The sequence below is a fragment of the Spirillospora sp. CA-128828 genome (genome assembly GCF_050945415.1).
Classification (GTDB): Bacteria; Actinomycetota; Actinomycetes; order Streptosporangiales; family Streptosporangiaceae; genus Spirillospora.
The window spans coordinates 602,962-659,388 of record NZ_CP191986.1 but is presented as its reverse complement, the minus strand read 5'-3'; the positions used below and the strand labels follow the sequence as shown (position 1 = coordinate 659,388).

The window sequence follows — 56,427 nt, the reverse complement described above, 5'->3', positions numbered from 1 at the left end:
ATCACGACGTGGACGCCGCGCAGCCGCTCGTCGGCGGCGATCAGCCGGGTCGCCTCGATGCCGTCCATGACGGGCATCTGGATGTCGACGAGGGCGACGTCGGGCCGGTGTTCGCGGACGAGCGCGACGCCCTGCTCGCCGTTCGCGGCCTCCGCCACCACCTCGATGTCGTCCTCGATCTCCAGCAGGGCCCGGAAGCCGCCGCGGATGAGTGCCTGGTCGTCCACGAGCAGGACGCGGATCACGATGGTCCTCCCAGGGGAAGTTCGGCGCGGACGGTGAAGCCGCCCTCGGGGCGGGGCTCGGCGCGCAGCCGGCCGCCGAGCGCCGCGACGCGCTCGCGCATGCCGAGCAGGCCCGTGCCGGGCACGGGCGGCGCGTCCGGGTCGGCCTTGCCGTCGTCGTCGACCTGCACGACCAGCTCCCCGTCCGCATAGGCGATGCACACCGTCGCGGCGGCCCCGCCGGCGTGCCTGGAGACGTTGGTGAGCGCTTCCTGGACGATCCGGTACGCGGCCCGGTCGACGTCGGCCGGCAGCTCCCGCCGCGTGCCGGAGATCGTCACCGTGGCCGGCAGCCCGGTGGAGCGGGCCCGCTCCACCAGGTCGTCGAGCCGGTCGAGGCCGCTGGCCTGGGCCTCGCCGTCGGAGCCGTCGGCGCCGTCGGTGTCGCGCAGCACTTCCAGGGTGGCGCGCAGCTCGCGTATCGCGTCGCCGCTGGCCTCCTGGATGGCCAGCAGCGCGGGGGGCACGTCCTCGCCGCGCTTGCGCGCCACATGGACGGCCACCCCGGCCTGGACCTTGATGATCGAGATGCTGTGCGTGAGGGAGTCGTGCAGTTCCCTGGCGATGCGCAGCCGCTCTTCACCCGCGCGGCGCAGGGCCGCCTCCTCGCGGGTGCGCTCGGCCTCGGCGGCCCGCTGCTCGACCTCCTCCAGGTACGCCTGCCGGTGCCGGGTCACCGTCGCGACCACGCCGGCCGCCACGAACCAGCCGACCAGCAGTCCGGTGTCCTGAATGCTCTGAAAGGTCCCGTCGTCGCCGGGCAGGTTCGCCGCGAGGTCGCCGCTCAGGAAGACCACGACGGCCAGCGCCGCGGCCAGCCGGTGCCCGACCCTGACCGCGGCGAACACCGCCACCATCACGGGATAGGCGGCCACCGGGCCCGGCTGGACGTGCGCGGCGACCGCGAGCATGCAGGCCGTGCTGACGAGCAGCGACACCAGGGGCGCCCGCCGCCAGGCGACGAGCGCGAGCGACCCGGCGAGGACGGCCACGAGGTCCAGCGCGCCCGCGCTGGGCGTGGTGAACACGATCACCGACACCAGAACCGCCATCACGACGGCGAGCAGGCCGTCCTGGGCGAGCGGTCGCAGCCGGTCCAAAGAGCTCATTTGTGCAGATTAGAGCCTTCCCGGCCGCCGGGTCCTCCGCCGCATGTCGCAATAAATCACTACTTCCCGCGGAGTAGTCCGGCCGATCGTACTTCCCCGGTGCCGGACGAATGAGTCTCCCGGTGCACGACGACCGCCGACCTGTCCGAATATCACCATGTCCGGCATGCACACGATCAGAGAGTCGGCAGACAGACGATCGCCCATCGCATCAGCGGCCAAGCCGGGGATCACCCTCGCCGCGGTGGCGGTCGTGCAGTTCATGGTGTCGCTGGACCTGTCGGTGGTGAACGTCGGGCTCCCGCAGATCGGCGCCGGGCTCGGCTTCAGCGCGGTGGGCCTGACCTGGGTGATCCACGCCTACGCCCTCACCTTCGGCGGGCTGCTCCTGCTGGGCGGCAAGGCCGCCGACCGGTACGGCCGCAAGCGGGTCCTGCTGCTCGGGCTCGGCCTATTCGGGCTCGCCTCGCTCCTCGGCGGCCTCGCCCAGGAACCCGCCCATCTCGTCGCGGCCCGGGCCGCGCAGGGCGTCGGGGCCGCCGCACTGGCCCCGGCCGCGCTCGCGCTGCTGACCGCGGCCTTCCCGTCCGGCAAGGCCCGAATCCGGGCCTTCGGCGTGTGGAGCGCGACGAACGCCGCCGGAGGCGCCCTCGGCGTCCTGATCGGCGGACTGCTCACTGAGTACGCCGGCTGGCGCTGGGTGATGTTCGTCAACGTCCCGATGGCCGCCGGCGCGCTGGCCCTGGCCTGGCGAGGCGTCGCCGCGGGCCCGCCTCCGGCTCGCGGCGGGCGCCCGGACGTGCTCGGCGCCGTCCTGGCCACGGCGGGCATGACCCTGCTGGTGTTCGGCATCGTCCGCATCGACCAGGATTCGTGGACGTCCCCGGCGACGCTGCTGGCCGCCGCGGTGCTGCTGGCCGCGTTCGTCCACGTCGAGCGGACCACCACCCGCGAGCCGCTGATCCGGCTGGGCCTGTTCGCCAACCGCTCGGTCGCCGGCGCGAACGGCTTCAACCTCCTGACGGGTGCGGCCATGGCCTCGTCCTTCTACTTCATGTCCCTCTACCTCCAGCACGTCCTCGGGATCGGCCCGGCGCGGGCCGGGCTGATGTTCATGCCCTTCGCGTTCGCCGTGATCGTCGGCTCCGTGCTCGCCGTCAAGCTCGGCTACCGGCTCGCTCCCCGGACGCTCCTGGTCGGCGGAGGGCTGGTGACCGCCACCGGGTTCACCTGGTTCGGCCTGATCAGCTCCGACGGCGCCTTCGCCACCGACGTCCTCGGCCCCTCGGTCGTCGCCGGGATCGGTTTCGGGCTCTGCCTCGGACCGCTCGTCTCCATCGCCACCGCCGGCGTTGCGGACCACGAGACGGGTACCGCCTCCGGTCTGCTCAACAGCTCGCGCCAGATCGGAGCCTCACTCGGGCTCGCCGTCCTCGGCACCCTCGCGTCCAACCGCACGGGGCAGACCGTCACACCCCAGACCCTCAACGACGGTTACGCGCTCGGATTGTCCCTCGGCGCCGCGCTCCTGCTCGCCGCCGCACTCCTCGCCCTCACCGTCCTGCGCGGAGCCGGCTCACCGTCACGAGCCGACCAGGCCGATGACCGCGATCTGCTCGCCGTCCGGGATTGAACGGCGATCCCACTTCCGCATCAGCCGACGAAAAGGTCACTCCAGGAAGGGTGCCTCGGCATGACCGTTACCCCGATCGATCTCTTCGCGTCCTTCATCCGCCTTCACCAGGGCGGTCAGGTGCACGCCGAGCCGCAAGCGTCCGACGCTGAGCGGGACGGCTGGCAGCTGATGGCCTTCCATGCGAAGACCGCCGCCGACGTCCACGCCGACCACTGGGAGGTCCATCCGGAGGCCGAGGAGATCGTGTCCTGCCTCATCGGGAAGATACGCCTCTACCTGCGCCCGGAGCGGCCGGGGCAGGACGAGGAAGAGATCAGGCTGCCGGCCGGAACCGCGGCCATCGTCCCGCGCGGGCGATGGCACCGCATCGAGCTGGACGTCCCCAGCAACATCATGGCGGTCACCCTCCCCCGCGGCAGCCGGCGGGAGAAGCGATGACCGCCACCGGCCTGGCCGAGGTGAGGGAGACGGCCGCCCCGCCTCCGGATGCCGAATCCGCGGCGGGACCGAGCCTGGCGGGTCTGCTGCGCCCGCACGGACGGAGTTTCGCCGCCGTCGTGATCCTGCAGGTGATCGGCGCGGTCGCGGGTCTGGCGCCGCTGCTGGCGGTCGTCGGGCTGGGTCGCGCCCTGCTGTCGCCCGGCCCGGTCGACCACGGGCATGTCCGGACCGTCGTGAGCGCGGTGCACCCGTTCATCGCCCACAGCCCCGGCGAGCTCGTCTCCGCGTTCGTGGTGCCGCTTGCGTCGCTGATCTATCTGTTCACCGTCGACTGGCGGCTCACACTGATCACGCTGATACCGGTGGCGCTGGCGGTGGCGCTGGTCCCGCTGATGATGACGCCGGCCCGGCTGCGCGAGCAGACGGACTTCGACGCGGCCATGGGACGGATCGCGAACTCGGTCGTCGAGTTCGTCCAGGGGATCTCCGTGGTCAAGACGTTCGGCGGATCCGAGCGCGCCCACCACGAGTTCCGCGAGGCCGCGGACGACTTCACCCGCGGCCTCCAGCATGGAGACCCCGGCCTCCAGAGCGGGGAGAAAGTGCGGCACAGTGCTCTGCGGGTTTTGTCGGTGGCGGCCGATAGCTTACCGAGCATGTCCCGTTACCGTCTGCAGCCGACCCCCGTGCAAGAACAGGCGCTGCTGCAGCATTGCGGACATGCCCGGTTCGTGTGGAACCTGGCGGTCGAGCAGGACGCATGCTGGCGGCCGGGGCGCAGGTCGGCGCCGGGGTTCGCCAAGCAGTGCCGTCAACTCACCCAGGCCCGGGCTGAGCACGCCTGGCTGCGGGCCGGGTCGGTGACGGTGCAGCAGCAGGCGCTCAAGGATTTCCACCAAGCCATGGGCAACTTCTTCGCCGGTACCCACCGGCGTCCCACCTGGCGTAAGGCCGGACGACACGAAGGGTTCCGGATCGTGGCGGTCAAACCCGCCGACGTGCGGCGCGTGTCCCGCCGGGTGGGGCAGGTGAAGGTGCCGAAGGTGGGGTGGGTGCGGTTCCGCTGGTCCCGGGCCGTCCCCGACGGCGTCAAATCCTTTCGGGTCACCGGTGACCGGGCAGGCCGGTGGCATGTCGCGTTCGCCGCGATCCCCAATCCGATCCCCGCACCCGGCAGCGGCGAGGTTGTGGGGGTAGACCGGGGGGTGACCGTGGCCGCGGCGTTGTCGACCGGTGACCTTCTGCACGCCCCCGGGCTGCGTGAGACCGAGCGGGAACGACTGGCGCGGCTGTTGCGGAGACTCGCCCGCGCCCAGCACGGGTCCAAGCGCCGCGCCCGGGTCAAGGCCGCGGTCGCCCGGCTGAAGGCGCGCGAGACCGACCGCCGCAAGGATTGGATCGAGAAGACCTCCACCAGCCTGGCCCGCCGGTTCGACGTGATCGCCGTTGAGGAACTCAACATCAAGGGCATGACCCGCTCGGCGAAGGGCACGGTGGAGGCACCAGGCCGCAAAGTGCGGCAGAAGGCCGGACTGAACCGGGGCATCCTGGCCGCAGGCTGGGGCGCTCTGGTGACCCGGATGGAGCACAAGGCGCCCGGACGCGTCATCAAGATCGATCCGCGTAACACCTCACGGACCTGCAACGCCTGCGGGCATATCGCCGGGGAGAGCCGCAAGAGCCAAGCGGTCTTCTCGTGCGTCGCCTGCGGGTATCGGGTCAACGCCGACGTGAACGCGGCCTGCAACATTCGTGATACGGCCGCGGGGCATGCGGTCGCTGCACGGGAAGGCCCGCCATTAGGCAGGCCCGCGAACCGTGAACCTCAACACGACCTGCCCCTCACTGGGTAGCGATCGCTGTTGGAATCCCGCTGGTTCAGTTCACAAAGCGGGAGGATGTCAACCGCGTCTTCTACCGGACGATGCACCCTGCTGCAACTGCTCGCACGGTTCCACGAAGTGAACCCGAGTGCGGTGCGCATCGGAGACGTGGACGTCCGGGACATCGATACCGAGATGCTGATGGCGCGGATCGCCATCGTCTTCCAGGACGTCTATCTCTTCAACGACACGATCAAGGAGAACGTGCGGCTCGGCCGTCCCGACGCCGGCGAGGCCGAGGTGCGGGCGGCGGCGACCGCGGCACGGCTGGACGAGGTGACCTCCGCGCTGGACCCGGTGAACGAGGCGGCCGTCCACGACGGCATCGAACGCCTGATGGCGGGACGGACGGTCGTGATGGTCGCGCACCGGCTCCGGACCATCCAACGCGCCGACCGCATCGCCTTCCTGGACGGCGGCCGGATCGTGGAGGAAGGCAGCCATGACGAACTGCTACGCCGCAACGGCCGTTACGCCGACTACTGGAACATCTCCCTGACGGGCGCCGCGATGCATGCTCCCGGAGCCGACATCCCGCGTGACATTTGAGAAGTACGCTTGGCCGGTGTTCTCGCCTCAAGGTCCGTCGCTGCGTGAACTGGCGATCCAGGCGCTGTCCTCGGTCGAGCGCGGCTACGACCTGCTCGCTCCGAAGTTCGACCACACGCCCTTCCGCACCTCCGACGCGATTCTCGACGCGACCGCGGACGCGCTGCGTCCGCTCGGGCCGTTCGGCCGGGGGCTGGACGTGTGCTGCGGCACCGGCGCGGGCATGCGGACCCTCGAACCCCTGTGCCAGGAAGGGGTCACGGGCGTCGACTTCAGCACCGGCATGCTCGCGCAGGCGCGCGCAGCACACCCGGACGCCGAGTGGGTGGAGGCCGATGCCCGGGCGCTGCCCTTCACCGAGGACTTCGACCTCGCGGTCACCTTCGGAGCGCTCGGACACCTGCTGCCCGCCGAACGGCCCGCGGTCTTCGCCGGGGTGCACCGCGCGCTGCGCCCCGGCGGGCTCTTCGCCTTCCCGATCGGCGCACCGCCGCCCCTCACATCGGCCTGGTACTGGGCGCTGCTCGGCTTCGACACGGCCATGCGGGTCCGGAACGCCGTGTGGCGTCCCCCGTTCGTCATGTACTACCGCACCTGTCAGTTGCACGCGCTCCGCGACGACCTTGCTGGAGCCGGTTTCACCGTGACAACGGTTCCCTTGACGACGCTGGGCCGACGCGAGGACGGCAGCCCACGCTGCGGGCTCGTCCTCGCACGAAAGGGCGGGAGCACGGCGGGCGCCGCGCGGGACCGGTAGCGGGACGCGCTCAGGCGGCGGCGCGTTCGTCGGCGGCCTGATGTCCGGATCGGCGGTCCGGTAGGTCGCGGTGGTGGCGGAGCGGGCCGATCAGCAGGATCGGGCCGGTCAGGGCCAGGGCGCTGGTGATGATCCACATTGCCGGGCGGACGCCCAGCGCGTCACCGAGCGTCCCGCCGAGCAGTGCGCCGAGCGGAATGGTCCCGTAGCCGACCAGCTGCATGCTCACCGTGACCCGGCCGAGCAGGGCGGGCGGGCTGTAGGTCTGCCGGAAACTTCCCTTGAGGACGTTGCCCACCGCGGCCCCGGCGGCGACGGCGAACCCGCCGGCGACCGTCAGCGCCAACCCCGCCCCCGGCGTGGTGAGCGGGATCAGCAACCCGAAGGGGGCCGCGCCGATCTCGGCGGCGAGCAGGCTGCGGGACGATCCGAAGCGGCGGGCCCAGAAGGTGGCCGAGGCGGCGCCGAGCACGCCGCCCAGGCTCGCCGCGGCCGCGAGGGCGCCGACCATGCCCGGGCTCACGCCGACCTCGCGGATCAGGAAGACGACCAGGATCGACTGATAGCCGATCAGCCCGATGTTGCTCGCCGCCGAGAACAGGGCCAGCACCCGCAGATAGGGGTCGCGGCCGACGAAGCGGAGGCCCTCGCCGATCTCCCGGAGCAGCGTGCCGTGCCGGCGGGCGTCACCATCGCGCGGTTCGCGGGCCCGGATTCCGAGCAGGCAGAACGCTGAGACGAGGAAGCTCGCCGCGTCGAGGAGCAGCGCGTTCACCGCACCGGCGAACTGAACGATCAGGCCGGCCGCGCCCGGACCGCCGACCTGGGCCGCGGCCTCGGTCGACTGGAGCTTCGCGTTGCCCTCGGCCACCTCCTCGCGGTCCAGCAGGGACGGCAGGTAGGCCTGGTACGCCGTCTGGAAGAAGACGCTCGCGGTGCCCGCGCCCAGCGCGACGCCCAGCAGATGGACGACGGTCAGCCGGTCCAGCCAGGCGGCGACCGGCACGCTGAGGAAGAGCAGCAGGGCGGCCAAGTCGCCGGCGAGCATCACCGGCCTGCGCGGCAGGCGGTCCACCCAGGCGCCGGCGGGCAGGCCGATGAGCAGCCAGGGCAGCCAGGCCGCCGCGGACAGCAGCGCCACCTGGAAGGTGCTCGCGTCGAGCGTGGCGACCGCGACCAGCGGCAGGGCCACGCTGGTCACGCTGCTGCCGAGCTTGCTGGTGGCCTGGCCGATCCAGAGCAGCCGGAAGTCCCGGTGCCGGAGCAGACCGCCGGGCCGGCGCGAAGCGCGCGGCGGCGAGAGTGCGGTCACGGCCGCGCCGGCACGCCATGGGTGAAGAGGAAGACGGGTTCGCGGTCCTGCCCGTCGTCGGGGACGTCCCGCCGCTCCCACCGGTCGAGCAGCGCGAGGATCTCCCGCTCCAGCTCGTTGAGTTCGGCTGGCGTCAGGTGCAGCCACTTGTCGACGGAGAAGGCCGCTCCGTTCCACTCCGGGCGCCCCTCCCTGGCGGCGTACCAGGCACGGACCAGGCCGACCTGCCGGTCCAGGTTGAGCGAGGCCGCCGCCTCGGCCACCACACGCCGGGCCGGGTCGTCGTCGAAGTCGCCGGTCACCCAGCGGTACGCGGGCGCGACCGGCCGCCACCAGCGCTCGCGGCGGTCCTTGGCGAGTTCCGGGGCCTCCACGATCAGGCCCGCCGCACCGAGCGCCCTCAGGTGATGGCTGATATTGGCCACCGCTTGCCCGGTCCGGTCGGCGAGGACGCTCGCGGTGGCCGGGCCGTACACGTTGAGGGCGTCCAGAAGACGCCGGCGGAGCGGGTGCGACATCGCGGCCAGCACCCGGGAGTCGGTCACCTTGGGCAGGTCAGCGTCCGTCATGGGACCCATGGTGATACCTGCAACAGTCATTGCACAACATTTATTGTGCAACTTCCCTCACCCAGACCATGCGACCGAAGCGCGGGTTCCACCTTGGTGATCAGCAGGGGTCTCGCTGGCGGACGTGATGTCAGACTGAAGTGGCGAGAGTTGGGGGCCTGTCATGGGTGTTCGGGTCGGCGGGATCGAGCTTTATGCGGGGCCCACGGTTCTGGGTGGGCCCGATGATCTGGACGAGGTGATCCGGGGGTTCGTCGCGGGGGCACGGCACACGCTCCGGGTCGCGGTGCAGGAACTGGACTCCCGTCCGATCGCCCAGGCGGTCCTGGCGGCTCGCGCGGCCGGGGTGCGGGTGCAGATCATCCTGGAGGGCGACTACCTGCGGGAGAACCGGCCCGCGGCGGATCCGTGGACGGCGGCCGGGGCCAACGAGGAGAACCGGCTCATCTACGCCGCGCTGCTGCGCGCCGGTGTGGATCTCATCACGGACCTGAACCCGGCGATCTTCCATCAGAAGTTCATCGTCCGGGACGCCGGGGAGTCGACGGCCGCGGTGCTGACCGGATCGGCGAACTTCACGCTGACCGATACCGGGATCAATCCGGCGGGCGGTGCGGCCGGGAAGACGGGCAACAACCTCAATCACGTGCTGATCCTGCGAGGGCAGCGCGCCGCCGCCCTCTATCTGGAGGAGTTCCTCCGGATGCGTTCCGGGACGTTCGGGGCCATGCACGAGCGCGTCGAGCCGCGCCCCGCGGAGTTCCGGCTGGGGCAGGTCCGGGTCAAGCCGCTGTTCGCGCCCCGGCACGGGCCGGAGATGGAGATCATGAAGCAGATGCTCAAGGCCGCGGCGACCGTGGACTTCGCGATGTTCACGTTCGCCCGGTCGTCGGGCATCGACGACACCATGATCCGGCTCGCGCCGTCGCTGCGGCGCGTCCGCGGCGTGCTGGACCACGGGCAGGGCGCGCAGGCGTGGTCGGCCACCGAGCCGCTGAAGGCGGCCGGAGTGGAGCTGTTCGCGAACAAACCGGGCACCGGCGTCCGGAAGGTGCACCACAAGCTGATGGTCATCGACGAGAGGCTGGTGATCGCCGGTAGCTTCAACTACACGGCGCCCGCCACGACGCTGAACGACGAGAACATCATCGTGCTGGGCGACCTGGAGGAGAAGCGCGCGGACGCCGAAGCCGCCCAGCGGACGATCGCCTCCTTCGCGCTTGAGGAGATCGTCCGCATCATCACCGAACTCAGCCGACCTGTCTAGGACGGGCGACGGCTGTGGGCGACGTCTGGTCCGCTGGAGACGCGTACGAGGGCTACATCGGCCGATGGAGCCGGCCTGTGGCGGAGGCGTTCGTGCGGTGGCTGGACGTGCCGGCAGGCCGGCGCTGGCTGGACGTGGGCTGCGGAACCGGCGCTCTGACGGAGACCGTGCTGACCACGGCGGACCCCGAGCGGGTGGTCGGCGTTGATCCCTCCGAGGGGTTCCTGGCCCATACCCGGGAACGGATCGGCGGCGACGCGCGAGCAACCTTCCAGGTCGGCGACGCGCGGTCGTTGCCGGTTCCCGATCGGGGCTTCGACGCCGTGGTCAGCGGGCTGGCGCTCAACTTCATGCCCGGACCGCGGCCCGCCGTGGCCGAGTTCATGCGTGTGACCGCCCCGGGTGGCGTCGTCGCCGCCTACGTCTGGGACTACGCCGAAGGCATGGCCATACTGCGGTGCTTCTGGGACGCGGCCACCGCGTTGGATCGGGCCGCGGCCGAACTGGACGAGGGCCACCGCTTCACCGGCTGCCGACCGGAGCCGCTCGCCCGCCTCTGGACGGACGCAGGGCTGGGAGACGTCGCCGTCCAGGCGATCGAGGTTCCGACGGTGTTCTCCGGCTTCGACGACTATTGGCGGCCGTTCCTCGGCGGTCAGGGCCCGGCACCGGGATACGTCATGTCGCTGGACGAGGAACACCGCCGCGCGCTGCGCGAACTGCTCCGCGCCCGGTTGCCCTTCAGGACGGACGGTTCGATCTCGCTCACCGCCAGGGCCTGGGCGGTGCGCGGACGCTCAGATGCGCAGTAGTTCGTGCAGGCGGCCGCCCGGCCGGCTCGCCGATCATGACCGACTGTGGCCTGGAGCCGGATGTCCGGAGCGCGGAGACGGCGGCTAGGTTCGGACGGGTGCTGGTCGGGACGCGGGTCACGGTTCGGCCGGTGGCGGCCGAGGACGGGGCGGCGTTCGTCGTGCTGGCCAGGCAGAGCCTGCGGCTGCACCGGCATCTGATCTACGCGCCCACCACCGCGACCGAGTTCGGCCGGTATCTGGCGCGGTTCGACGGGGTCGCCGCGGTCGGGTTCGTCGTGCGGCTGAACGGATCCGGCGAGCTGGCCGGGCTGGTGAACATCAACGACATCTCGTGGACGCCCGAACGGAGGGGTTTCCTCGGATTCGGCGGGTTCGCGGCGACCTCGGGTCACGGTTACGTCGGCGAGGCGGTCCGGCTGGTGGTGCGGTACGCGTTCGAGGACCTGGGACTGGACCGGCTGGAGGCCGACGTCCAGCCCGTGAACGCGGCATCCAGGAAGGTCGTCGAACGGGCCGGGTTCCGTCTGGTGGCGTCGCCGCCGAAGGCCATCCGCATCGACGGGGAGTGGCGGGATCACGAGCGGTGGGTGCTGACGGCCGAGCCTGGTAGGCGGCGCGGCGGAGGAGGATGATGGGTCGCGGAGGTTCGGGTCATGCCGGAGACCGTGCTCGTGCGCTACATCGTCCACGACGTGGACGCGGCGATCGAGTTCTATGCGGGGCTGCTCGGGTTCGAGGTCGTGATGCACCCGGCGGAGACCTTCGCGATGCTCGGCCGGGGAGCGCTGCGGCTGGCGCTGTCGGCGCCCTCGGGGATCGGGGGCGGCGGGCAGGCCATGCCGGACGGCCGGGTGCCCGAGCCCGGCGGCTGGAACCGCATCTCACTCCAGGTCGACGACATCGAGGCCGAGGTCGCCCGCCTGGACGAGGCCGGCGTCCCGTTCCGGAACACGATCGTGACCGGAGTAGGCGGCAAGCAGGTCCTGGTGGACGACCCGTCCGGGAACCCGGTCGAGCTGTTCCAGTTCACCTGACCTGGCACGTTCACTGATCGGGCATGGCACATACACGCTCGGTGGCCGGGCACTAGTGGTTGGTGACATCGGCGCGGCCCGGGCGGCCGTGGGGGCGGGTGGGCACGGCACTTGTCGACCGGCTCGGCGGGAGCCGCCGGGCCCGCGTCGTGGTGCTGCTGGCCTGCGCGCTCGCGCTCAACGCGGCCGACACCGGGGTGATCGGGGCGATCGTCCACGAGCTGCGCCGTTCACTGCACATCACCAACACGCAGATCGGGGTCCTGACGGCGGTGCCGGCGGCGGTCGGCGCGGTCGCGACCGTCCCGGTAGGGCAGCTGACCGACCGGGTACCGAGGGTGCCGCTGCTGGCGGGCAGCGTGGTGCTGTGGAGCCTGGCGATGGTCGTCGGAGGGCTGGCCCAGTCGTACGAGTGGCTGCTGGCGTCCAGGGTGGCGCTCGGCGCGGTCACGGCGACGGCCGGGCCCACGGTCGCGTCGCTGATCGGCGACTACGTCCCGCCCGAGGAACGGGCCGGGACCTACGGCCGGATCCTGGCCGGCGAGCTCGTCGGGGTGGGGTTCGGGCTGCTCGCGGGCGGGAACATCGCGGCGTTCGTCAGCTGGCGGGTCGCGTTCTGGTTCGTCGCCCTGCTGGGGCTCGGGCTGGCGGTGCTGCTGTGGCGGATGCTGGCGGAGCCGGAGCGGGGGGCGCAGGGGTCCGGCACCGGCCGGGGCGGGCGGGAGCTCGCGCAGCGGCAGGTGGACATGGCCGGCGTGACAGCGGATCCGCGCAACGTCCTCGGCATGGATCCCGAGCGGATGACGCTGCTCCAGGCGGCCCGGCACGTGCTCGGGATCCGGACGAACGTGATCATCATCGTGGCGTCCGCGGTCGGCTACTTCTTCTTCGCCGGGCTGCGCACGTTCGCGATCGTCTTCGTGCAGGAGCGGTACGCGGTCGGCCGGGGCGAGCTGTCGGCGTTCCTGCCGGTCATCGGGCTGGCCGCGCTCGCGGGGGTGCTCCTCGGCGGGCGGCTGGCCGACCGGCTGGTCCGCGCCGGGGCGATCACCGCGCGGGTCACCGTGCCGGGGGTGGCGTTCGCCGTGTCGGCGCTGCTGTTCCTGCCCGGTCTCCTCACCGGCGAGGCGCTGATCGCGCTGCCGCTGTTCACGCTCGCCGCGGCCGCGCTCGCCGCCGCGAACCCGCCGCTGGACGCGGTCCGGCTGGACGTCGTCCACTTCCGGCTGTGGGGCCGCGCGGAGTCGATCCGGACGATCGTCCGGATGGCCGGGGAGGCGGCGGCGCCCGTGCTCTTCGGATGGCTGTCGGGCCTGCTGGACTCCGGCCGGGGATCGGCGACCGGCCTCGACCGGGTGTTCCTGCTGGCCTTGCTGCCGCTGGCGCTCAATGGCCTGCTGCTGCTCAGGGGGCGGCGCACCTACCCGCAGGACGTGGCGTCCGCCCTGGAGTCCGAACGCCGCTACGCCGACGGCCCCGCCTGATCCCGGGCGCTCCGTACGACCTCAGTCGTCCGGCGGCGGCTCGTTCAGGATGCGGTAGCGGTCCAGGAGGCGTTCGAGCTCGCGGCGGTCGCGCTTGGTGGGGCGGCCCGCCCCGCGCTCGCGGCGGCCGACCGGGATGAGCGCCTCGCGCGGCGGCGGGGGCGGGCTCTTGTCGATCAGGCACTTCTGGGCGTCGGGCGCGCCGACCCGCTTACGGATGATCTTCTGCACCACGACGATCCGCTCCCGCCCGTCGTGGCGGAGCCGGATCTCGTCGCCGGGCTTCACCGCGGTGGACGGCTTGGCGCGCTCGTCGTTCACGCGGACATGGCCCGCCCGGCACGCGGTCGTCGCCATCGAACGGGTCTTCAGCAGCCGCACGGACCAGATCCACAGGTCGACCCGCACGGACCCCTCGTCGCCCATGCGTCCATGATGTCACTTCGGCGCGGGTGCCCGGTTGGCGCTGATCCACGCGTCGGCGCGTTCCCACTGCCCGTAGAGCCAGCGGACGCGGGCGTCCCGGTCGCCGGGGACGTCCGCGGCGGCGATGCGCCACCAGCGGGCGCGGACGACGCCGGTCAGCGGGACGCGCCGCCAGATGTCGCCCGGCGTGGCCATGTGGTCGAGCCCGCAGTGCGCGACGAACACCACGTCGGCGGACGGGGCCGAGTCGAGCGCGGCCAGCACGCCGCCGGGGCGCGGCGGCATCAGGTTGCGCATCGCGGCGGCGCGGGCCGCCTCGTGCCGCCGCCGCAGCCGGGCCAGCCGGCGGATCGCGCGGCGGCGCCGCTCCGGGGAGAAGTTGCCGCCCTCGGGAAAGATCAGCAATGCGTCGCGGGGGCCGAGGTCGCGGGCGAGCCGGCCGATGTCCCCGGTCGCGCCGCCGCCGGGCGTGACGAACACGTTCGGCATGCGGTTCGCGGCGATGTCGACGCACGGGTCGAGCTGGAGCTGCGCCTTCATGACCACGCGGGGCCGGCGCCCGTAGTCGGTCAGCAGGTGGTGGACGAGCAGGAGCGCGTCGCCGGGCCCCGCGTGCCGGCTGAGGATGATCAGCGGACGGCCGGGGCCGGACCCGTCCCCGCTGCCGTCGACCTCCACGCGCAGGCCCAGCCGTCGCTGCGCCGTCGCGTAGAGGGCGGCGACATAGCGGCGGATGACGTCGTAGTGCTGCTCGTCGTGGGTGCGGCCTCGGAGCCACAGCCATCCGCACTCAAGGACGGCGGCCGACTCGCGCGTCCCCCACACCAGCGTGAACCACAGCAGTCGCAGTGCCCGCTTCCGCTCGCGTCCGGCCAGCGACGTCACCACGTAGGTGACCGGGAACAGCGCGACGACCAGCAGGGTCAGCAGGAACAGCAGCGGTGTGAACACCAGGCGGCGGACGAAACGGGGCGGCACCATCTCACGCTCGCTCCTTCAGGTACGTCAACGATGCCTGATAGGCGCGCTCGATGTGAGCCTGGATTCCGGAGACGTTCCGGTAGCGCATCTGGGCGAGGTCGACGCCGGCCTTCTGCGGCCTGCCGCCGGCGGGCAGGACGTGCACGGTCAGGCCGTCCGCGAGGGTGGACATCTCCTCGAAGAACCGGTGCCGGCGCGCGATCTCGAACGCGACCAGGCCGACCTCCCACGGCCGGCGCGGCGGTGCCAGGTCGCGTTCGATCCGCCCGACGTGCAGGACGTAGATGGTGGTGGCGCCCAGCATGACGGCCCGGCCGACCGGGATGCTGTGGACGAGCCCGCCGTCGAAGTAGTGCCGGTCCCCCACCCGGACGGGCGGCAGCAGCCCCGGCGCGGCCGACGACGCGAGCACCGCGGGGATGACCGGACCTCCCGTGAACCAGTGCGCCATCGCCGTCTCGATTCCGGCGGCGACGCACTGGAACGGGACCTCGAGGTCTTCGAACTCCGAGACGGGGAGGAGTTCGTCCAGCATGCGGCGCAGCGGCTCGTTCGAGTGCAGGTGCGTGCCGGACCGGGCGAGCGTCAGCAGCCGCGCCCAGACGCGGGAGCCGAACACGTCGCGGACGGAGTCGTCCGACCACAGGCTGGTGAGCCGCTCGACCGCGGTGGCCGGTTCCGCCGCGACGAACACGCCGTTCAGCGCCCCGATGGACGTCCCCACGACGAGGTCGGGCCGGACGCCGGTCTCCTCCAGCGCCCGCAGCATGCCGACCTCGTGCGCGCCGAGCACCCCGCCGCCCCCGAGCACGAACGCCACCCGCGGCTCCCGTCCCACCCGGGCCTCCCTTCAACGCGCTGGGGGCAACCTCACCCGTGGGAACCGGGATAAACAGGACCGACCGCCCAGGGTGCTGGACGGCCGGTCCTTCGTGCGGCGATGCCGGTCGGTGTCAGGGTCAGGGTCAGTGGCTGCGCGTCTTCAGGCCGTAGCCGTAGGGGAACAGGGGGTTGTAGTTCCGGTCGCCGACGTTGATCGGCTCCTGGTTCTCACTGCGCGGCCATGTCACCGACAGCTTCCCGGTGAACGGGCGCTTGCCGAACAGGACGTCCGCGACGCCCGCGCCCTCGCTGCCGGGCAGCCAGGACATGACGAACGCGTCCATCTTGGACAACTGGTCGGTGACGATCTGCGGGCGTCCCGCGACGTCCAGGACGACGCAGGTCTTGATCGCACCGCAGACCTTGTCGATGTTCGCCTTGTCGGCGTCGGACAGGTTCAGCGTGTGGCCGTTGCCGACGTCGCCCACGCCCTCGGCGTACGGCTTCTCGCCGACCACCACGATGCCGACGTCGCTGCCGGACGTCGGCGCCGACGCGTCCGCGCTGTAGGTGACGTTGGACGAGTTCTGCTTGATGCCGTCCAGGATGGTCGTGCCGGGGATGATGCGGCCGGACGACCCCTGCCACGTGACGGTCCAGCCGCCGGCCTGGTTGCCGATGTCGTCGGCGTTGGCCCCGGCCACGTAGATCCGCCCGTTCTTCCTGAGCGGCAGCGCGTTCCTGGAGTTCTTCAGCAGGACCTGCGACTTGGCGACGGCCTCGCGGGCGACCGCCCGGTGCTCCGGCGACCCGATCGTCTTGGCGTTGCTCCGGTCGGTGTAGGGGTGCTCGAACAGCCCGAGCTCGAACTTCGCCTTCAGGATGCGGCTGACGGCGTCGTCGATCCGCGACATCTTCACGCGTCCCGCCTGCACCTCCGCGAGCAGGGTCTGCTCGAACTGCGGGGCGCTGTAGGGCTCCATGAACATGTCCATGCCGGCGTTGACGGACGTCCGGACCTGCGTGGCGTAGTCGCCCGGGATCTGGTGGATGGCCTCCCAGTCGCTGATCAGGAAGCCGTCGAACCCGATCTTCTGCTTGAGGACGTCGGTGAGCAGCTCCTTGCTCGCGCTCATCTTGATCGGGTTGCCGGCGCCGTCCTCCTTCCAGTCCACGCTGGAGAACGACGGCATGATGCTGCCGACGCCGTACTTCTTCACGGCGACGACGTACGGCGCCAGGTCGACCTTGGCGAAGTGCTTGCGGTCGGTGAGGGTGACGCCCTGGTCGATCGTGTACGTCCCGCTGGTGGACGAGCCGAACACGGTGTCGCCGTCACCGGCGTAGTGCTTGGCCGTCGCGAGGACGTGCTTGTTCGTCGCCAGGTCGCCCTTGTTGCGGCCCTGGAAGCCCTCCAGGCCGGTCTCCATCTTGATGACGAGCCCCGGGTCCTCGCCGAAGCTCTCGTAGGCGCGCCCCCAGCGCAGGTCACGGGTGACGCAGACGCAGGGCGCGAACACCCACTGGGGTCCGGTCGCCTTCGTCTCCATGGCCGTGATCTGCTCTTCCTTGCGGACGAGGCCCGGATCGCGGGTCGCACCCATCGCGATGTTGTGCGGGAAGACGGTGGCGCCGACGAGGTTGTTGTGCCCGTGCACGGAGTCGATCCCGTACAGCAGCGGGATCTTCAGCCGGGTCGCGAGCGCCTTCGACTGGTAGGCGTCGACCATGTCGGCCCAGCCCGCGGGGGTGTTGTCGGCGGGCACCGAGCCGCCGCCGGAGAGCACCGATCCGAGGGCCAGTGTCGTGATCTGGTCCCGGTCACCGTCGATGGCGCCGCGCTCGGCCTGCGTCATCTGGCCGATCTTCTCTTGCAGGGTCATGCGGCCGAGCAGGTAGCTCACCCGCTGCGCGACGGGCAGCCGCGGGTTCAGATAGGCGGCCTTCTGGGGGGCGGCGGCCAGCGCGGGCTGCGCCGCGATGGCCGACGGGAGGGCGGCGATGGTCGCGACCGCGACCAGTGATCGCCCGATCCGGGAAGCGATGACACGTCTGTGGGGGTATGGCAAGTCGTCCCTCCTGGGTCGCTCCGAGGACGCCGCGCGGCCCGGCGGACCGCGCGCACGACCGGACGCCGGGGTCATGGCTCGCCCGGACGGCCATGACCCCGACGCCGGTGACGTCGTCACCCAGGAACCTCCCCCACCTCCCCGCTATCTGTCAACAAACCTGCCTATTGGAGACCGGCCCCTGACGGAAACTGTGAAAGACGGGTTGACGGCCACGCGTCGAATCAGAACAAAGCCGGTCGGACCGCCCGTCCGGCTTCGGCCGCGCGCCGGCCACCGGCACACCCGGCATGGCCGTCCGGCCCCACTGGCCACACCCGGTCACCGGCGTCCCCGCGGCCGACGCCGCCGCGGAGACACCGGGACGGGCGCCCGGCCGGCCGGCGGGTGAGGAACAGCCGGCCGGGCGCGCCGCCATCCGGGGTGGTGCGGGATCGGGGCTAGGCGGACGGGCGGTCCCGGTCGGTCCGGCGCTCGGCGCGGGCGGCGTCCTCGCGGGTGACCTCGATGCGCTCCTTGCGGAGTTCGCCGCGGACCGTCTGCTCGTCCTGGACCTGCTCGGTGCGGAGCCGGACGCGCTCGACCGGGACGGTCTCCTTGGCGATGACCGGGCGCTCCTCGTAGAGGATGATCTCCTGGTCCTCCTCGGAAATGGTGATCTTCGGGTCCGGCCGGCCGCCGGTGATCGGCTCACGGTCGACCTTGAGCTCCTCGTGCGAGACCGGGATCGTCCGCTCCACCATCTCGGTCTCGACCCACTTGTGCACCCGGACGCGGCCGGCCTCGTGCCGCTCGGTGTCGATGCGCATCTGCTCCTCGGACCGGGTGATCTCGGTCATCGGAGCCTCCGCGCCCTCGCGCGCCGACTGCGGCGGCATCGTCCGGCCGGTCGCCTGGCCGGAGGTCCCCGCCGGGCTATCGCTCGCCCGGCCACCGCTCGCCTCGCCGGCCTTCGCCTGGCCGCCGCCCGCCTGGCCGGACGCCGCCTGGCCACCGGTCGTCCCGCGCTTGTCCCGCTCGGGGTGGACGGCCATGCCCGCGGGGCCCGCCATGCCGGCGGTCCCGGCGGCGCCCGGCGTCCCCGGCGCGCCGGGTTCCCCGGCGGTGTCGGCCGATCCGGCGGTGCCGGCGGCGCCGGCCTTGTCGGTCATGTCCTCGGCGTCCGCGGTGCGGCGGTCATCGGCCGTGTCGGAGGGGTCCGCTTCATCGCCCGTGCGGCGACCGCCCGGGGGACGGACGCCGTAGTGCCGGTACAGGTCCACGATCTGCGCGTGCGAGAGGTGTTCGTCGGCGTCGACGTTCGGAGCGCCCTTGATGGTCTCCTTGTCGTACGGGACCTGGAGGGCGTCCTGGGCCTTCCTCGCACCGGACAGGGGGACAAAGCTCTCCCGCATCCCGAACCATCCGGTGTGCACGGTCACCCACTCCGGGGCGCCGGAGTCGTCGTTGAGGTAGACCTGCTTGATCGTGCCGACCTTCGCGCCATTGGTGTCGGTCACGCTCATCCCCATGAGCTCCCGCACCTGTGTCTGCGTCTGCACGTGAACACCTCCGCTTCCGTGAACGCTCCCGGACGGCAGGGGGCGGGGGGATGGTGATACCCGCCACTCGGTAGCGGTGTTCTGTTGATCCCGAGTTGCCGGATTACCTCCTGCTTTTCCGTGCCAGGACGCACTAAACGCGTTTACGCGATTATGGCAAACGATTTACCGAATACTTACAGCGGTCGCGCGAGGGATGCCGCATCACTTATCCGGCAAATGCGGGCAGACTTCTTATTCGGGAATGGCATCCTGCGCAAAATAGTGATCATTTTAGTTTGCGGCGGTTTCGTTTCTCCGGTTCCGCGCAAAGACTGCGAAAGGACGTTCCCCACACATCGGAGAACCGAAATGCGCGACTTCTCACCGGCGGCCCGGCGGGCGGGGGCCGTGTCCGCCGTGGTGACCGCCGCCCTCGCCTGCACGGCGTTCGCGGGGTCCGCCGCCCCGTCCCCGCGTCCGCCGACCTGGTGCAAGCCCGGCGGGACGCTCGCCGCCCGCACGATGCCGCAGAAGGTCAGGATCGCCGACTGCGACCTGCGCGGCCGGACGGTGCGCGGTACGAACGGGCTCGCCGCGACCGTCCCGTCCGACGGCACCTCGCTCGTGGCGCACGCGCTGCGCACCGACGGGGCGGCCGAACTGCGCATCCAGGTGAACTCGCGGGCAGGCGAGATCACCATCGGCTCGGCCGGCTCGCGGGTGCCGCAGGGCAGGCCGCGTGCGTTCCGGGCACCGCAGAACGCGTGCCAGGACGGTGCGCACAGTCCCGAGCCCAGCAGATGGCCGAGAGGCACCGCCGTCCAGTGGCACTACTACGCGGGGACGGCCGGACTGCCGAGAGATCCCATCAGCAAGGGCATCGCCAACATGGTCGGCGGCACCACCGACTGCACGGGCGGGGGCCGGTTCACGCCGCTGCCGGCCGTGGGCGAGAACTACGCCGGGGCGAGCAACCAGGCCCCGGACCTGACGACCGCGGCGGCCTGCGGGACCCGGGACCGGGTCAACACGTTCGGCTGGCTCGCCATGCCGGCCGCCGACGCCCCGGTCCTCGCGGCGACCTGCACGTGGTTCAACGGCCCGACGACGGTCGAGGCGGACGTGGCACTGCAGACGCAGGGGAAGCGGTGGTGGACGGGCGGTGCGTGCCCGGCGGGAACCTACTCCGCGGAGGCCGTCGCGACGCACGAGTCGGGCCACGTCCTCGGCCTCGCCCATGTCGAGGGGAGCGAGCACGCGAACCTCACGATGGCGCCGTCCCTCAGGTCCTGCGACGACGGGCCCGCCACGCTCGGGAAGGGCGACCACGACGGGCTGATCGCCATCTACGGCGGACGCTGAGCGGCGGCGAGCCGCGCGCGCCGTCAGCGTCCGGTGCGAGGATCAGCGTTTCGTGAGGAGCTTGCCGACGACGACGAGGCGGCGCCGGTCCGAGCCCTTCGGCGTACAGGTGATGAGCGTGACGTACGCGCCGTTGGGCGCGCTGGCCCGCTTGAACGGCACCGGTTCCAGCACGTGCCGGTCACTGGGCCTGATGACGCGCTTGGTCCGTACCGTGTACGGGTAGGTCCTGCGTCCGACGCGCAGGGTGATCCGGTCGCCGCGCCGCATCCGGTCGAGTCTGTTGAACGGGTGCAGCCAGGTCGTCCGGTGGGCGAGCAGCACCGTGTTGCCCTCGCGCCCCGGGAACGCCGTCCCCGGGTAGTGGCCGACGCCGCGCCGCAGGACCTCCTGCCCGACGCCCTGCCTGACCACCATCTTCAGGCCCATCCGCTTGATCCGGATGTGCGCGATCACCGAGCCCTTCGCCGGCCGCGCCGCGGCCTCGACCGCCGCCGGCGCGGCCCGCGCCTGCGGGACGGTGAGGGCGGGCACGGCGAGGACGGGCACGGCGCAGAAGACGGCCATGGCCGCCGCGCGGCGTAACCTCCGGTCGAGCATGGTTCCCTCTCCATCGATGTGGGGTCTGCCGGCATGGGGAAGGGGCGGCACGTCTGCCGCCCCCTCTCCGCTGTTCATCGGCCGGGGATCGTCATCCAGGCCGACTCATCGTCAGGTCAGGGCCGGCCCGCCGAGCGTGACGGGCATGTCCTCGCCCAAGGGCGCCTGCGGGCCGACCTGCCCCGGCTTGACGTCCACCCCGGGCACCTTGACGGCGCGCCGGAGCTTGTTCACGAACCCCTTCAGGACGGGCAGGGCGTTCGCGGCGCGCTGGTCGACGGCCGGGGTCGCGATACGGGAGCCGTCCGCCCGCGTCGTCGAGGGCAGCTTCGTGTGCTTGACGGCCGGACGGTGCTTGGACGGCTTGTACGGCTTGTGCTTCGGCGGCGTCGGCCACTTGTGCGGCTTCTTGTGCGGCTTCTTGTGTCCGTGCCCGTGCCCGTCCCCGACGGACGCGCCGCCCTTGCACTGCGCCTGCGCGAGTCCGAACGCCGCGGCGGAGTTGCCGCACACATTGATCGGAATCCTGATCGGCACGAACGCCTGGTTGCCGTTCAGAATCCCGAAGTTGCCGGTGCTCGTCGCCTTCACGTCGTCGTCACCGGCCCGCTTGACGGACGCGCCGCCCTTGCACCGCGCCTGCGCGGCGCCGATGAACGCGACGGCGTTGCCGCACACGTCGATCGGGACGCTGATCGGCATGTAGAGCTGGTTGCCGTTCAGCAGGCCGAAGTTGCCGGCGGTCTGCATGTCCACCTTGTGGCCGCGGTCCCAGCCGCCGTCGTCCCAGCCACCGCCGCCGCCGCCGAAGCCGCTGCCGCCGAAGCCGCTGCCGAAGCCGTCGGCCATCCGGTAGCCGGACTCGGTGGCGCGGCGCTCGCGCGACCGGTGGTTCGAGACGCTGGCACCGCCCTTGCACTGGGCCCTGCTGAGCCCGGCGATCGCGATGGCGTTGCCGCACACGTCGATCGGGATGCTGATCGGCGCGTACACCTGGTTGCCGTTCAGCGCCCCGAAGTTGCCGGCCGACGTCAGGCGGACCTTGCCGTCGTGGCCGCCGCCCCCGTACATGGTTTCGGCGTTGGCCGCGACTCCGGAGCCGAAGGCGGCTCCGACGGCGAGGGCGCCCGCGGCCACCAGGGCGGCGCGGGAGGTGTTCCTTGCCCGAATACGCATGATCTCTTGCTCCTGTCCATTGCTTCGATTCGGTGAATCGTGGTGATCGCCGCGCGGCACCGTCACGGTGCGCGCAGCCCGGCAGCGGCCGGACTCGGCCGTTGCCGATCGAGGAAGGTCCAATGAGCGGGGCGGGCGGCGTACCTCAGGCACGCGGCCGCCGGGAACCGGCCGCGTTCGGCCGGAAGGATGTCCCTAGTCGGGGACGACGGACGGGCCGCCGGGCGCGGCCACGTCGGTCAGCGCCGTGCGGTGGAACGTCCCACGGTGCAAGGCGGGCGGAGCCGCCGGGTACCGGCGGTTCAGCAGGTCGGCGAGCGGGGCGAACGGGTGTCCGCCCGCGGAGCCGCCGCCGCGCGGGCCGTCCTGGCCGGTCGGCAGCACGGGGCCGGGCGCCGGGACGCGATGGTCGCCGTGGCAGCCCGGGCAGGGGCCGGAGTGCCGGTCCGCCGGGTCCCCCGCGGTCATCGCGGGGGCGGCGGCGGTGGCGTGACGGGTGTGCACGGCGACGGACACCGTCTCCTGCCGCAGGTGGACGCCGTCGTCCGGCGTCGCCGGCTTCACGCCGGCGTCCGGCGGCAGGCCGTCGCGCAGGGCGGGACGCGAGCCCGTCACCCGGTGGACGAGGCCACCGAGGTCGGGGCCGGCGGGACGGACCTCCGGTACCCGCACCTGCGGGACACCGGCGGCATCGGCCACCTCCCGCACGTGCCTGACGGCCCGGTCCTTGTCGTCGAACACGTCCTGCTGCCGGGACCGGAGGTACCGCATCGGCTGGTAGCCGATCTCCCGCACGTCGCCGAAGAGGACGTCCGCCGGGTCGCCGGTGCGCCAGTCGCGGCCTATGGAGAAGTGCCCGAGCGTGGACGAGCCGGTGAAGCCCTGGTCGGCCAGGCCGGCCGCGGGCTCCGGCGGCCGCTCCGCCGCGAAGGCGGAGTCGGTCAGCGCCGAGAGCGCGATCCAGCCGGCGAAAAGGAATCCCGCGATGGCGACGAGACGCACGAGAACCGGGACGAGGGCATGCCGCCGACCCCGCGGGCGAATCGCCCCGCGCTGGATCGGTTCGGACTCCACTGCCGGTTCTCCTTGTCGACGTAGCCGCGTTCAGGTGCGGTTTCTGATTCCGGTCGGCATGAACGTAGCACCATGGCCTACCCGATCAAGGAGCCATTCATTTCTCTTCCGGCGTGTCCCCGGATCATTTACCTGGACGTGAATTCCGCTTTTACCGCAGCCGGTTTTCCGGTATCCAGGCATCCGTTTTGCCGGGCTTCGACCTTTGGTCGGTTCTGGGGGTCTTCTCCACCCCGCGGGCGGCGCCGCTTCATCGGCGGTTCATCCGGAGGCCGGGAGAAGCATGGCGGACGGTATCGAGTGCGCTACATTCGGTGAACGAGCGGCCGCGCAGGCCGCCCGAGCGAGGAGCTTCCGATGCCCGATCCCTCGTCCACGATGGTGCGCCTGCTCCCCGCGCGCCGTCACCACCCCCGCCGCGAGACCCGCCGCTTCGCCACCCGCGCCGAACTCGACCTGATCGCGCTCGCCGGCGTTTCCGCCGGTCAGGACGCACGCCCCAAGCGGAAATGGTCCTCCGCGTGGACGCTGTACTCGCGCTGGGAATGGGCCATGGCCACTGCCAGGGCCGAGCGCGCACGCCGCAGGGCGCGTCCGCCCTGGGGGTAGGCCGGGCCCCGCGGCAGGAACGGGCCAGCCGGCGGGCCCCGTGGTGGAGCTCCGCCGGCTGGAGGAGAATTCTTCGCCTAAGCGCCTTTCGCCCGCGCCGGGGGAAAGGACCTCACCGCTGGGAGGCGTCCGGCTTCAGGACGCTCGCGGGCCGTCCCGCCGGCACCCGCACCGGCGGCGTCCGCCGGACGATGTGGTGCGCGATCCGCCGCGCCGCGAAGTCGGCGCCGTGCACGAACCGCATGACGGGCCCGAACGTGGAGGCGGCGGCGAGGCCCGCGAAGTAGAGCCCGGGCACCGACGCCTCGAAGTCCCGGCTGAGCACCGGCGCGCCGAGCCGGGTCGCGATGCGGCCGCGCAGCTCGGGTGCGAGCAGGCCGAGCCGCTCGATGTCCACGACGTACCCGGTGGCGGCGATGACGTGCTCGGCCTCCGTGACGAGGCGCCGCCCGGTGCGGTCGGTGGTGGTGACGGCGATGCCGTCGCCCTGCTCGACCGCCTTCGCCAGGAGCCGGCCCGTCGAGACGCGGATCCGGTCGTCCAGCCGGTCGCGCAGCCACCACGCGCCCGCCGGTGGGAGCGTCTCGCGGACGATCCGCTGCCGTGTCCGCTCCGGCAGGTACCGCACGAGGCCGGGCCGCTCGGCCCAGAGCCACGTCCGGTAGCCGGTGCCGAGCCCGGACCGGGGCCCGGCCAGCGCCGCGGTGCGCACCGGCCGGTGCTCGGCGGGCACGGTGTTCCAGTCGAGCACGCGCCTGCGGGCGAGGAGGTGCGGGCGCGCGCCCGCGTCGGCCAGCAGCACCGCCGTCTCCAGCGCGGACTGCCCCGCGCCGACGACCGCGACCTCCTTCCCCGAGAACAGGCCGAGGTCGCTGTGCGCGCTGCTGTGCGAGACGAGCCAGGACGGCAGGCCCGCCAGCTCGTCCGGGACGTGCGCGAACGGCCCGACGCCCACGGCGACGACGACGGCCCGCGTCGTGATCGTCTCGCCGGTGGACAGCGTGACGCGGTACCCGTCCCGCCCGCCCCGCTCGACGGTGACGACCTGCGCGTCCTCGGTGCCGCCGACGGCCTCGGCGGCGAACCACCGGCCGTACTCGACGAAGGTGTCCAGGGGGATCGGACGCCCGAGCCGGAAGTCCGGATGGCGGTCGGTGAACCGCATGCCCTTCTGCGGTGCCCCGAGGTTGGACGCGAACGGCTCGGACTTCAGGTACATGCCCTCCGGCATGTTCGCGTCCCAGAACTTCATCGGCTCACCGATGACCCGGACCCCGAGCCCGAGGTTCCGCAGGTGGGCGGCCGTCGACAGGCCGTAGGGCCCGGCACCGGCGATGACGACGTCGCTGGACGGGTCGCTCATGTTCCATTCCCCCGTGTGTTGTGGTGTTACCTGGTGCGGAGCCGCCCGATCGCGTGGAGCGCGCTCTGCCGCCCCATCGCGAGGAAGGGCGGCAGATCGTCCCCGGCGAACCAGGCGAACTCGTCCGCCTCCCGCAACGGGCGGAGGGTCTCCCGCAGCGGGCGGAGACCGGCGCGCGGCGCACGCCGGGCCGATCCCCGGAGGTAGTGGTTCTCGACCAGCAGGGTGCGGCCGGGAGCCGGAAGCGCGTCCGGGACGGGGCGGCCCGACTGGTCGAGGTGCAGCACGCGCGCGAGGTCGAGGCCGTCGCGGTCGGTGAACAACCGGAACTGCGCGCCGATCCGGGGGTTGAAGTCCAGCAGGTGGTGGACGCCGCCGTCCGCGTCGAACCGGAAGTCGAGGTCGACGAGGCCGCGGCAGCCGAACAGCCGGACGATCCGGATCGCGAGGCGTTCCAGCTCGGGATCCGAGACCCACTCCCCCTCGACCGTGTGCCCGGCCTGCGGCGGATGCGCGAGGTGCTTGCGGCCGACCGCACCGAACAGGCAGTCGAGGTTCGCGTCGAAGTAGCCCTGGAAGAACCAGTCGCCGCCGGCCGGCGGGATGCGCCGCTGCAGGATCAGCGGCCCGGGGTCGCCGTCCGGGGACCGGTCGCGGGTGGCGGCGAACAGCCGGTGCAGCGCGCCGAGGGTGCGGACGACCGTGGTGCTGCGCATCCCCGGTCCGAGCCGCCACGGCCGCGCCCACTTGGCGATCAGCGGCAGCCCGAGCGCGGCCGCCGCCTCGTCCACGTCGGCGGCCGACGCCGGCGTGCGGCTCGGCGGGCACCGGACATCGTGGCGCTCGCAGGTCTCCATCAGCAGCGCCTTGTCGGCGACGCTCCGCGGGACGCCGGGATCCTGGCGGGGGAAGACGAAGTGGGGCGCGAGACCGTCCGCGTGCTCGGCGACGAAGATCGCTCCGGCGTCGTCCATCGGGACGAGCAGCGCCGGACGGCCGATCCGCTCGCCGACCTCGCGCAGGTGGCCCAGCAGCTCGGCGGGACGTTCGGCGGGCGGCGCCCAGGGATGCCCGCGGTACAGGTAGCGGGAGCGGGACGAGGGGTTGCCGCGCCCCTCCAGGATGGCGTGCACGGGAACCCCGGCGCGGCCGAGGCTGCGGATCACCGCGAGCGTCCCGTGGTGGAAGACGTTGCGGTCGGTGCGCAGCAGCAGGGCGGGAAGGCCGGGGTCGAGGCGCGTCCTCGGCTGGGCCCGTGAGTCGAAGAACATTCGTTCAGGCCCATTCCCTCATATTACGGCGCACGACATCCCTTCCCCACGGTAAATTTTGCCATCGTCCACTCGTCCGGCTTTTTCGGGGTGGACCTCCAAGGGCATACGATACGCATGCGAGCTGCCGATATACATCCAGCTGGGAGGCCTTTTAGGCATCGCTGGAAAAGGCCGCAACCCTTCTGTCCGCTCCCTGCCGTTCTGGCCGCGTGCGTCTTCCTGCTCGTGCTGTCGGCATCGGCTCTCGTCACCTGGCCGCAGCAGCCCCGAGCAATACAGAAATCATCGAAATATGTGCCATTGGGGGCTTTTCTGGGATCCGGCGCGGAGGGGGTGGCCAGGGTGCGCCAGTTCGAGCGCTGGCTCGGCTCGACGGTGACGGTCGGGCGCACCTACCTGCCCGGCGATGACTGGCGGGACGTCGAGGGGCCGCCGGAGATTCTCGTCCCGTGGGCGCGCTGGAAGAGCGCCGACCCGCGCCGGATGCTGGTGCTCAACGTCCCGATGATGACGCCGAACGAAGCGTGGCTCCCGATGCCGGTGCTGGCCTCCCTGCTGCGCGGCGGCGCGCGGGGCACGTTCGACGGCCATTACCGGGTGCTCGCCAGGCGGCTCGTCTCCATCGGCGCGCGCGACACGGTCATCGTCCTCGGCTGGGAGATGAACGGCGAGGCGTACGCAGGCCGGTGCGCCCCGGATCCCTACGCGTGGAAGGCGTACTGGCGGCGCATCGTGACCGCCATGCGCGGGGTTCCGGGCGCTCGCTTCCGGTTCGATTTCGCGCCGACGCGAGGACTGGACGCGATTCCGTGGATGGACTGCTATCCCGGTGACGACGTCGTCGACATCATCGGATCCGACAGCTATGACCAACCGACGGGCAAATCTTTCCAGGAATTCGTCGAGGAGCCCTACGGGCTGCGCGCGCAAGCCGATTTCGCAGCCTCGCACGGCAAGCGCATCTCGTTCCCCGAATGGGGATTGTTCCGAAATTCGGACAACTCAGATTATGTCCGAGGAATGCATGACTGGATCGCGTCGCATGACGTCGTCTACCAGTCGATCACGGACTACTGCCCGCACGGGGTCTGGTCGTGCGGCGGCAACCCGCGCGCCTCCGCCGCCTACCGCGAACTGTTCGGCGGGGTGACGGCCCCGCCGGCGTCGGGCAACGGGCCGTTCACTCCGGCGCCGGCCACCTCCGCGACACCCGCACCGGCGCCGCCCGCACCGTCCAAAGCACCCAAGCCGTCCAAGGCACCCGCGCCGTCCACGGCGTCCACATCGTCCAAGAAGCCGGCGCCGTCCAAGAAGCCCGCGCCGTCCAAGACGCCGCCCGCCAGGCCGGTACGGCCGTCGTGGATCGGTCCGCCCGCCACCGCCCGCGCGTCGACCAGGGCCTCCGCGGGGACGTCGCCCCGCCCCGCCACGCCGCGGGTGACGGCCGCGAGCAGCGCCACCGTCCCGGCGACGTCGTAGGCGGCGGACGCCAGGGCCGCCGCCCGCCCCTCCCGCTCGGCGATCCCGGGGAACAGCAGCCGCCCGGCCATCTGCTCGGCGAGCGCGCCCGGATCGTCCGCGGGCACGAGGGCGCCGAGCCCCGGCCGGACGATCTCGGTGATGCCCGGGATGTCCGTCCCGACGAGGGGCCGTCCCATGGCGAGCGCCTCCAGCGCCGTCAGGGGCAGCCCTTCCCACCGGGACGGAAGCACGACGAGGTTGGACGCCGACAGCCAGTCCCGCGGGTCCTGCACGGCGGGGACGAACCGCACCCCGGCCACGCGTTCCCGGCGCAGCATGTCCAGATAGTCGCCGTCCCCGACGATGGCGAGCAGCGCCGACGGGCAGCGCGCGGTGACCCCCGGCCACGCCGCGACCAGGACGTCCTGTCCCTTCTGCCTGGTCAGGCGGCCGATACAGACGGCGATGGGGACGGCCGAGGGAAGCCCGAGCCGGGTGCGGGCGGCCTGCCGGGCGTCGCCGTCGGCCGGTGTGAACCGGCGCCGGTCCACACCGTTGCGGACGAGCCGGTACGGCCCGCGCACGCCCGCGCGCATGCCCTCGCGCAGCTCGCCGATGCCGACGCAGACGAGGGCGTCGCTCCACCGCGCGGCGATGCGCTCCCACCGGCGGCTGAGCCCGTCCTGCCGCCCGGTGGCGGCGAGCCAGGACCAGCCGTGCGGCTGGAAGATCGTGGGCGTGCCGAGCGGGCGGCGCAGCAGCCGTCCGGCGAGGCCCGCCTTCGCGGAGTGCAGGTGGACGACGTCCGGCGCGAACCCCTTCACCAGGCGGCGGAGGCTGAGCGCCTCCAGCACGGTGCGGGGGCCGGGGGCGCGCCCGGCGGCCCAGTTGAGCCAGGGCACGCCCGCCGCCATGCACCGCTCGGGCAGGTCGCCGCCCGCCGGGCAGGCCACCGCCACCTCCCAGCCGCGCCGGCGCTGGTCGCCCGCGGCCTGCCCGACGTAGACGGCGACTCCACCCGCGTTCGGCTGGCTGACGTGCAGAATCCGCAGCGGGGTGTCGCCGCCCGGGTCAGTCATGGCCCCCGGAACCGCCGTGATCCGCGTTCCGCCGGTGCTTCCGGTCCGCCAGGGCCGCGCGGGCGCGGGCGAGGCCAGCGAACGCGGCGGCCGGAGCGGTCCGCCCGAGGATGATCCGCTCGTTCCGGACCGGCGTCGGCCGCCACTTCAGCTTGTACGGCTCGTCGCCGCGCAGCAGGCTGACGCCCTGCCGGTGCCGGTCCCGGGCGATGGCGAGGTCCTGGCGCAGCATCATCAGCGAGACGTCCACGCAGGACCGCAGGTCGGGGATCGCCCCGTACAGGTAGGCGCCGACGTACCGGTGGCCGATGAGGACGAGGTCGCTGGCCACGAGCCGTCCGTCCCACCGGTACTGCAGGACGGCGGCGCGCCCGTCGCGGACCATCCCGGCCGCGGCCTCGGCGAGGTGGCGGCGGAACCGCTCGCTGGTGTGCTCGGGGTTGATGGGGCGGCCCCGCCACTGCCGGGCGTGCAGCTCCAGCAGCGCGCAGACGGCGTCCGGTGCCCGGTCCGCCGGCACGCTCTCGACCGCGATGCCGCGCACGTCGATCTTGCGGAGCTTGGCGCGCATCTTGCCGGCCGTGCGGCGCGGCAGCCGCCCGAGAACCTCGTCGATCCCGCCCGCGGGCAGTTCGAGGCAGACCGACGACGGCGTCCGCCAGGACCGGCGCGGCCACTGCTCGGCGACCAGGTGGGCCGCCGAGCCGGGCCGCACCTCGGGAAGGTCGAGCGCGCACCATCCGCGCTCGTCCAGCAGGGCCCGGGCGAGGTGCCGGACCGCACCGTCCGCGTGGACGGGGTCGAGAAGGAAGTCGGTGAAGTCGCTCTGGTCCGCGGCGAGCGGGACGAGCACCCGGAACCCGCGCCGGACGTCCGCCATCAGCGGCGCCGCCGCGACGAGCCGGCCGCGGCACCGGACGGTGGCGAGCCGCAGCCGCCCGGCCGTCCCGTACCAGCCCCACCACGCCTTGAGCCACTCGTAGGTCTGGAACGGCGTCGCGGCCGGGCTGCGGTCGTAGAGGTCGCGCAGGTCGTCGGCCAGGGCGACGAGCGACTGCTCGTCGCGGTGCACCTCGGCCGACCATTCGGCGGCGGGGGCGGCGAGCCGTGCGGGCGCGGTCGCGGTCATGAGCGGGCCCCCATCCGTTCGGCGGCGGCCCGCCCGGGCACGGCGGCGCGGCGCGGCGTCTCCGGCCGGCCGCTCCGTCCGCGCCGGCCGCTCAGGACGGCGGTGCTGAGCCCGGCGAGCAGGAGCCCGGACGCGGTCCCGACGGCGACGCCCAGCGGCAGGTTCGGCGACGAGGGCGCGGACGGCGGCGCGGCGAGGGTCATCGGCGCGACGCGGACGCCGGTGTCCTTGCGGTGGGCCGTCCCGTACCGGACGAGCGCGTCGGCGGCGGCGTTGGCGAACGCGGCGGCGTCGCGGCGCGTCCGGGCGCTGCCGGCGAGCCGGATCAGCGGGGTGTCCGGCGAGGTGGACGCCTGGATGTGCTCCCGGGTGGCGCCGGCCGCGCCGCGCGGCAGCGGGATCGAGGAGTAGGCGAGGGTCTCGGGAAGCGGCGCGAGCCGCCCGTACGCCTGCGCGAAGCTGACCGCCGCCGGGCCGGCGTCGCCGCCGTTCCCGCCCTCCACGACGAGCACGAACGCCGTCGCGGTGTAGGTGGTCGGGGCGAGCAGGGCGTATCCGAGCCCGCCGAGGAGCCCGGCGAGCACGAACGCGATGGACAGGCCGCTGCGGCGCAGCAGCGCGGTGAGCGGCCCGCGCAGGCTCCGGGCGGTCCTGGTGAGCAGGCCGCCCCTCCTCAGTGCCGGCCTCGCCGGTCTTCCCGGCCTTCTCCTGGCGTCACGGTGCGGCATCACGAAGCCCTTTCTCGTGTCGGAACCGCCCCGCGGACGGACGGCTCGGGGCGGTAGAGCCGGGCGAGCTCGGCGGCCTGCTCGGCGATGGCGTAGCGGGCGACGACCGGCGGGACCCGCGTCCGGTCCCGGGGGACGCGCAGGACGCGGGCGAGCTCGGCGCTCCAGATCCCGGCGTCGGCGGGGAGCCGGCGGGCCTGCGGGGCCGCGCCGGACGGGAGGTCGTCGAGGGCCGGGCAGGTCGTGTAGCGGACGGGGAGCCCGGCGGCCAGCGCCTCCAGCACACCGAGGCCGAAGGTCTCCTGGACGGACGGCGCGGCGAGCACGTCCATCGCGGCGAGTGCGCCCGCGACGTCCGAGGTGCCACCGGTGAAGATCACCGAGGCCCGGCGCTCGTGCGCGAGCCGTTCCAGCGCACCGCGCGATGGTCCCGCGCCGACCAGCAGCAGCCGGACGCCGTCCAGCCGCGCGACCGCCTCGATCAGCAGGTCGAACCGCTTGGTCGGGACGAGCCGCCCGACGGCGCCGACGACGGGCTCGGCCGGGCCGATCCCGAGGCGGCGGCGCGTCGCGGTGCGCCGGGCGGCGTCGAACGCGAACGCGGCGGCGTCGATGCCGTTCGGGATGACGACGATCCGGCCGGGGGTGACGCCCCAGCCGCGCAGCCGCGCGGCCACCGTCGGCGACACGGCGACGGTCGTGGACCCGAGCCGCTCGGTCGCCCGGTAGAGCGCCTGCACGCCGCGGGTCGTCGGCCGGCCCTCGATGTGGCCGTCGCCGAGCGAGTGCTCGGTGGCGATGACGCGGGGCGTCCCGGCCATGCGGGCGGCGATCCGGCCGTAGACGCATGCCCGGTAGAGGTGCGTGTGGACGACGTCGTACCGTCCCCGGCGGATCAGCCGGGCGAGCCGGGGCAGCGCCGCGAGGTCCCGGTTGCCGCGCATCCCGATCTCGTGGACGGGGACGCCCGTGCGGCGGATCTCGGCGCCGAGGGTGCCCGTCCGGGTGAGGGTCGCGACCTCGCAGGACACCGGCAGGTGGCGCAGCAGCAGCGCGAGCTGGCGTTCGGCGCCGCCGTGCTCCAGCCCGGTGATGACGTGCAGGACGCGGGTCACACGCGGCTCCGCCGGCGCAGTTCGTGGCGGACGAGCTTGACGCGCATCCGGAGGGGCCCGTCCCGGTCGCCGACGTAGGTGCGGGGCAGCGCGTGCCGGGCCGGCTCCTCGGGACGGATGTCGCACGCGTAGTCGTAGCCGGCCGCCCGCACCGCCTCGATCTCGCGGGCGGTCGCGTGCCCGTAGGGGTAGGCGAAGCCGGTGACGGGCCCGCCGGTCAGGTCCTCCAGGACGGCCCGGCTCTCCTCCAGTTCCTCGCGGAGCTCGGTGTCGTCCGTCCCGGGCAGCGAGACGTGGTGGCGGCCGTGCGAGGCGACCTCCATGCCGGCGCCCGCCACGATCCGGACCTGCTCGGCCGACATGAGGGGCTTGCGCGGACCGTCGTCCCAGGCGTTGTAGGTGCCGATCCGTCCGGACACGACGAAGACCGTCGCGCCGAACCCGTACCGCACCAGCGCGGGGACGGCCCTCGTCGCGAAGTCGGCGTACCCGTCGTCGAACGTGAGCCCGACGAGGCCGCGGGCCCGGCCGGCGTTGTGCGCGTCCAGCAGCTCGGCCATGCCGACGCCGCGCAGGCCCCGCGCCCGCAGCCACCCCAGCTGCCGCTCGAACCGGGCCGGCGACACCGTCACCAGGTGCGGGTCCTCATCGAAGTGGTCGACCGAGTGGTACATCAGCACCGGCGGCGCCGGCCGGGCGGCTCTCGCGGGGGGCGTGGGAGGTCGTCCCCTCACAGGAGACCGCGCCGGTTCTGTCAGGCGTGTCGGTTCGGTCGGCTTGCTCACTGGTATCCCCCGATTCGGTACGGCCGCGCCGGACGAGCGCGCCGAGCGGCGCTGAAGTGATCCACGGCGAGAGCAGGACGCCGAAGGCGACCGCGGTCACGAGCCCGCCCGCGGCGAGGTGGACGGCCGCCGGCGCGTCCAGCGCCCCGGCGGCGAGCAGGCCCGCCGCGCAGGCCCCGGCGGCGGCGAGCACGAGCCGGGACACGTCGGCGCCGACCCGGCGCAGCGAGATCGGCGCGACGCCGCGCCGCAGCCCGGCCAGCAGCAGGACGGCGGCGAGCGTGATGCCGGCGGCGTTCGCGGCGGCCAGCGCGAGCGTCCCGGCGACCGCAGCGAACGCGCCCGCCACCGCCGCGGTGACGGCCAGCCCGATGCCGAGCACGGCCGCCGGCCGCCAAGTCGGCCGCTTCTGCGCGAAGAACGCGCGGGCGGCGAGACCGACCGCCGACTGCCCCCACAGGCCGAGCGCGTAGACCCGCATGATGGACGCGGTGCTGCGCGTGTCCGCGGCCGTGAACTCGCCGTGCTGGAACAGCACCCTGATGACGGCGGGTGCGAACGCGACGAGGAACGCGGTCGCCGCGAGCACCATCGCGCTCGCCACGACGATGTCCTGCTGGACGCGGCGGGCGACCTGCGTGGTGTCCCCGTCCGCCGACGCGCGGGCGAGCCTGGGGAACGTCACCGTGACGATCAGCAGCGACAGCACCATCGGCACCTGCGCGACCTTCTGCGCGTAGTTCAGGTGCGAGATCGACCCGTCCGCGAGCCCGGACCCGAAGAACCGCTCCACGAACACCTGCGCCTGCCGCGTCACCGTGTAGACGACGACGGGTGCCACCGCCGCGAGCCCCAGCCGCACGTCCACGCTCCCGGACGGAGTGGGGGCGTCGCGGAGGCAGCGGAGGAAGGCCGGGGTTTGCACGGCCACCATCAGGGCGCTGCCGCAGGCGACGCCGATGGCGGCGCTGGTGATGCCCATGAGCCCCGACAGGCCCGCTATCAGGGCGAGGATGCCGATGTTGTAGGCGAGGTAGATGGCGGCGGGCGGGCCGAAGCTGTGGTGGGCGCGGAGCGTGGCGCTCATGAAGCCGGCGAGGCCGAACGTCACGACGGTGATCGCCGTCAGGCGGACGCACAGAACGGCCGGGCCGGGCTCGGTCAGGCCGGGCGCGAGGACCTTCACCACGAAAGGCGCGGCCACCACGAGCGTGACCGTGACCAGGGACAGGCCGAGCAGCATCCGGGCCAGGGTCGTGCCGACGAGAGGACGCAGGCCGTCCCCGCGCGCGAGGAGCCGCGTGACGACGGGGACCATGAGCAGCGCCATGGCGTCCTCGATGAGGAGGGGTGAAACGGTCTCGGGGATCGTCCAGGCGACGAGGAACGCGTCCGTGCTGCTGCTGGCGCCGAACAGGTGCGCCATCGCGAGGTCGCGCAGGAAGCCGAGCGCGGTCCCGGCGGCGATGAGAACACCCGACAGCACGGCCGCACGCCCCACGGAGGTCACGGGCGCACCTCCCCGAGCGCGCGGGACGCGGTGATGCCGAGGACGATGGCGGTGAGCGCGCATGTCGGCCCGCCCATGTCCGCGTAGAGGAAGTTGACCAGCAGGAACACCGTGAGGGCGACGGCGGCGAGCCAGAACGGGTCGCGGACGCGGCGGCGCGTCCACAGCCCGGCGACGATCATCGCGAGCAGCGTCGCGAAGCCGGCGAAGCCCACCACGCCCTGCTCGGACAGGAACAGCAGGTACTCGTTGTGCGGCGACAGGAGCGGCTGCCGGACGTACCCGTTGACGGGGTCGGCGGTCTCGCTGCCGGACGACAGCTCGATCGTGGCGTAGGTGTCGCGGTAGGCCGGGAAGTTCTTCACGCCGACACCGGCGACGGGATGGTCCTCCCAGATCCGGACGGCGGCGGCCCACAGCGCGTACCGGTCGTGCACGGACTGGTCGGGGTGGCCGATCGTGCTCACCATCGACTTCGAGCGCTCCACGACCGCCTGCCCGCCGCCGCCCGCGACGCCGGCGAACACGAGGAGTAACGCTCCGCAGCAGGCCAGCACCTTGACGGCCGTCCACCGGTCGAAGATCACCAGGGTGAGGACGGCGGCGGTGCCGAGCGCGATCCACGTTCCGCGGCTGAGCGCCAGCGCCAGCGCGGCGGCCAGCACGACCAGCCCGGCGAGGGCGGCGGGGACGGCCGCGACGCCGCGCCCAGGCGCCGACAGCGCGAACGCGGTCAGCACGAGGAACGCGAACCCGGCCACGATCGACATGGCCATCACGTCGAGGGAGCCGAACGTGCCGACCGCCCGGATGTTCTGGCCGCCCATCGACGCGCCGTTCCCGGTGACCGCCTGCCAGATCCCGTAGACCGCCTCCACGAGCCCGAGACCGAGCACCGACGAGCAGACGATCGCGAGGTCGCGCCGCTCCCGGACGAGCAGCACGACGGCCAGCGGCACCAGCACGAAGATCTGCAGATCGCGGACGAACCCCGCCACGCTGGATTCGATGTCGGTCGAGAGCACGGTGCTGACGCCGAGCGCGGCGATCAGCGGCCCGAACGCGGGAAGCGCGCGGCGCGGCATCTGGACCCGCCCGGTGACCAGCAGGAACGCGGCGACCAGCACGAGCGCGCCGCCGGCGACGTCGCCCATGGTGACCTGCACGCCGGGGCCGAACGCCTCCGCGCCGGGCGGGACCCCCACGGCGGCCACGGCGGCGGCGATCAGCCAGCTCGGGCGCCTCGGCAGCGACCCCGCGAGCCGGAGCGCGGGCGCGTGGGCCGTCATCCGGAGTCCCGGCAGAGCATCGCCCGGGCCGTCAGCATCAGGATCCTCAGGTCGGTCGCGAACGACCAGTGGTCGATGTAGTGGTTGTCGAGCCTCGCCCGCAGCTCGATGGAGGTGTCCCCGCGGAACCCGTGGATCTGCGCCCACCCCGTCATCCCGACAGGGACGCGGTGGCGCAGCACGTAGCCGGGGCAGGTGCGGGAGAACTGCTCCACGAAGTGCGGGCGTTCGGGGCGGGGCCCGACGAGGCTCATGTCACCGCGGACGACGTTCCACAGCTGCGGCAGCTCGTCCAGCGACGTGTTGCGCAGGAACCGGCCGACCCGTCCCATCCGCTCGTCGTTCTTGACCGTCCAGCGGGTGTCGGACTCCCGCTCGTCCGCCGGCTTCAGCGTCCGGAACTTCAGCAGGACGAACTCCTCGCCGCCGAACCCGATCCGCCGCTGCCGGAACAGCACCCCGGGCCCGCCCTCGATCCGGACGGCGGCCGCGCACACCGCGAGCACCGGCATGGCGAGGACGAGGAGCGGGCACGCGACGGCGAGGTCCAGCAGGCGTTTGCCGATGCGGGCCACCGGATCGCGGAGCCGCCAGTCGACCCGGGCGCACGGCAGCCCGGCGAGGTACTCGCGTCGCGCCGGCGCCACCGGGACGACGTCCGACGGAGGCTGGACGAGGAGCGTCTCGCACGGCAGACCGAACGAGATGCGCAGCACCGCTCCCAGCTGGCCGGGGTCGACGTCCTCGGCGACGACGACCAGCGTGTCGATCCCGTGCCCCTCGACGAGCGTGGGCAGGTCGGCCATCTCCCCCAGCACGGGCGCGGCCCCCGGCGGCCCGGCGGGGCGGCCCGCGGCCACCTGCCCGACCGCCGCGAGCCCGAACTCGCCGCGTTCACGCAGGATGTCGAGCATGTGGGCGGCCGTCTGCCCCGTCCCGACGACCAGGGCGGACCGGGCCCGGGACCGGCGGCACCGGTACGTGCGGACGGCCGCGTTCGCGAACGCGCGGACGCCGAGCTGGACCGTCCCGCACAGGGCCGCCGTCCACAGCAGGAGCGTCCCGTCCGACAGCAGCACGGCCGCCACGGCGCCGACGAGCAGTGTCCGGGCGAGAAGCGGCGGCAGGTCGGCGAGCAGAGAGGGGGTGCGGCGCGCCCTGTACAGCCCGCCGGACGCGTTGAGCGCGATGATCGCCAGGGCGGCGAGGCCCGGCAGGAGGCCGCCCCCGTTGAGGGCCACGGCCGCGGCCATCGTCCAGCCGTCCGCGACGGCGAGACACACCGGATACAGTCCGGCCAGGATTCGCGCACCGGTGGCGGCACGGCGGACGGTCGTTCCGCCGCCCGCCGGCATGAGCTCCGGGGCCGCGCCGGAGTCGACGGAGGGACTCAGCCCCTGGGCTCTCATCGCGCGTCCCTTCACAGACAAGAACTCACCTTGCGGGGGCCGTCGCAGGCGGCCACGGACCAGCATCGCAGCTGGTCAGAGCGTGGCTCGCCGCTTTTAACCAGGCCCGCCACTCTCTTGAGGAGAAGATCGACGGAGCGTCCCGAGGGCGTACTGGACCGATAAAGATCCCGCGAATGGGCCACCCGATGCGAACCTTCGCGGGACCATGGACGTCTACAAGTGAGTCGGACGCCGAGAACCGGCCGTCCCGCCCTCCGGGCGGGCCGGGAATAACGGGCCGTTCCGTGAGCGATCTTGTTGCCGTCCCGCGTCACGCGGGCCCGGCGGGATGTTGAGGGAGAACGGTGCGAGGTAAGGCGTTGGCGATGGCGCTTGTCCTGGGCCTGGCTACCGCGTGCGGTGGCAGCAGCGGCGGCGAGGGCGGCGGCGGAACGACCACGAAGGGCGACGACGGCGCCCCCCAGGTGACGATCACACCGGCGAACGGCGCCGGCAAGGCCCGGCCCGACGAGGGCGTGACGGTCACCGCCGCGGGCGGCAAGCTCGGCCAGGTCTCGGTCAAGCTGAAGGGCGTCGACGTCCCCGGCACGCTGTCCGCCGACAAGACCAAGTGGCACTCGACGTGGACGCTGCGGCCCGGCGGCGCCTACCAGGTGTCGGCGACGGCGACGTCCGGGAAGGGCAAGTCCACCACCGCGACCAGCGCGTTCCGCGCCAGCCGCGCCACGGCCGCCACCCGTGTCAACAACGTCGTGCCGAGCCAGAACGAGACGGTCGGCACCGGCATGCCGATCCTCGTCCAGTTCAACAAGGCCGTCCCGGACAAGGCCAAGCCCGCCATCGAGCGGGCCATCGAGATCTCCTCCACCACCCCCACCGAGGGCGCGTGGCGCTGGCTGAGCTCCGGCGAGTCCTTCAACGGCCTCCCCTCCGTCGTCTTCCGTCCGAAGAGCCCGTGGAAGGCGCACCAGACGGTCACCGTCAAGGTCCACTACGCGGGCCTGAAGATCGGCGACGACGTCTTCGGCGACAAGGACGTCACCCGCACCTTCAAGATCGGCGACTCCCACACCGTCAACATCAGCGCCACGACCCACCGGGCCGTCGTCAAGAAGAACGGCCGCACCGTCCGCACCTGGGGCGTCAGCCTCGGCAGCGGCGGCGACGTCCAGGGCGACGGTGTCGACCACCTGCTCACCACCAGCGGCGTCCACCTGACCATGGACCACGTCCGCCTGGAGCGCATGCGCCCGCCCGGCAAGAAGAAGGGCGACCCGGGCTGGTACGACGAGAAGGTCCCGTTCGCGACCCGCATCTCCAACAGCGGCGAGTACATCCACCAGAACATGGACGACCCGTCCTGCCTCGGGAACCGCAACTGCAGCCACGGCTGCGTCCGCTCGCCCGCGAACGACGCCCAGTGGTTCTTCTCGTGGTCCTACCGTGGCGACCTGGTCAAGATCACCGGCACCAAGCGCAGCCTCCAGTGGACGAACGGCCTGGCCTACTGGCAGCTGCCCTTCGCCACCTGGGCCAAGGGCAGCGCCCTCGGCAAGACCATCACCACCACCCAGGCCTGACGACACACCGGAACCCGACCACAGCGAACCGCGCCTGACCAGCGGTTATTCTGCGGCTTCACCGTCCATGCGCGACCGCGGAGCGAGCTGTGGCGTCGAAGATCGTCCTGCATATCGGCCTGCAGAAGTCGGGCACGACCTTCCTGCAGCACATGCTGCAGGAAGGCGGCGAGGCGCTCGCCGAGGCGGGCGTCCGCTACCCCGTTCCCCCGGACTGGGACCAGGGAAAGCGGGGCGTGGCCAACCATGAATGGGCGAGCTACGGGCTGCTGGCGACGGAGTACCCGTGGGTGTCAGAGGGGCGCGCGTCCGAGGAGAAGTCCTCGTGGAAGACCATTCTGGGCAAGGTGAAGTCCTCCCCCGGCACGGTGCTGCTGTCGGCCGAGGCCTTGTCGGTCATCCGGACGCCCGCGATTCACCGTCTCCTGGACGCGCTGGGCGTCGACGACGTCGAGATCGTGGTCACGGCCCGGGGCCTGGGGCAGTTGCTGCCCTCGCTCTGGCAGCAGCACATCCGCAACGGCCGGACGGTGAGCTTCGAAACGTACCTCGCCGGTCTCGCCGCGCAGCGAGAGAAGGGCTGGGACGACATCGAGAACGACTCGGCCTCGCACATCTGGCGGGCGTTCACCTTGAGCAGGCTGGTACGGCGCTGGTCCGAGGCGGGAGCCGCCCGCGTCTCCGTGGTGACGACCCCAGGTAAGCCTCCTCAGCTCCTGTGGCGACGCTTCGCGGAGGCGATCGGACTTCCCGGCCTCGACGAGTTCGCCGTCGTGCCCGAGCGCCAGGCCCACACCGGACTTACGGCACCGGAGACGCTCGTGCTCTCGTCCATGAACGCGGCCGTCCAGGAGACCTCCTGGAGCAGGCAGAACGCCGACCGGGTGCGGCGGGTCGTCATCGACCGGCTCCAGGCCCGCGAACAGCGCGGCGGCAAAGTCGTCATCCCGCCCGCCTGGCGCGCCAGTATCGCCGAGTGGAGCGACCATGACCTCGCCGCTCTCCAGCGAACGTCCGCGCGCGTCGTCGGCGACCTCGACGACCTGCGCTACGACCCGTCCCGGGAGAAGGCGACCCCACCGAGCGCCGAAGAGACCGCACAGGCCGGCGCCATCGCGGCGGTCGCCCTAGCGGAAATGGCCCTGCACGAGGGCCTGATCCAACGCAACGCCCGCCGCCTCCGCCGCCACCTGCTTTCCTGACCCACAGGTGGAAGGGACCACGCACCATCGACAAGAACCATCGGTGTCAGCGTGCGCCCGGGCGCATCGCGGCCGCGGCGTCCGCGGCGACGGTGAGCGAGTCGGTGAGCGGTCGGCCGAGCAGCTGGACGAGGTCGGAAGTGGTGTTGCCGAGGAACCCGTGGCGGACGCTGGTCGCGATCGAGGCGAGCATCGGCGGCTGGAACGGGAGCAGGGCGTCATCGGCAAGGAGCCGGGCGCGGTACTCGCCGAGCCCGATCGTTCGGTGCGCGACGGCGAGGTTTTCGGCGATGTCGGTGGCGGTGATCGGTTCGCCGACCAGGTCATAGGTCGTGTCGGCGTGTACTGCCGGGTTGCCGGCGACGACGGCTGCGGCAGCGGCCAGGTCGACCCGCGCCACCGCAGAGAGGGCGCCCTTGCCGAACGCTGATTCCAGGCCGTCGGCGGTCCAGGTCAGCAGCGCGCCGAAGAGTTCGGCATAGAGCCCGTTGCGCAGGATCGTCCAGCCGAGTCCACTGGCCTTGATCATCTGCTCGGTGGTCCGGTGGGCGAGCGCGAAGCCGAGGTGGTCACCGCCGCCGGTCAGGCTGGTGTAGACCACGTGGCCCACGCCGTCCCGCACCGCGGCGTCAAGAACGGCCCGGTGACGAGCGATGACCTGGTCGTCCTCGGCATACCCCGCCGAGACGAGGACCAGCGTCGAAACGGCGGTGAGGTCGAGGGTCGCAGGGTCGTCGAAGTCGATGCGCCGCTGCCCATCGGCGGGCGATCGACTGCAGCCCAAAGCGGGCACCTTGCGCTCGGCCAACTCCTGGAGCGTGCGGGAGGCGAGCTGTCCGTTGGCGCCGGTCACCATGATCATTGCGGTTCCGTCTCCTACCGTGGTTCTCTTGAGTAACTACGGTGAGATCTTCAACCGACTGCGGTCGGCCCACAAGGAGGCAGTTTCGTGTCAGTGACGCACACCGGTGTAACCGCTGGAGCCGCCGAGCTTGAGCCGTGCGGGAAGTCGAACCATCCCGACTGCGGAATCCGAGACGTCCTTGACCGGGTTGGGGACAAGTGGTCGGTCCTCGTCATCGTCGAACTCGCCAACGGCCCTCGGCGGTTTCGACAGCTCCAGCGCGCCATCGATGGAATCTCCCAACGAATGCTGACCCTGACGGTGCGCCGGCTGGAGCGAGACGGCCTGGTCCTTCGGACCGTGTATCCGACCGTGCCGGCCCAGGTCGACTACCGACTCACCGAGACCGGCGCGAGCCTGACCCACCTCGTCAAGGCACTCGCCGACTGGTCACTCGAACACCGGGCCGGTATCGCCCAGGCCCGTCAGTCCTACGACAGCGCCCACCCCGACAACGAGATCCGATGACCAGCGAAACGTCATCGACGTCCTGACCCGCAACGCCCGGCCGCAGCCACTCGCGCAGATCAAGCGCAAGGACCTCCAGGTACCGGACAGCCGTCCGCCGCCCCGCCAGGTCCGCCACTGACCGGGGTGCCTCAGCATGCGATCCTCGCCCAGACCCACTTGCCCGGCTTGGTCTGAGTCACTCCGCACTTGGACGCCAGCGCCCGGACGAGCGGCAGTCCCCACCCGCCCGTGCCGTCGTCGTACCAGGCGTCCAGCGCCCGCGCGTCCGGGACGACGTCTTCGAGCGCCAGTTCCACGACCGGCTTGACCACCGGCATCTTCTCGGACGAGTCCCACACCGCGAGAAGGACCGCGCCCACCTCCCGCGCGAACCTGACCCGGATCTGCTGATCGGGCGTGGCCTCCGCCGCATTGGCGACCAGTTCCCCGGCGATCAGCAGCACATCGTCCGCGACCTTTCCCAGCCCCCACTCGGCAAGCCGGAACTCCACCAACGTCCGCACCATCCCCGGCACCGTCCCGCAGGCCAAACAGGAAATGTCCAACTCGCCCGCTTTCACGGCCTCCGCCACCATTTCTCCCACCCGCCTTTCTCGACGTTCTCGGGACAACAGTGAGCGCACAGAGTTAGCTTGTCGCTGTTCCTTGAAAGACCTGGAAGTTGAACGCTCCGGGAGGCGGCCGAGTGAACATCAACGAACCACCCGACCCACAGCTCAACCTCTGGGCAACCATCGCCTTCTTCCTGCGGTTTCACCGCCTGCAGCACGGTCAGACGGGTGACACGGTCGCGCGGTGGCTGAATCGGTCCCGCTCTTCGATTTCCAGACTCGAGAGTGGGGAGTCACAGCTCAAGGAGAGCGAAGCGGCGGTCCTGGACGCGAAGTGGAACACCGGCGGTCAATTTGCGATCTTGTTGTGGTTTGCCCGTCTAGGACACGATCCCAACTGGAATAAGAACTACCTGGCGTTCGAGGAACGCTCGTCCGAGATGCGCACGTACGACGGCCAGCTAATCCCGGCCCTGTTCCAAACCCCCGAATACGCACGTGCGCTGCTCTTGGCCGGTCGCCCAAAGAACCTGGAGAAGACCGTCGAGGCCCGGATGGCGCGCCAGACGATCTTGCACCGGCCAGATCCACCCGAGGTGTGGGTATTGCTCGCAGAGACGGTGTTGGGTCCCCACGTGGGCGGGCCAAGCGTGATGCGCGAGCAGATCGCACACCTCGTCCGACTTTCGCAACTTCCAAACGTGATCTTGCGCATCGTCCCGAACAACGCAGGAGCAAACGAAGGCTTGGACGGACCGTTCAAGGTCCTGAAGGTCAAGGAGGGAGAGATCGGCTACCTTGTGGCGCCAAACGGCGGCCGACTAGAGTTGGACGCCGAAGAGGTGGCGGGCCTACGCAACAGGTTCGACCGCATCGGTGCCATGGCATTGCCTGTGGAGTTGTCCCGGGCACTGCTCGAGGACACGATGGAGCACATGTCATGACGACTTCCCCCCTGTGGCGCAAGAGCAGCCGGAGCACAGAGGGCACGTCCGAGCAGTGCGTGGAACTTGCCCAACTTCCAAACGCCGTCGGCATCAGGGACAGCAAGGCCCCCGGCGCGGGCCACCTCAGCCTCACCCCTCGCGCCTTCGCCGACCTCCTCGCTCAGGTCAAGATGGACTCGCTTTCATGATCACTAAGTGGCGCAAATCCACTCGATCGGAAGATCACGGCAACTGCGTGGAGTTGGCCGCGCTCCCACGCGTCGTCGGCATCAGGGACAGCAAGGCCCCCGACGCGGGCCACCTCACCCTCACCACTCGCGCCTTCGCCGAGCTCCTCGACCGCGCCAAGCAGGGCCGACTGTCCCTGTAGCCCCTGATCGGGCTCCCGGGAACGTCACGGGCTGCTGGCACACTGATCCGATGAGCGATCAGGGGATCGGGCGCTGGGTCGAGTTGGGCCAGCGGCTCAAAGTCAGTCCGGGGGTAACCGGCCGTTGACGTTCTCCGCATTCCTGGCCTCGACGCTTGGCCAACCTCCTCGGCGACGGTTCGCCGGGGTCGATCCTGAAGCTCGACCGGGACTTCGGCCCGGCAGAGTTCGAGTGGACGATCACCCTGTCCGCGCAGGACTTCGAGAACGCGGTCACGGCGTACGCTCAGCGGTTCGCCGAGTGCTCCAAGAAGCACGAGCCCGAGCCCTGCGAGGAGGTTCGTTGAGCGCTAACATCAGCCGGCCCCCACCCCGCGACGGGAGGGGGCCGGTACTGTTTTCGGGTCAGCGGCTTCGGGCTACGTCCTGGACATCTCGTCCTGGTACATGTCCCGCAGCACGCGCCGGATGTCGACCGGGGTGTTCGCGTTCGCCGCCAGCCGGGGGTCGACCTGGGTCATCCGCCTGCTGTCCTGGAGAGACCGCTGAAGGTCTTCCAGCCGGTGAAGCACAACCTCATTATCCGCACTCTCCATACGCGCATGGCCTTCGAGCGACTGCCGGAGACGATCCAGGTCCTCGATGATGGCCCCGGCGCCATTGGCGTTTCGTGGTGTCTGGGAGATGGCGCCGACCAGCCTGTCGAGCTCCTCATGCCATTCCTGCTGTGCCTGTTGGTTCTGCCTGCCGATCTGGTCGGCGAGCCGCGCCAGCTCGTCGGTGTCGATCATGGTGCTCGGATCGGCCATCTGGACCCGCAGATCGCAGACTCCGCGCGCCGTCCGGGACGCGTCGACAGCGTCACGGAACATCGCGCTCAGCCTGTCGACCCGCTGGGCGGAGTCCTGGTACTCCGCGGTGAGACGAATCTCTTCCGCATTGAAGAAATCTGGGGCGAGCACGACGCGCGCATCGTGCAGATTCTTCGTCTCCGTGGCGTTCATCAGCATGGACTGGACTTCCCGTTCGATCTGACGCTGGATGTTTCCAGCCGACGTGGCGGTGCCGTCCGGCAGGTCGATACGAATATTGTTGAAGTCCAGCTCGTTCTGCGCGGCTTGCATCACGCCGCTCACCGCCCCCAGATCGCGCAGGTTGCGGACGTCGGGGGTCGGCATGTCGACGTCAGCGGCCCAGTTCCGGGCCATCTCCACGGCGGCGGTCTCCCCCCGCCGGGGGGCGAGGGTGATGCGTGAGATCTCCTCGTCCTTGCCCCCTTCGAGCCAGCGCTCCACCCGCACCCTCACCTCGGGAAGGCGCGTGTCGAGCCCGTGGGCTTCCAGGACGTTGACGATCTCACCGTCATCGGTGATGTAGCCGCGTTCCCTGAGCTTCGCCGTCATCGTGGCGATGTGTTGATCCTGGGTCTCCAGGACCCCGTCGGCGGTCATCTGGGGCCGCCGGTCGCGCGCGGGAAGCATCAAGAACGCCCCCATCGCACCGAACTGCTCGGCGGTGAGGCCCTGTGGTCGTCCGTTCGCCCACTCCACATCGGGGGCGATCAGCCCTTGGTTGCTGACCTGGAGCTGACTGGGGTCCAGTCCCATCGCGCTCGCCGTCTCGGTGAGCGCGCGCATCTTCTCCTCATCGTTGACGAACCCGGTGAACTCCGGGTTGAGCCCTCCGTGCATCCCGGCTCCCCACAGCCGGGCCCGATACATGTTCAGGCCGTCCTCGGTGTGCTCTCTCTCCAGCCGCCGCTGCTCCTCGGGGTCGCTGACCCGGATGATGTTGCGATGCCAGTCGTCGGCCTGCCGCAGGCCCGTCCGGGCACTCCCCGCCGTGGGCATCCCCGCCGCCGCGATCGGCGTGCCCGACCCGTCGCCGTTCGGGCCGCCGTTGCGCGCGCCGGAGATCAGGCCGCCGGCGGCCTGACCGCCGCGCAGGGCCGCGGCACTGCCGGTGAAGGCCATCAGCGGCAACGTCGCCAGCACCGCCGGCGGTGCCACCATCGTCAGACCGGCCAGGCCCGCGGTCAGGCCGGCGTACGCCGCCGCACGCTGCCCGGGCGAGCCCGAAGCGGCCCTCTGCTGCAGCGTGTTGACGCCCCGCTGCAGACGCGCACGCGTGCCGTCGTACCGGTCCTTCGCCCAGTCGGTGACCGGACGGGTGGCACGCTGCGCACCGCGTTTCGCGACGCCGGCCACCGCCCGCGTCGCACGGTTGTTGACCATGCGTCGCTGCAGCGACCGCTCGTCCAGGGCGCCCAGCCGCGCCCGGCCCACGCCGAGCCGGCCGAGCCGTTGGCCCACCTGCTGGCCGGGGTTGCGCGCCATCCTCCGGTCGCCGCTGCTCTTCAGGATGATGGCCGAGGCGAATCCCGTGGCCCCGGTGGTGGACGAGATGTCCCCAAGGCTCAGGATCCTGCTGATCTTCCTGAACAGGAACAGCGCCACCAGCGGAGCCGCGCCTTGCGCGACCTGCTGGAAGAAGTTCGGAGTGCCATCGTTGGTGGTCGCCTCGACGGCCTGATACGTGGTGTCGGTGAGCATCACCATGAACGTCAGGCCCAAGGTGAACAGGAAGTCACCCGCCGCCGCCGCACCGGTCAGCTTGAGCAATCGCATGCCCTGCGGCAGCCCCGCACCGATCAGCAGCAATGTCAGCGGTAAAATCATCACCAGGCCCGCCAAGCCCACACTGGAGACCGTCATACCGATCGCCATGGGTCCCATGACGAACAGGAAGACGAAGGCGACGATCATCGCCATCAGGCCCTGGGTGAGCCGCTGAGCCTGGTTCTTGCCCAGCCATGCGGAGGCGAAGTTCCAGTCGGCACGGCATTCCGGCTTGGTGGAGTAGCAGTTTCCCAGCTTGTCCTTGAGCTCATCATCGCCGTTGAAGTAGAACGGGCCCATCGTGCCGTTGTCACACATGAAACAGAGCACGTCGATGCCGGCGACGCTGAACTGATGCCCGCTCTTGTCATCTTCGTAGGTGATATCGCTGAAGAGCTTCTTGCAGGCCTTCGATTTGTCGGCGATCTTGTCGGCCGCGTCCCACTGCGGGATCGTATGGCCGCCGTCGCCAGCGGTGAGCCGCCCGTCGAAGGTCGGCTCTGCTGTGTCCACGCCGTACCTTCCGCCGTCAGGGCCCTTGCAGGCACCCCAGGCGATGAAGATCATCTGCTCGTCCGCGCCGGGGTCGATGTAGTACCCGCGGGCCATGCTCGGCTGGGTGGTGCCCGGCTCGTTACCGGTCGCCAGGTCGTACGCGGTCAACTTGCTCGCGTTGGACACGTCGGATTTGGCTTCGAGGAAGCGGCAGGACGCATGGGCCGGCGAAGGGAACGCTTTTGTTCCCTCGCCGAACTGCGCGGCCTGCCATGCACGGACGAGCGAGATCTCCCACATCTTGCTCACCTGCGCCATGGCGGTTTTGCCGTCGTCACCGATCGCGCTGTTCCCGTCCTTCTCCTTCCCGTTGTCGTCCGAGTACTTCTGGTACAGCGCTTTGTCGAGTACGGCGCAGGTGACCGGGCCCGCCCCGCCGTCGGGGTGGTTGTCGTAGAACACGGGGTTCGTTTCCGTGCCGTCGTTGAACCTGCCGAGTTCCTGCAGGTCGTTCAGCGAGGACGCCGCGGTGCCGAACCAGCCCTGCACCGTCGCGGCCGCCCACGGCGCGGTGTACGGCGCCGTGACGTCTTTCCGGCCCTGGTACGCCTCGTCCGCCTGGTCGCCCATGAAGAAGATCACGCCGTTCGCGGTGAGGAATACCGCGATCAGGCGCATCCCGGACGCGGGCCCCTTGCGGGCCCCGCTGGTCCAGCGTTTGGCCACCGCCGCCAGGACGAACAACCACGAGGGGATCAGGAACCAGGCCGCGTACAGCGAGAAGCTCCGGAAGACCGAGTTGATCGCCTTCGCCGCGGTGGGCTGGCAGATCACGTCGAAGGTGTAGCCGAACCCCATGAGAGAACCGATGATCCGCCAGCACAGACCCCCCGTCATGAACATCAGGCTGGCGATCATCGAGACGAACCGCTGGGTCTTGAAGATCCGGGCGTTGTCCACCACGAAGAGCTCGAAGGACTGCCACCGGTGCAACGGCAGGTAGTCCCTCTTCTCGTTATAGGAGGAACAGGAGTCCCGCTTTGGGTTCTCCAGCGCTGGGGTGTCTTCCGGGGGACTGCCCCCGAATCCCGGATCGTCGTCCCGGGCCGCGGCGAGCAGGCGCCCATCGGCGTCTGCCCCGGTCTGCGCCGACTGCGCGGAGGCCGGTGCGGGCGCGGACGCCTGCGGTTTCTGACTGCCAAGCGTGAAGTCACCCGCCTGACCGGAGAGCATGGCCAGGCCACCGAAAACGGTCAGGGCCAGCAGCCACACCAGTAGCTGCTTTCCGCGGTGCGGGCCCTCGCGAACCGCCTTCGCGCCTTCCCGCGCCGCACCGCCGGAGCGGGCCCTCCCCGGCGGTTCGCTGCCGCGGACCGGGCCTGGCCTCAGCCGACGAGCCATTGATCCTGCTCCTCCCCCGCCTGCGGCGCGGTGGTGATGTCGTGCCTCGTGTGCGCCACCGCTGTGACGTCCTGTCCGTTCGGCGCGGGCGCAGGGGAACCGCCCTGCTCCATCCGCGTCGCGGCGGCGACGGCCGCCTCGTACTTCGGCTTGAGCGCCGGGGTGACGCGTCATTTGTCAACCGTGGCCATCGCATCCTCATATCGACGGACGCGCTAACGACGCTTTGGCGATGTAGCCGGCCCTGATGTTCTGCGCCAACATCGTGGCGCCGTACGCGCCTGGGTCCGCTTCCAGTCACGAGTCAGACGGACTTCATGCCTGGTCGAGGCGCCGTTCAGTCGCAGTGCAACCAGCCCGATTCCCAGGATTGGCTTTCATAGGCGCCCCACCAGTAAACACACGTTCCCTTGGTCTTGATTTTCACCGGACCGGCGTAGGTCGAGTAGTGACCCGCGTCGTAAACCGTTTTACCGTCGCTTTCGCGCGATATCGCGGAACTGCCGATAACAGAGGACCCCGTGAGAGCCGCTGCGCTGGTCAATGCCAGTGCAGGCCCATGGATGAAGCTCCGCACGAAATATAACTCTCCGTTCCGACGGCACTTTCAATGCTGCCATGGCGGACAATGCCATACGCACCCGTATGGGTCATAGTAGCCTCGATCCGGTGAGAGTCAAGGGGCGTCGTCGGCAGACTCGGACCTGGGTAACCAGTTGCCGCGACTGATTTCAGCCGGACGGTCCAGTTCAAGAGTCATGCAAACCAAGCTCAAGAACGGCACCGCACTCTCTTTGACCATCTCGACCTGCGGATGCAAGTGCGTCAAGGCACCCGCTCGGAGGCGGGAATACATGACGTTCGATCTCCACTAGGAGGTGGAGCCTGTGGCACCGTTCGGTGGCAAGCTCAGCGGCACTTCAACACCAAGTCGGCTTTCAGGGAAGCGGGCCGGCCACTGGCCAGGGCCTGCCGCCTCACGGCGGCGGCCTTCTGCAATCGCGAGCCTTCCAACAGAAGGGCCGCACTTTCTTGCTCTAGCCTGCCTGCCCCGGTGCCTCGAGCTGTGTCCGCAAGGCCCTCGCGGACGTCTTCCACGTCGGACGGTCGGCTCGCCGGGATCACCGTCGCAGCCATCTTCTTGATCATGTTTTCCGGGTGATAGGGACAGCAGGACACCCCACGCAGGCCACTTCAGCCTCACCCGCCGCGCCTTCGCCGAGCTCCTCGACCGCGCCAAGCAGGGCCGACTGTCCCTGTAAACACTTGATCGGGCTCCCGGGAACGTCACGGGCTGCTGGCACACTGATCCGATGAGCGATCAGGAGATCGGGCGCTGGGTCGAGTTGGGCCAGCGGCTCAAGGTCAGTCCGGGGGTGCACCGGCCGTCGACGTTCTCGGCATTCCTGGCCTCGACGTTGGCCGACGCCCGCGACCGGGTCGTGATGGACGCCGGGTGCGGGGCCGGCCTGGTCGCCCTCGCCGCCCTGGAAGCCGGGGCACGGCACGTCATCGCCCAGGACTACGACGGCGCGGCCCTGGAGGACACCGCCCGGAACGTCACCAACCTGCTGGGAGCCGAAGCACGCAAGCGCCTGACCCTGTGGGAGGCCGACTGGCGTCTTCTCGGCCCGATGCACGCAGACCTCCTGGCCGTCAACCCTCCGCAACGCCCCTCCGCGCTGCTGCCCGACGTGCCCGCAGACCAGCGCCATCTTCACGACGGCGGCGGCGCGGACGGCCTCGACGGCCTCCGTCTGGTCCTGGCCCACACCACCGCCCACCACGTCCGGACCACGGCGGCGTCGGTCCTGGACCCGGGCGCGCTCGACCTTCCCGACTGGGACGGCCCCCGACTCGTCGCCCACGCGGACCTGCCTTTCGCCCCACCGTGGCGCACCCTCCTCCCCGACCTGCGCGGGCGGGTGAACATCTGGCAGTTCACCCGCCGCAAAGTGGACTGAAGACTGTGACGCCGAGCAAGGACGACAAGGGCGACGGCAAGCGTGGAGGCCCCCGTCCTTCAGGGCGGGAGGAAGCGCGGCACGTTGCTGCATGATGTTCTCCGGGTTTTGTCGGCGGTGGCCGGTAGCTTTCCGGGCATGTCCCGTTACCGTCTGCAGCCGACGCCCGTGCAGGAGCGGGCGTTGCTGGAGCATTGCGGGCACGCCCGGTTCGTGTGGAACCTGGCCGTCGAGCAGCACGCTTGCTGGCGGCCGGGGCGAGGGTCGGCGCCGGGGTTCGCCGAGCAGTGCCGCCAGTTGACGCGGGCGCGGGCGGAGTTCGGATGGCTGCGCGGCGGGTCGGTGACGGTGCAGCAGCAGGCGCTCAAGGACTGCCACCAAGCCATGGCCCACTTCTTCGCCGGTATCCACCGCCGCCCCACCTGGCGCAAGGCCGGACAGCACGAGGGGTTCCGGATCGTGGCGGTCAAGCCCGGCGACGTGCGGCGGGTGTCGCGGCGGGTGGGGCAGGTGAAGATACCGAAGGTGGGGTGGGTGCGGTTCCGCTGGTCCCGGTCCGTTCCTGACGCTGCCAAGTCATACCGTGTCACCCGGGGCCGGGCCGGACGCTGGCATGTCGCTTTCGCCGCGATCCCAGACCCCATCCCCGCACCGGGCACGGGCGAGGTCGTGGGGGTCGCCCGGGGCGTGGCCGTGGCCGCGGCGTTGTCGACCGGTGACCTGCTGCACGCTCCCGGCCTGCGGGAGACCGAACGGGCCCGGCTGGCGCGGCTGCAACGCAGACTCGCCCGTGCCCGGACAGGTTCCAAGCGGCGCGCCAGGGTCAAGGCCGCGATCGCCCGGCTGAAAGCCCGTGAGACCGACCGCCGTAAGGACTGGATCGAGAAGACCTCCACCGGCCTGGCCCGCCAGTTCGACGTGATCGCCGTCGAGGACCTCAACATCAGGGGCATGACCCGTTCGGCACGCGGGACGGTGCAGGCGCCGGGCCGCAACGTGGCTCAGAAGGCCGGGTTGAACCGAGGCATCCTGGCCGCCGGGTGGGGCGGCTTGGTGCGGCGGCTGGAGGACAAGGCGCCCGCGCGCGTCGTGAGGATCGAACCGCGTAACACGTCGCGGACCTGTAGCGCCTGCGGGCATGTCGCCGGGGAGAGCCGTGAGAGCCAAGCGGTCTTCTCGTGCGTGGCCTGCGGGCATCGGGTCAACGCCGACGTGAACGCCGCCTGCAACATTCGCGATACGGCCGCAGGGCATGCGGTCGCTGCACGGGGAGGCCCGCCGCTGGGCAGGCCTGTGAACCGTGAACCTCAACACGACCTGCCCCTCACGGGGTAGACGGTCGCAGTTGGAATCCCCCTCGTTCACGAGGGGGAGGATGTCAAGAGGTGCGCACGTCGGGGGGCCGGAACCTGTGGGACGAGGCGGCCGATGCCTATTTCAGGTGGGTCGGCCAAGGCAGCCCTGGCCGCGACCGCTACGGGCTCACCGTCACGCGGGAAACAGAATTCGTTTGGCTGGACTCACCGGCCAAGCCGGTCAACCCCCCGAAGCGGCGAACGTCCTAACGCCCACAAGACGTGTTCGGAGCCGAGCCGTTCGGACAGCAACGCATCGTTGTACCCAGTGCCGGTCCCGATGTGGGAACGCACGAACCGGCTGACCTGATCGACCAGGACCACTCGTCCCCCTTGCGACGCGATCGAGGGCGTGGACCGGATGCGGATCAGGCCCCGGCAAGGACTGTAGACATCGGCATCACCCAGCGGTGCCGACATCAGTCCCAACTCAAACCTGGAGTCCCCATGAGCACACTCGGCCCCGTGCCCGCCGCGGCCTTCGTCTCGATCGTGGTCACCGGCATCCAAGCTGACGTGCACATCATCGCCGAGGATGACCGCGACACCGTCGAGGCCGACCTCGACGCCACCGGTGAGACCTTCCGGGAAGCCGCCGAACGCGCCCTCCTCGAAGAGATGGGTCGTACGACGCTCCTGGCGGTCGCGTCGGCTTCCCCCGTGTGGGAAGTACGAGGCGTCCTCGGCAACAACACGTTCAACGGTCCCGTCGCCATGCAGATGGGCTCCGGATGCACCCAGAGCGTCCACTTCGGAGACGGAGGCATGGACGTCCGATTCGGAGACGGAGGCGCCGACGGAAGCCAGCGCTCGGTCTCCGGCCAGCCGTCGGCCGACGACGGAAGCCTGAAGATCACCATCAGGGTGCCCAAGGGCGTCCCGGTCAACGGCAGCGTCCGAGGAGACATCACCGTCTCGGGCAGCTACGACAGGAACCTCTTCACCATCGAACCCAGTGGTGGAGAGATGACCTACCTCTGAGGTTCACCCCTCCGAGGAACAGTGAGGGCCCGGTGTCCACCGGGCCCTCTCGTTTGAAGCCGGCCCTTGGACCATCGACACAACTTGATCACGATAAAGCCGCGCCCAGCCGACCGGCACGCACCCTCGGGCACGTTCTCCCAAGCAGAGGCGACGCCTGCTGAAGACTTCTGCTTCTGGATCACGCCACGCCGGGCCGCAATCAACTCGCGATCGAGATCACGATGAGAATCAACTCAGTTGTTATTGCGCCACTTTGAGGTGTCGCAATAACTCGGCCTTCCTGATTTCACCAGGCATACTTCGAACTTGATCAGGTGCTTCTCGGCGAGATTGTATTTTCCGCCCAGCGAAGCGCGCCAGCCCTTCCAGTTGCCAAAGCCGCCGACGGTGCCGCCGTACTTGTACTTGCCGGTCGTCGCATCCCAGACTTTGAGGCGTACTGCCCAGCCATCTTGCTCGATATCTGAAACCTCAACACGGTCTCCGTTGGGCCAGAAGCTCACGACCCCCCCGGGGTCGCCGTCGTCGGTATGCATCGTGTAGCGATCAGCAGCACTTGCCGGGGATGCGAATGCGGTCAGGCTTGCGAAGGCCAGGAACCCTGCACCGATGCCCAGTGCCAGGCCACGTCGCCTCGTCGTCTTCCCGTCCTGGTCGCGCCTCGTCATCTTATTAATCTTCATTCTACGCCTTTCTTCGTGGAGGCTTCCGTGTGATTGTCCATGGAGCACGAAACCCGACGCCACACCGTTCGGCCGCAGTTCCTTCGCACCCTGATCAGCTGCGCTACTTGGAACATGGGCGATGTCAGGTCCTGTGTGATGGCGAAATTTCTCGATCACCCCGCCCCGGGCCGCGACCGACCCGTGGCGGAGATCGCGATGAGAATCAGCTCAGTTGACGTTGCGCCACTTTGCGGTGTCGCAATAACTCGCCCTTCCCGATTTCACCAGGCATATCTCGAACTTGAACAGGTGCTTTTCGGCGAGATTGTACTTTCCGCCCAGCGAAGCGCGCCATTGCAGCACGCTGCCATAGCGGCTGGCCGTGCCGCCGTACTTGTACTTGCCGGTCGTCGCGTCCCAGACTTTGAGACGTACCGCCCAGCCATCTCTCTGGATGTCCGCGACCTCGACGCGGTCTCCGTCGGGCCAGAAACCCATGACCCCTCCAGGGTCGCCGTCGTCGGTGTGCATCCTGTGGCCATCAGCGGCGCTCGCCGGAGATGCGAATGCGGTAAGGCTTGCGAAGGCCAGGAACCCCGCGCCGACGGTCAGCGCCAGTCCGCGTCTCCTCATCTTACTGGTCCCCATTCTGCACCTTTCTTCATGTGATTTCCGTGTGGCTGTCTACGGACCCCGCCGACCGGCGGCCCTTCTTCTCGAACCCGGTGTCGGCCACCGCGTCCTCCTCTCGACGGACGCGCTAACGACGCCTTGGTGATGTGGCCGGCCCTGATGTTCTGCGCCAACATCAGAGCGCCGTGCGCGCCTGGGTCCGCTTCCAGCCACGAGTCAGTCGGACTTCATGCCTGGTCGAGGCGCTGTTCAGTCGCAGTGCGACCAGCCCGATTCCCAGGATTGGCTTTCATAGGCGCCCCACCAGTAAACACACGTTCCCTCGGCCGCCAACGCGGAACTGCCGAAAACAGAGGACCCCGTTACAGCCGCTGCGCCGACCAATGCCAGCACGGCCCCCGAATGAAGCTTCGCACGAAATGCAAACCCTCCGGTTCAGGCAGCACCTTCCTTGCTGCCGTGGCGGACAACACCATACGCACCCGTATGGGCCTATAGTAGCTGCGATCCGGTGGGTGTCAACAGGTCATCATTCGGCAGACTCGCGCCTGGTAGCCGGGAACGCTCCCCACCGAGCAGGCCACACCAAGGTGCTCTACCTGGTCATCCACCTGCCAGCCGAGGTCCGACCTACAAATGATTCGAGTTATGGTCCGGGTGTGGCCGCACAAGAACGGCACCGCACTCTCTCTGACCATCTCGACCTGCGGGTGCAAGTGCGTCAAGGCCCCCACTCGGACGTGGGAATACCTGATGTTCGACCTCCACTAGGAGGGGGAGCGTGTGGCGCCGTTCGGTGGCAAGCTGAGCGGGAACTTCAACGCCAGGTCGGCTTTCAAGGAAGTGGGCCGGCCCCATACCCGGGGCCTGCCGCCTCAGGCAGCGGCCTCCTTCAGTCGCGGTCCTTCCAACGGAAGGGCCGCACCTTTGTTCTCTTCGCGGGGCGATGCAGAGCGCCGCCGCTCTGCCTGTCCCCGATGCGTCAGACCCGTGTCCGTAAGGCCTTCACGGGCGTCACCCACCTGGGACGGGCCGGCTTACCGAGATCACCGTCGCGGGCCATCTTCTTGATCACGTTTCTGGAAGATCCGGTGGCGGGGCGTGACGGCTGAGATGATCTTCGGTGGCTCATTCTCGTTCCGATGGAGGCTGCCGATGCGCATGCGAGCTCCGACGCTCGTCGTGGCTGCTGCGGTTCTGACCGCTCTGGGGATCAGTCAGGCCGACGCCCGGCAACGGGACGCGGGCACTGAATCCACCCGGCAGCAGGTCTTCACCCAGGCGGCCGGCACATACCACGTGCCCCAGAAGCTGCTGCTCGCCGTCTCCTACCTGGAGTCCCGGTGGGACGCCAACCGGGGCCTGCCGAGCACGAGCGCCGGCTTCGGGCCCATGCACCTGACCGACGGCACGCTCAGCCGCGGTCTCGAGCATCTCGCCGGTGGCAAGGGGGACCCCAGGGGCGACTTGTCCCGCTCGCCGCTTCTCCCGAAGGGCGCCGTGAACACCCCCAAGGCGGCCAAGGCGGGACCGGACACCCTGCACCAGGCCGCTCGGCTGACCGGAGCCACCGCTGACGCGCTGCGCTCGGACCCGGCGGCCAACATCCGTGGCGGCGCCGCCCTGCTCGCCCAGTACCAGCGTGATCTCCACAAGCCGTTCAGTGCCGACCCGTCCTCCTGGTACGCCGCGGTGGCCCGCTACGGCGGCGGCGGCCACTGGTTCGCCGGGCAGGTGTTCGACGTGCTCCGCACCGGCGCGTCCCGCACGACCGACGACGGTCAGCGGGTCACGCTCGCCGCGACTCCCGGGGTACGCGCCTCCGCCGCAGCGGACAACGACGAGCAGACCGAGTGCCCGCCCGGCCTCGGCTGCGAATGGGTGCCCGCGCCGTACCAGCAGCTGAAGCCGGACGACCCGACGAGCTACGGCAACCACGATCTGGCCGACCGGCCGAAGAGCCAGAAGATCGACTACATCGTCGTCCACGACACCGAGACGCCCTATCAGAACGCCCTCGACCTGGTGAAGACCCCGACCTACCTCGCCTGGAACTACACGATCCGCTCAGGCGACGGGCACGTGGCCCAGCACGTCAAGGCCAAGGACGTCGGCTGGCACGCGGGCAACTGGGACATCAACAGCAAGTCCATCGGCGTCGAGCACGAGGGCTACCTCGCCCAGGGCGGCGCCTGGTACACCGAGGCGATGTACCGCAGCTCCGCCGCGCTGGTGCGGTACCTCGCCGGCAGGTTCGACGTCCCGCTCGACCGGGCGCACATCCTGGGCCACGACAACGTGCCGGGCGTCGACCCGGCGCACGTCCAGGGCATGCACGAGGATCCCGGGCCGTACTGGGACTGGGCGCACTACTTCACGCTGCTGAACCGGCCGCTGCGCGCGAGCGCCGGCGCGCGGTCGGGCGAGGTCATGATCCTTCCCGACTACGGCACGAACGTCGTGCCGTACACCGGCTGCGACGCCGCCGCCCCCTCGGCACCCTGCCCGCCGCACGGCGGTGGCTCGATCATGCTGCGCACCGAGCCGCGCGACGACGCGCCGCTGGTCAAGGACATCGGCAAGCACCCGTCGGACGGCGCCGCGACGATGAGCGTGTACGACCACAGCGCCCGCGCCTCGACCGGCCAGAAGTACGCGGTGGCGGACCGGCAGGGCGAGTGGACGGCGATCTGGTACCTCGGCCAGAAGGCGTGGTTCCACAACCCGAAGAGCAGGCGGCTGGCGGTCGGCGTGCGCGGTGTCGTCGCGACGCCCAAGCCGGGCCTGGAGTCGGTGCCGATCTACGGCCGGGCCTACCCGGAGGCGGAGGCCTACCCTTCGGACGTGCCCGTACAGCAGCTCGCTCCGATGCAGTACAGCTTCGCCGCGGGCCAGGCGTACGCGGTGACCGGGGCGCGCTACGGCGAGTACTTCTACTCGAAGACGTACGACACCGCGAGCCAGCGGGTCGTGCGCGGGAAGCTGAAGTACTACGAGATCCAGTTCGGCCATCGCGTGTACTTCGTGAAGGCCTCGGACGTGGTGCTCAAGCCCGTCCGGTAAGAACCAGGGTGTCGCATTCGGCGTCTCTCGCCCGTCATTAGGGTGAGAGGCGCCGAATCTTGGGAGGTCGCGATGCAGTACGCCTTGATGATCTATGCCGAGCCCGGCTTCGGCGACGAGCTCTCGGACGCCGAACGTGAGGCGGTGCGCGCCGAGTACTCGGCGCTGGCCGAGGACACGCGGTGCGTCGCGGATGCGCAGCTGGAGCCTGCCGAGACGGCGACCTGCGTGCGCGTGGCCGGTGGCCGGACGCTGCTGACCGACGGCCCGTTCGCGGACACCAAGGAGGTGCTCGGC

Annotated in this window: 53 protein-coding genes (2 of these 53 cut by a window edge); 24 read left to right on the top strand and 29 right to left on the bottom strand. The window is 71.0% G+C overall.

The genetic code is table 11. The annotated features are described in order from the left end of the window. Nucleotides 1–245, bottom strand: partial view of a response regulator gene (locus tag ACQPXG_RS03550; protein WP_433466163.1) — the 5' end (the start) only. The gene continues 415 nt to the left of window position 1, outside the view; only the first 245 of its 660 coding nucleotides appear in the window; its start codon is at nt 243–245; the stop codon falls past the left edge of the window. Next, nucleotides 242–1,393, bottom strand: a complete 1,152-nt coding sequence (locus ACQPXG_RS03545; RefSeq protein ID WP_433466162.1) for a sensor histidine kinase — start codon at nt 1,391–1,393, stop codon at nt 242–244. Before ACQPXG_RS03545 ends, ACQPXG_RS03550 begins: the two co-directional genes overlap by 4 nt. 166 nt (nt 1,394–1,559) lie before the next feature. Here ACQPXG_RS03545 and ACQPXG_RS03540 point away from each other — a divergent pair, with 166 nt between their 5' ends. From ACQPXG_RS03540 to ACQPXG_RS03520, 5 genes are all read left to right on the top strand, one after another. After that, nucleotides 1,560–3,026, top strand: a complete 1,467-nt coding sequence (locus tag ACQPXG_RS03540; protein ID WP_433466161.1) for an MFS transporter — start codon at nt 1,560–1,562, stop codon at nt 3,024–3,026. Between the two features lie 60 nt (nt 3,027–3,086). Next, nucleotides 3,087–3,467, top strand: coding sequence for a cupin (locus tag ACQPXG_RS03535; protein ID WP_433466160.1), 381 nt, complete (start codon nt 3,087–3,089; stop codon nt 3,465–3,467). Then, on the top strand, nt 3,464–5,323 hold the full coding sequence (locus ACQPXG_RS03530) for an RNA-guided endonuclease TnpB family protein (RefSeq protein WP_433466159.1): 1,860 nt from the start codon (nt 3,464–3,466) through the stop codon (nt 5,321–5,323). Before ACQPXG_RS03535 ends, ACQPXG_RS03530 begins: the two co-directional genes overlap by 4 nt. 108 nt (nt 5,324–5,431) lie before the next feature. Further along, on the top strand, nt 5,432–5,902 hold the full coding sequence (locus ACQPXG_RS03525; protein ID WP_433466158.1) for a hypothetical protein: 471 nt from the start codon (nt 5,432–5,434) through the stop codon (nt 5,900–5,902). Between the two features lie 16 nt (nt 5,903–5,918). Then, complete coding sequence (locus ACQPXG_RS03520) at nt 5,919–6,659, top strand: class I SAM-dependent methyltransferase (RefSeq protein WP_433466157.1); 741 nt, start codon at nt 5,919–5,921, stop codon at nt 6,657–6,659. Between the two features lie 10 nt (nt 6,660–6,669). On the opposite strand, the gene ACQPXG_RS03515 is transcribed toward ACQPXG_RS03520, so the two are convergent. Together ACQPXG_RS03515 and ACQPXG_RS03510 are read right to left on the bottom strand one after the other, a co-directional pair. After that, entirely contained in the window at nt 6,670–7,971 is a 1,302-nt protein-coding gene (locus ACQPXG_RS03515) for an MFS transporter (RefSeq protein ID WP_433466156.1), read from the bottom strand. After that, complete coding sequence (locus ACQPXG_RS03510) at nt 7,968–8,540, bottom strand: ArsR/SmtB family transcription factor (protein ID WP_433466155.1); 573 nt, start codon at nt 8,538–8,540, stop codon at nt 7,968–7,970. The genes ACQPXG_RS03515 and ACQPXG_RS03510 overlap by 4 nt, the downstream gene beginning before the upstream one ends. Before the next feature lie 163 nt (nt 8,541–8,703). Here ACQPXG_RS03510 and ACQPXG_RS03505 point away from each other — a divergent pair, with 163 nt between their 5' ends. From ACQPXG_RS03505 to ACQPXG_RS03485, 5 genes are all read left to right on the top strand, one after another. After that, nucleotides 8,704–9,807, top strand: a complete 1,104-nt coding sequence (locus ACQPXG_RS03505; protein WP_433466154.1) for a phospholipase D-like domain-containing protein — start codon at nt 8,704–8,706, stop codon at nt 9,805–9,807. A gap of 14 nt (nt 9,808–9,821) precedes the next feature. Continuing rightward, nucleotides 9,822–10,619, top strand: coding sequence for a class I SAM-dependent methyltransferase (locus tag ACQPXG_RS03500; RefSeq protein ID WP_433466153.1), 798 nt, complete (start codon nt 9,822–9,824; stop codon nt 10,617–10,619). 98 nt (nt 10,620–10,717) lie between these two features. Continuing rightward, on the top strand, nt 10,718–11,254 hold the full coding sequence (locus ACQPXG_RS03495) for a GNAT family N-acetyltransferase (protein ID WP_433466152.1): 537 nt from the start codon (nt 10,718–10,720) through the stop codon (nt 11,252–11,254). Between the two features lie 21 nt (nt 11,255–11,275). Then, the gene (locus ACQPXG_RS03490; RefSeq protein ID WP_433466151.1) at nt 11,276–11,656 is read left to right on the top strand and encodes a VOC family protein; all 381 of its coding nucleotides are present in this window, start codon (nt 11,276–11,278) and stop codon (nt 11,654–11,656) included. Nucleotides 11,657–11,754: 98 nt separating this feature from the next. Beyond that, complete coding sequence (locus ACQPXG_RS03485) at nt 11,755–13,140, top strand: MFS transporter (RefSeq protein WP_433466150.1); 1,386 nt, start codon at nt 11,755–11,757, stop codon at nt 13,138–13,140. Nucleotides 13,141–13,161: 21 nt separating this feature from the next. Here ACQPXG_RS03485 and ACQPXG_RS03480 read toward each other — a convergent pair whose 3' ends face one another. The 5 genes from ACQPXG_RS03480 to ACQPXG_RS03460 form a co-directional block, all read right to left on the bottom strand. Then, a complete protein-coding gene (locus tag ACQPXG_RS03480; protein ID WP_433466149.1) occupies nt 13,162–13,566 on the bottom strand; it encodes an RNA-binding S4 domain-containing protein in 405 nt (134 codons plus the stop codon). Between the two features lie 12 nt (nt 13,567–13,578). After that, nucleotides 13,579–14,547 (bottom strand): 1-acyl-sn-glycerol-3-phosphate acyltransferase, encoded by a 969-nt coding sequence (locus tag ACQPXG_RS03475; protein WP_433466148.1) that lies wholly within the window; start codon nt 14,545–14,547, stop codon nt 13,579–13,581. Between the two features lies 1 nt (nt 14,548). Further along, nucleotides 14,549–15,385 carry a patatin-like phospholipase family protein gene (locus tag ACQPXG_RS03470; protein ID WP_433466147.1) on the bottom strand — a complete coding sequence of 279 codons (837 nt, stop codon included), beginning with the start codon at nt 15,383–15,385 and terminating at the stop codon, nt 14,549–14,551. A 127-nt stretch (nt 15,386–15,512) separates the two neighbouring features. Further along, the gene (locus tag ACQPXG_RS03465; RefSeq protein ID WP_433466146.1) at nt 15,513–17,438 is read right to left on the bottom strand and encodes a glycoside hydrolase family 3 protein; all 1,926 of its coding nucleotides are present in this window, start codon (nt 17,436–17,438) and stop codon (nt 15,513–15,515) included. Between the two features lie 440 nt (nt 17,439–17,878). Continuing rightward, on the bottom strand, nt 17,879–18,979 hold the full coding sequence (locus tag ACQPXG_RS03460; RefSeq protein WP_433466145.1) for a PRC and DUF2382 domain-containing protein: 1,101 nt from the start codon (nt 18,977–18,979) through the stop codon (nt 17,879–17,881). 351 nt (nt 18,980–19,330) lie between these two features. On the opposite strand from ACQPXG_RS03460, the gene ACQPXG_RS03455 reads away from it, so the two are divergent. Then, nucleotides 19,331–20,323, top strand: coding sequence for a matrixin family metalloprotease (locus ACQPXG_RS03455; protein ID WP_433466144.1), 993 nt, complete (start codon nt 19,331–19,333; stop codon nt 20,321–20,323). 42 nt (nt 20,324–20,365) lie between these two features. Here ACQPXG_RS03455 and ACQPXG_RS03450 read toward each other — a convergent pair whose 3' ends face one another. The 3 genes from ACQPXG_RS03450 to ACQPXG_RS03440 form a co-directional block, all read right to left on the bottom strand. Beyond that, entirely contained in the window at nt 20,366–20,923 is a 558-nt protein-coding gene (locus ACQPXG_RS03450; RefSeq protein WP_433466143.1) for a class E sortase, read from the bottom strand. A gap of 111 nt (nt 20,924–21,034) precedes the next feature. Beyond that, nucleotides 21,035–22,099, bottom strand: a complete 1,065-nt coding sequence (locus tag ACQPXG_RS03445; protein WP_433466142.1) for a chaplin family protein — start codon at nt 22,097–22,099, stop codon at nt 21,035–21,037. A gap of 195 nt (nt 22,100–22,294) precedes the next feature. After that, nucleotides 22,295–23,173 (bottom strand): hypothetical protein, encoded by an 879-nt coding sequence (locus tag ACQPXG_RS03440; RefSeq protein ID WP_433466141.1) that lies wholly within the window; start codon nt 23,171–23,173, stop codon nt 22,295–22,297. Between the two features lie 357 nt (nt 23,174–23,530). Here ACQPXG_RS03440 and ACQPXG_RS03435 point away from each other — a divergent pair, with 357 nt between their 5' ends. Beyond that, the gene (locus ACQPXG_RS03435) at nt 23,531–23,782 is read left to right on the top strand and encodes a hypothetical protein (RefSeq protein ID WP_433466140.1); all 252 of its coding nucleotides are present in this window, start codon (nt 23,531–23,533) and stop codon (nt 23,780–23,782) included. A 112-nt stretch (nt 23,783–23,894) separates the two neighbouring features. Here ACQPXG_RS03435 and ACQPXG_RS03430 read toward each other — a convergent pair whose 3' ends face one another. The 10 genes from ACQPXG_RS03430 to ACQPXG_RS03385 all read right to left on the bottom strand — a co-directional run bounded on the left by ACQPXG_RS03430 (nt 23,895) and on the right by ACQPXG_RS03385 (nt 36,924). Beyond that, nucleotides 23,895–25,145 (bottom strand): NAD(P)-binding domain-containing protein, encoded by a 1,251-nt coding sequence (locus ACQPXG_RS03430; RefSeq protein WP_433466139.1) that lies wholly within the window; start codon nt 25,143–25,145, stop codon nt 23,895–23,897. A 26-nt stretch (nt 25,146–25,171) separates the two neighbouring features. After that, on the bottom strand, nt 25,172–26,416 hold the full coding sequence (locus ACQPXG_RS03425) for an ATP-grasp domain-containing protein (protein ID WP_433466138.1): 1,245 nt from the start codon (nt 26,414–26,416) through the stop codon (nt 25,172–25,174). Nucleotides 26,417–27,543: 1,127 nt separating this feature from the next. Next, nucleotides 27,544–28,959 carry a glycosyltransferase gene (locus tag ACQPXG_RS03420; protein ID WP_433466137.1) on the bottom strand — a complete coding sequence of 472 codons (1,416 nt, stop codon included), beginning with the start codon at nt 28,957–28,959 and terminating at the stop codon, nt 27,544–27,546. Further along, nucleotides 28,952–30,088 carry a GNAT family N-acetyltransferase gene (locus ACQPXG_RS03415; protein WP_433466136.1) on the bottom strand — a complete coding sequence of 379 codons (1,137 nt, stop codon included), beginning with the start codon at nt 30,086–30,088 and terminating at the stop codon, nt 28,952–28,954. Before ACQPXG_RS03415 ends, ACQPXG_RS03420 begins: the two co-directional genes overlap by 8 nt. Further along, the gene (locus ACQPXG_RS03410; RefSeq protein ID WP_433466135.1) at nt 30,085–30,816 is read right to left on the bottom strand and encodes a Wzz/FepE/Etk N-terminal domain-containing protein; all 732 of its coding nucleotides are present in this window, start codon (nt 30,814–30,816) and stop codon (nt 30,085–30,087) included. The genes ACQPXG_RS03415 and ACQPXG_RS03410 overlap by 4 nt, the downstream gene beginning before the upstream one ends. Next, nucleotides 30,816–31,931, bottom strand: a complete 1,116-nt coding sequence (locus ACQPXG_RS03405; RefSeq protein ID WP_433466134.1) for a glycosyltransferase — start codon at nt 31,929–31,931, stop codon at nt 30,816–30,818. The genes ACQPXG_RS03410 and ACQPXG_RS03405 overlap by 1 nt, the downstream gene beginning before the upstream one ends. Next, nucleotides 31,928–32,605: a polysaccharide deacetylase family protein gene (locus tag ACQPXG_RS03400; RefSeq protein WP_433469889.1), complete on the bottom strand. Its 678-nt coding sequence runs from the start codon at nt 32,603–32,605 to the stop codon at nt 31,928–31,930. Before ACQPXG_RS03400 ends, ACQPXG_RS03405 begins: the two co-directional genes overlap by 4 nt. Beyond that, entirely contained in the window at nt 32,577–34,226 is a 1,650-nt protein-coding gene (locus ACQPXG_RS03395; RefSeq protein WP_433466133.1) for a lipid II flippase MurJ, read from the bottom strand. The genes ACQPXG_RS03400 and ACQPXG_RS03395 overlap by 29 nt, the downstream gene beginning before the upstream one ends. Beyond that, nucleotides 34,223–35,515, bottom strand: coding sequence for an O-antigen ligase family protein (locus ACQPXG_RS03390; protein WP_433466132.1), 1,293 nt, complete (start codon nt 35,513–35,515; stop codon nt 34,223–34,225). The genes ACQPXG_RS03395 and ACQPXG_RS03390 overlap by 4 nt, the downstream gene beginning before the upstream one ends. Then, nucleotides 35,512–36,924: a sugar transferase gene (locus tag ACQPXG_RS03385; protein ID WP_433466131.1), complete on the bottom strand. Its 1,413-nt coding sequence runs from the start codon at nt 36,922–36,924 to the stop codon at nt 35,512–35,514. The genes ACQPXG_RS03390 and ACQPXG_RS03385 overlap by 4 nt, the downstream gene beginning before the upstream one ends. 368 nt (nt 36,925–37,292) lie before the next feature. Here ACQPXG_RS03385 and ACQPXG_RS03380 point away from each other — a divergent pair, with 368 nt between their 5' ends. Both ACQPXG_RS03380 and ACQPXG_RS03375 read left to right on the top strand, forming a co-directional pair. Continuing rightward, complete coding sequence (locus tag ACQPXG_RS03380; RefSeq protein ID WP_433466130.1) at nt 37,293–38,507, top strand: Ig-like domain-containing protein; 1,215 nt, start codon at nt 37,293–37,295, stop codon at nt 38,505–38,507. Between the two features lie 89 nt (nt 38,508–38,596). Next, nucleotides 38,597–39,709, top strand: a complete 1,113-nt coding sequence (locus tag ACQPXG_RS03375; protein ID WP_433466129.1) for a hypothetical protein — start codon at nt 38,597–38,599, stop codon at nt 39,707–39,709. A 46-nt stretch (nt 39,710–39,755) separates the two neighbouring features. Here the strand turns inward: ACQPXG_RS03375 and ACQPXG_RS03370 are convergent, their stop codons facing one another. Then, complete coding sequence (locus ACQPXG_RS03370) at nt 39,756–40,571, bottom strand: NAD(P)H-binding protein (protein WP_433466128.1); 816 nt, start codon at nt 40,569–40,571, stop codon at nt 39,756–39,758. Nucleotides 40,572–40,658: 87 nt separating this feature from the next. Between ACQPXG_RS03370 and ACQPXG_RS03365 the strand changes: the two genes are divergently transcribed. Further along, nucleotides 40,659–41,081: a winged helix-turn-helix transcriptional regulator gene (locus ACQPXG_RS03365; RefSeq protein WP_433466127.1), complete on the top strand. Its 423-nt coding sequence runs from the start codon at nt 40,659–40,661 to the stop codon at nt 41,079–41,081. A 131-nt stretch (nt 41,082–41,212) separates the two neighbouring features. Here the strand turns inward: ACQPXG_RS03365 and ACQPXG_RS03360 are convergent, their stop codons facing one another. Then, nucleotides 41,213–41,590, bottom strand: a complete 378-nt coding sequence (locus tag ACQPXG_RS03360) for an ATP-binding protein (protein WP_433466126.1) — start codon at nt 41,588–41,590, stop codon at nt 41,213–41,215. Nucleotides 41,591–41,769: 179 nt separating this feature from the next. Here ACQPXG_RS03360 and ACQPXG_RS03355 point away from each other — a divergent pair, with 179 nt between their 5' ends. The 4 genes from ACQPXG_RS03355 to ACQPXG_RS03340 all read left to right on the top strand — a co-directional run bounded on the left by ACQPXG_RS03355 (nt 41,770) and on the right by ACQPXG_RS03340 (nt 43,299). Further along, nucleotides 41,770–42,579: a helix-turn-helix domain-containing protein gene (locus tag ACQPXG_RS03355; RefSeq protein WP_433466125.1), complete on the top strand. Its 810-nt coding sequence runs from the start codon at nt 41,770–41,772 to the stop codon at nt 42,577–42,579. After that, nucleotides 42,576–42,770, top strand: coding sequence for a DUF397 domain-containing protein (locus ACQPXG_RS03350; RefSeq protein ID WP_433466124.1), 195 nt, complete (start codon nt 42,576–42,578; stop codon nt 42,768–42,770). The genes ACQPXG_RS03355 and ACQPXG_RS03350 overlap by 4 nt, the downstream gene beginning before the upstream one ends. Continuing rightward, nucleotides 42,767–42,952, top strand: a complete 186-nt coding sequence (locus ACQPXG_RS03345) for a DUF397 domain-containing protein (protein WP_433466123.1) — start codon at nt 42,767–42,769, stop codon at nt 42,950–42,952. Before ACQPXG_RS03350 ends, ACQPXG_RS03345 begins: the two co-directional genes overlap by 4 nt. 155 nt (nt 42,953–43,107) lie before the next feature. After that, nucleotides 43,108–43,299 (top strand): hypothetical protein, encoded by a 192-nt coding sequence (locus ACQPXG_RS03340; RefSeq protein WP_433466122.1) that lies wholly within the window; start codon nt 43,108–43,110, stop codon nt 43,297–43,299. Nucleotides 43,300–43,371: 72 nt separating this feature from the next. Here ACQPXG_RS03340 and ACQPXG_RS03335 read toward each other — a convergent pair whose 3' ends face one another. From ACQPXG_RS03335 to ACQPXG_RS03325, 3 genes are all read right to left on the bottom strand, one after another. Next, nucleotides 43,372–47,337: a hypothetical protein gene (locus tag ACQPXG_RS03335; RefSeq protein ID WP_433466121.1), complete on the bottom strand. Its 3,966-nt coding sequence runs from the start codon at nt 47,335–47,337 to the stop codon at nt 43,372–43,374. A gap of 466 nt (nt 47,338–47,803) precedes the next feature. Continuing rightward, complete coding sequence (locus ACQPXG_RS03330; protein WP_433466120.1) at nt 47,804–48,043, bottom strand: hypothetical protein; 240 nt, start codon at nt 48,041–48,043, stop codon at nt 47,804–47,806. A gap of 332 nt (nt 48,044–48,375) precedes the next feature. Beyond that, entirely contained in the window at nt 48,376–48,615 is a 240-nt protein-coding gene (locus tag ACQPXG_RS03325; protein ID WP_433466119.1) for a hypothetical protein, read from the bottom strand. Nucleotides 48,616–48,779: 164 nt separating this feature from the next. Between ACQPXG_RS03325 and ACQPXG_RS03320 the strand changes: the two genes are divergently transcribed. From ACQPXG_RS03320 to ACQPXG_RS03310, 3 genes are all read left to right on the top strand, one after another. After that, a complete protein-coding gene (locus ACQPXG_RS03320; RefSeq protein ID WP_433466118.1) occupies nt 48,780–49,430 on the top strand; it encodes a 50S ribosomal protein L11 methyltransferase in 651 nt (216 codons plus the stop codon). Between the two features lie 138 nt (nt 49,431–49,568). Beyond that, complete coding sequence (locus tag ACQPXG_RS03315) at nt 49,569–50,765, top strand: RNA-guided endonuclease InsQ/TnpB family protein (RefSeq protein ID WP_433466117.1); 1,197 nt, start codon at nt 49,569–49,571, stop codon at nt 50,763–50,765. A gap of 467 nt (nt 50,766–51,232) precedes the next feature. After that, nucleotides 51,233–51,766, top strand: coding sequence for a hypothetical protein (locus tag ACQPXG_RS03310; RefSeq protein ID WP_433466116.1), 534 nt, complete (start codon nt 51,233–51,235; stop codon nt 51,764–51,766). Nucleotides 51,767–52,002: 236 nt separating this feature from the next. On the opposite strand, the gene ACQPXG_RS03305 is transcribed toward ACQPXG_RS03310, so the two are convergent. Further along, on the bottom strand, nt 52,003–52,437 hold the full coding sequence (locus ACQPXG_RS03305; protein ID WP_433466115.1) for a hypothetical protein: 435 nt from the start codon (nt 52,435–52,437) through the stop codon (nt 52,003–52,005). Nucleotides 52,438–52,662: 225 nt separating this feature from the next. Then, nucleotides 52,663–53,067: a hypothetical protein gene (locus tag ACQPXG_RS03300; protein ID WP_433466114.1), complete on the bottom strand. Its 405-nt coding sequence runs from the start codon at nt 53,065–53,067 to the stop codon at nt 52,663–52,665. Between the two features lie 1,155 nt (nt 53,068–54,222). Between ACQPXG_RS03300 and ACQPXG_RS03295 the strand changes: the two genes are divergently transcribed. Together ACQPXG_RS03295 and ACQPXG_RS03290 are read left to right on the top strand one after the other, a co-directional pair. Further along, nucleotides 54,223–56,130 (top strand): N-acetylmuramoyl-L-alanine amidase, encoded by a 1,908-nt coding sequence (locus ACQPXG_RS03295; RefSeq protein WP_433466113.1) that lies wholly within the window; start codon nt 54,223–54,225, stop codon nt 56,128–56,130. A 72-nt stretch (nt 56,131–56,202) separates the two neighbouring features. Beyond that, on the top strand, nt 56,203–56,427 hold the 5' portion of the coding sequence (locus ACQPXG_RS03290) for a YciI family protein (protein WP_433466112.1). Its footprint extends 114 nt past the window's final position; 225 of the gene's 339 nt are visible here — the first part of the coding sequence; the start codon lies at nt 56,203–56,205; the stop codon falls past the right edge of the window.

Coding starts and splice junctions, on each gene's coding strand:
- ACQPXG_RS03430 (WP_433466139.1), bottom strand. CDS start 25,145: ATGAGCGACCCGTCCAGCGACGTCGTCATCGCCGGTGCCGGGCCCTAC.
- ACQPXG_RS03310 (WP_433466116.1), top strand. CDS start 51,233: ATGAGCACACTCGGCCCCGTGCCCGCCGCGGCCTTCGTCTCGATCGTG.
- ACQPXG_RS03510 (WP_433466155.1), bottom strand. CDS start 8,540: ATGACGGACGCTGACCTGCCCAAGGTGACCGACTCCCGGGTGCTGGCC.
- ACQPXG_RS03455 (WP_433466144.1), top strand. CDS start 19,331: ATGCGCGACTTCTCACCGGCGGCCCGGCGGGCGGGGGCCGTGTCCGCC.
- ACQPXG_RS03435 (WP_433466140.1), top strand. CDS start 23,531: ATGCCCGATCCCTCGTCCACGATGGTGCGCCTGCTCCCCGCGCGCCGT.
- ACQPXG_RS03505 (WP_433466154.1), top strand. CDS start 8,704: ATGGGTGTTCGGGTCGGCGGGATCGAGCTTTATGCGGGGCCCACGGTT.
- ACQPXG_RS03360 (WP_433466126.1), bottom strand. CDS start 41,590: ATGGTGCGGACGTTGGTGGAGTTCCGGCTTGCCGAGTGGGGGCTGGGA.
- ACQPXG_RS03490 (WP_433466151.1), top strand. CDS start 11,276: ATGCCGGAGACCGTGCTCGTGCGCTACATCGTCCACGACGTGGACGCG.
- ACQPXG_RS03370 (WP_433466128.1), bottom strand. CDS start 40,571: ATGATCATGGTGACCGGCGCCAACGGACAGCTCGCCTCCCGCACGCTC.
- ACQPXG_RS03295 (WP_433466113.1), top strand. CDS start 54,223: ATGCGCATGCGAGCTCCGACGCTCGTCGTGGCTGCTGCGGTTCTGACC.
- ACQPXG_RS03315 (WP_433466117.1), top strand. CDS start 49,569: ATGTCCCGTTACCGTCTGCAGCCGACGCCCGTGCAGGAGCGGGCGTTG.
- ACQPXG_RS03475 (WP_433466148.1), bottom strand. CDS start 14,547: ATGGTGCCGCCCCGTTTCGTCCGCCGCCTGGTGTTCACACCGCTGCTG.
- ACQPXG_RS03410 (WP_433466135.1), bottom strand. CDS start 30,816: ATGCCGCACCGTGACGCCAGGAGAAGGCCGGGAAGACCGGCGAGGCCG.
- ACQPXG_RS03545 (WP_433466162.1), bottom strand. CDS start 1,393: ATGAGCTCTTTGGACCGGCTGCGACCGCTCGCCCAGGACGGCCTGCTC.
- ACQPXG_RS03425 (WP_433466138.1), bottom strand. CDS start 26,416: ATGTTCTTCGACTCACGGGCCCAGCCGAGGACGCGCCTCGACCCCGGC.
- ACQPXG_RS03535 (WP_433466160.1), top strand. CDS start 3,087: ATGACCGTTACCCCGATCGATCTCTTCGCGTCCTTCATCCGCCTTCAC.
- ACQPXG_RS03445 (WP_433466142.1), bottom strand. CDS start 22,099: ATGCGTATTCGGGCAAGGAACACCTCCCGCGCCGCCCTGGTGGCCGCG.
- ACQPXG_RS03325 (WP_433466119.1), bottom strand. CDS start 48,615: ATGATCAAGAAGATGGCTGCGACGGTGATCCCGGCGAGCCGACCGTCC.
- ACQPXG_RS03300 (WP_433466114.1), bottom strand. CDS start 53,067: ATGAGGAGACGCGGACTGGCGCTGACCGTCGGCGCGGGGTTCCTGGCC.
- ACQPXG_RS03350 (WP_433466124.1), top strand. CDS start 42,576: ATGACGACTTCCCCCCTGTGGCGCAAGAGCAGCCGGAGCACAGAGGGC.
- ACQPXG_RS03380 (WP_433466130.1), top strand. CDS start 37,293: ATGGCGCTTGTCCTGGGCCTGGCTACCGCGTGCGGTGGCAGCAGCGGC.
- ACQPXG_RS03415 (WP_433466136.1), bottom strand. CDS start 30,088: ATGACCGCGACCGCGCCCGCACGGCTCGCCGCCCCCGCCGCCGAATGG.
- ACQPXG_RS03480 (WP_433466149.1), bottom strand. CDS start 13,566: ATGGGCGACGAGGGGTCCGTGCGGGTCGACCTGTGGATCTGGTCCGTG.
- ACQPXG_RS03385 (WP_433466131.1), bottom strand. CDS start 36,924: ATGAGAGCCCAGGGGCTGAGTCCCTCCGTCGACTCCGGCGCGGCCCCG.
- ACQPXG_RS03420 (WP_433466137.1), bottom strand. CDS start 28,959: ATGACTGACCCGGGCGGCGACACCCCGCTGCGGATTCTGCACGTCAGC.
- ACQPXG_RS03530 (WP_433466159.1), top strand. CDS start 3,464: ATGACCGCCACCGGCCTGGCCGAGGTGAGGGAGACGGCCGCCCCGCCT.
- ACQPXG_RS03320 (WP_433466118.1), top strand. CDS start 48,780: ATGAGCGATCAGGAGATCGGGCGCTGGGTCGAGTTGGGCCAGCGGCTC.
- ACQPXG_RS03540 (WP_433466161.1), top strand. CDS start 1,560: ATGCACACGATCAGAGAGTCGGCAGACAGACGATCGCCCATCGCATCA.
- ACQPXG_RS03400 (WP_433469889.1), bottom strand. CDS start 32,605: ATGTACCACTCGGTCGACCACTTCGATGAGGACCCGCACCTGGTGACG.
- ACQPXG_RS03390 (WP_433466132.1), bottom strand. CDS start 35,515: ATGACGGCCCACGCGCCCGCGCTCCGGCTCGCGGGGTCGCTGCCGAGG.
- ACQPXG_RS03305 (WP_433466115.1), bottom strand. CDS start 52,437: ATGACGAGGCGCGACCAGGACGGGAAGACGACGAGGCGACGTGGCCTG.
- ACQPXG_RS03345 (WP_433466123.1), top strand. CDS start 42,767: ATGATCACTAAGTGGCGCAAATCCACTCGATCGGAAGATCACGGCAAC.
- ACQPXG_RS03450 (WP_433466143.1), bottom strand. CDS start 20,923: ATGCTCGACCGGAGGTTACGCCGCGCGGCGGCCATGGCCGTCTTCTGC.